Source organism: Neisseria sp. HMSC064E01, assembly GCF_001808875.1.
GTDB lineage: Bacteria > Pseudomonadota > Gammaproteobacteria > Burkholderiales > Neisseriaceae > Neisseria > Neisseria sicca_A.
In genome coordinates this window covers 39,212-84,492 of sequence record NZ_KV794910.1, presented here as the reverse complement: position 1 = coordinate 84,492, position 45,281 = coordinate 39,212, and the positions used below count along the sequence as shown (strand labels likewise).

Here is a 45,281-nt window from a genome sequence, read left to right as displayed (position 1 = left end):
AGGTCGTCTGAAAAATTTCAGACGACCTTTTTTGATGTTTGGTGAGATTGATACGGACTATTCGCATCAATATTTTTATAGTGGATTAACTTTAAACCAGTACTGTAACCCGCCGCCGCCTTTTGCACTTTGTTACATTAACTTTTGCACTCGGTACGTTTTAAAAGTTGCGGCAGCTTTTGCACTATATATCGGATAGCAGAAAGTAAGAAAAGCGACGGAAACGTCGCTTTTGTTTTACCAGTTACAAATAACCAATTCGCCGCTGGTTTTGCCCGTCTTATCCCTGCCTACGGTATAAGCCAACTCCAGTTGAGTAATACGAAAATCTTTAAACAACGCCCTTATATCAGGGTGGTCATTGATGGATAACATGACCTTACCCTTGCTCTCCGCCATTGCTTTGGCCAGCAGCTCATACTATGACCAATCGAATGCGTGGTCGTACCCTGCGGTTTGCCAGTACGGCGGGTCTGCGTAGAAGAAGGTATGCTCGCGGTCATATCGTTTTAAACAACGCTCCCACGGTTCGCTTTCTATATAAACACCTTTTAAACAGTCTTTAGCAGCCTTTAATTTGGCTTCAACTTGCGACGCATCCCACGCTTTTGACGTGGTAGCCGTACCAAAATGTTGATGGACGGTCTTGCCGCCGAAGGCGTTGTGTTGAAGGTAGAAGAACCGGGCAGCTCGTTGAATATCGGTCATGCAATCAGGCGGCGTGCTTTGCAGGCGGGCAAAGACCTCTCGGCTTGTCAGTGTCCACTCAAACTGGCGGACGAACTCGTCAAAATGGTGTTGTACCACGCGGTACAGGTTGATGAGCTGTCCGTTGATGTCGTTGAGTACCTCCACTTTAGCGGGTGTTTGCCGAAGAAAGAACAATGCCGCGCCGCCGGCAAACAGCTCGACATAACAAGAATGCTCGGGGAACATGGGCAACAGGTGTTTTGCCAATCGTCGTTTCCCGCCCATCCAAGGGATGATGGGTAAAGATTGTTGCAGTTTTTGCATCATATATACTCCTAAATCGGCATTCGACGACGCTCTGAATCAGATTAATATGATGCTCGACGGCATTCTTAAATTTTATAATCAACTGAAAGAATTGATATTTTTGCAGCGCGTGCATTTTATTTGTACGAAACCGCTGCCTTTTGCCAGCAATTTGCCGCAAAATTTGCAGCGTAACTCACGATAAATTTGCATTTGCATCCACTCCTGTATCAGATAGAATGCCTCGGTCTCGCGAGACTAAGGCGGCCTTAGAAGTCAATGCAGGCGCGAACTGCTTGGCTGGCGTAGCGGTGTTGCCGCACCGCTACGTCGCCGTCCCACTGATTTTTTAAATCTCCCTATTGAGGTCGCCGGTATTCAGACGACCTTTTTTCTTGCCTATTTATCAACAATCCAAGCCTGATACCACACGCCCTTGAGTGCCGGCGCATAGTTTATGCCTATATCGAACCCTTCCGTTGTTATATTGCCCACATAAAAGACCCGTGCCATTTGGTCTTGTATATCCAGCACAACATTGACCATTGGACGCTCAGAAAAAGGAACATCAAATGGAATGGTAATCCACTTATTGTTGCCATTTCCCTCTGGAAATTTAATGTCCGATCGTGGGATATACATCTCCCGATACTCTTTTTTACCGCCACCTTGCGCAGATCGTAGCTTGCTGATTTCAGCCTCCTGCGCTTTAAACCGGGCGGCAACGGCATCGACAAACAGCTTAAAACGCTCGACCAAGGTCATGACTGCAACGCCTGATTAAATTTAGCCACGAAGTCGGTATCCGTATCGCCAAGATTGAGCGTGGTTTCCACCACGGTTTTTTGCGCCTGTGTCAAAACTTGCGCCTCATCGATACGCAGGCGTTTGGCAACGGCTTCCGAAAGCGCGGTCGCACCGGTTTTATCCTGCTCAATATACTTGGCAACTTCCGCCAGCGTATCGTATGCCGCGTCCGCGCCGTCTAAAATCTCTGATTTAACGGACGTTTTTGCCGCATCAATCAGCGAATCGACCTTCTGGCTGGAGTAAGTCTTATCAGCCGCAGGCGCGGTATCGTCAATCGCCGCGCCGCCGTTACCGCTGCCGATGTTGTCAATACGGGTTTTCAGCTCGTTTACCGCGCCGACCACGCTGCCGCGCTCTGTAGTTTGCAGCATATCTGTCGAGCCGATTTTACCGATAACCTCTTTGAATTTTGCGCCGATAGCGTCCACCAGCGCGTCTATACGTTGTCTTAATGTCATTTTTACCTGCCTTATGAAGTTGCCAAAATAAATCTTGCGACGAAATCAGGGGCTTCGCCCGCATCCTCGCTTTTAACGTCGGCAAGCCATCGAGTGAAATCCTCAAATGATTTGCCTTGATTTTCGGGCTGTATCAACCACGTCCGATACAAGTCGTCATCGTACCGATGCGCGGCATTTTCCAAATTGCCCTTAAAAACTCGAAACTTACCCAACATTGCTCGTACTCTTTAAAATCTCCAGCGGAATATCTCCGCTGTATTGCACCAAGCCGTCAGATCGGCGAATAAATTGCAAATCAAAAACGTAATGCCCCTCTGTCAAACCTCGGCACACATCGGCATCCAAGCGCAACAGCACCAAGCGTATTTCGGGGTAAAGGGTCGTCTGAAAGCGGGCAACCGTCTCCTTAGTATGTTTGCGCCGAAGCTCGGCGGCAGCGGTCACGCCGGTCAGGGCAGAAATACCCAAGTCGTCCAAAACATCAAAGACAACACTGATTTCGACGGTCTCGCCCCGTTTGAAGCGCAGAATATCGGTACTCATCACACCCTCAAAATAAAACAAATTATCCCAAATCATCGCCCACCACCCGGGCGGCGAGCCTGCACTCAACACTACACGCCCAACTCCAAAACAGCAGCGTCAGGGGCTTGACTGATGATGCGGTTGGTGCGGACATCATAGAAAACCCGTTGATTCAAAGCAGCCTGACCGCTCAAAACGATATTTCCGCCGCTTTGCGTTTGTGCCGCCCATGAGCCGCCGCCCAAATCGCCCGTTATTTTGGCGATGCCGCGCTGCTCGCGGTTGAGCAGTGCCGTCAGGTTTTGATACAGATTGGTCATTTTGTTACTCCCAACAAATAGATAAAAGGTCGTCTGAACATGGCTTTCAGACGACCTTTAAAGCATTTTTAAAGCGGCTTTAATCGTCCAAATAGCGGTCGATGCTTACATTTTGAGTAACGACAGGCGCGTCGTTTTCGATTTTGATCTCGACCGATACGCCCACAACCACGCCCTGCCAGTTGCCGGACGGCTCGCTGATTTGCCAAATCTCGCCCAAATTAGCCATCGGAATCGCGTATTTGTCTGACACAGGCAAAGACACGGTCTCGCGCTTGTGGACGCCCGTCGCGCTCAAGGCGGCAACACCCGCCGCAAGCAAAACAGGCTGGTCGGTATAAAGCGCGTGGGTCAACGCAGAGGCACGCGGCTCGCGATTGCTGCCGTTGCGGTACACATCCGCGCCCTTGCCCTTGTTATGGCTCGGCCAAACATAAATCCCGTTTGCCCGCTCGGACACGTTGCGCTGCCCGCTGATGCCGAAAATTACGCTGGCAGGCACGGTAACGTCTGCCGCAGCCTGCGCCACCTCCCAAGCTGCCGATTCCCACCTCGGCTTAAATCTCAGGGCAGGTTTGGCGCGGTCGCTCTCAATAAACCCGCCCGCCGCCTGCGCCAGCTCTTGCAATACCGCCATCGGCGTCTTGTCCGTCAATGCGTACACGTCGGCAGGAATCAGCCAATCCGCCATCATCCATCCGTCCAAGCCCACGCCCGTCGGTCTCAAGACCTCCGTGGCGATTTGTTGGGCGTAGATAGGGTTGCGGTATGTGCCGCTGCCTTTGGGTGCGTAGTCCGCGCCCAAGCGGGCGGTAACGCTCCTGCCTGTTACCGTATAGCTCTTTTGCCCGAATCTGCGGTTGTCGCTGTAATCCTCGGCAATGATGACAAAAGTGTCGGCATTGATTTGCACCTTGATTTGCGCTTCCTCACCCTTTGCGCGTGCGTCAGGATTGATTTTGGCGAAATCCTCGGGCGATACGGTCAGGCTGCCTTGCCAGCAATAGCCGCCCGTATCGGCGGTAAACGAGGCGGAAAAAAACTCAATCGGCTGCCCGTCCGCCGTGGCTTTGACGGTGTTTTGCATGATGTATCCGTTTAAAATAGGGGTTTTTGCCGTGTCGAAACAAGCGAACGGCAGCGGAATATGGCGCGGGTCGTGCGCGATTTTTTTACGGTAAAACCGCAGGGCGAGGCGGTTTGACGGCGGGCGGATGCCGCAGACGTAGGTTTCAGGAACCGGCTCAGGCTCGACCGGAATCTCGTAGTATTCGCAGGGAACGGTAACGGCGGGCAGGGATTCAGGGCTGAAGCAACGCGCCAAATCCACCGCAGCGAGGATGTCCGACTGTAAACAGCCGACCAACAAAGCGTCGTCTGAAAACGTACTGTCCGCGTGGGTTTCCAAGCGTTCGCCCGCCCGTGCCGCCTGCGTGTCGCCGCCGCAGCCCGTCAAAAACAGGCTGCCTGTCGTGTTCGTGCCGGAGCAGCCGTCCAGCCCGTCCATCGCGCTTTGAATACCGGACGCACAAGCCAAAACCGCAAACGACGGCTCGGACTGCGCTTTCAGACGACCTTCAAGCGCGGCCATACCATCAAAGGTCGTCTGAAAACAATGGGCAACGTCAACAGCCTTGACCGACACGCCCGACATTCCGACCTCCGCACTACTGCCGGCAAAGCCACCGGTCAGACAAGCCGCCCCCGTTCCAACCGCATGCAGAACAAACCCCCATTCCCCCGATACGGCGGCATATCCTGCCGGTGGCGCATAAGGCTCGGGCGGTTTGGGCTTTGGCGGCTCAATCGGCGCAACCGCCCCGCCTGCCGCAATATGGCGCAGCGGACGGGTAAACGGTATCGGCAATCGGTTTGACGGTTTACGCTGTGCAATCAACGCCCCGAAAGGCAGCGGAATCCGCGCGGAATCGGCATAGGTTTTGGATTTATCGTCAGACATTTCAGACGACCTTATCCGCCGTCAGTATCGACAAATGGCTTGATGAAATCATAGGAGACAGGCTCGTATTGCTTTTTATGGTCAAGCGCAACCATCAAAAATTCTTTATTCGGATTCAGGTAATCAAAGCGGTATGACCCGTCAGCCTTGCTCCATTGAGTTCGAATGACCTTAAAATTCCGCCGCTCGAAAAGCAGTATTTTGCGTTCCGCAGGCTGCCCTCCGACGGTAACAATCCCCTCTGCCTCCCCTGCAATATAGCCGCGACCGCCATAGACGGGGTCGGCAAACACAAGTCCGTCTGACAAAAGCACACCCATCGTTACATGTCCCATGCAGTCAGGTTAATCAAAAAATTCCGACCGACACCATCCTTTTCGGCGTATCCGGTGGTGAAAATTAAAAACTCGTCCGGACTGTTGTCCAAACGGTATTGTTCAAAACAATTATTTTCTGAAAACCAAGATGTAGATGCCCCGAGACATCCCGGAACCAGCCCGCGTAGATTGCCGCCCTCAAAAAAATAAAAAGGCGTTGCAATCAGTTTTTTAGCAATCCCGTCAACCGCCTCGTTACCACCACTATCAAATGACATTAATGAACGTATTCTTGCTTTAGTAGGGATATTATTATCAACTCCTCCTGAAAAAGTAGCAGTACTGTTAAAGCTTTTACTAATGGAGTAATCCGAAAGGGTGATAGTCATCAATGCAGCATTAGATACATCAAACGGCGCCGCACTTGCGAAATCTCCAAAAAATAAAGCAGTTGCCGATGGTGTTGTTTTATAACCAATACCAGGTCTACTACGTTCATATTTCGACCCGACAACCAACCAAAACCCACGTTCATTCCCAATTAAAACCCAGTCACGTCGAGATCTACAGTTCAACTCATTGACAGAATTCCCAGTCTCAGCGGCAACATTATCATTAGCAACGTGCGGCTGAAGATCTGCAGACACTTTGAATTTAGCCGAAACGATATTGTAATAACCGCTCGAACTACCATTGACCAATAGATATGGCTTGGATGATTTTTCATGCTTAGAGCGAAAATAGGCGGCAGTTTCCGTTTCCTGATGAATTTCCCAGCCCAGCGGCTCTTTCCGATTCTCACCCTCGCCATAACCCGTCACCAAACAGGCCTTTAAAACAGTTTTAAACGCTCCGGCATCAGTCGTCAGCTTGGGCGCACCTGCGTCATCCCAGCGGTAAACCTTGACCGGCACTCTTTCAGTATTAAACATTTCAGACGACCTTTGCTTTAAAAATAAAGCCTTATTAAAGCAAAAGCCCCGAAAATCGGGGCTTGGCATGGTTGCAGTCAGATACTCGGCAGCATTCTGTTTTGTTGCCGTCATCTAAAATAAGTAATCTTCGCTCGGTCTCCACTCGAATCTACTGAGCAACTAAATTGCGCCCGCAAAACAGCTCCAAAACTATTTTGCGAATCAACATACCCGCTTATCTCATATGTACCGTCGGCATTTTCGCTACGCTGCCATCCGCCAAATTTGGCTGATGACGGGGATTTTAAAATACCCGTTACCGCTCTTTCGCAGGCTGATTGTGCTTGATACCCGCTTGGCTTGGATGAACCACCGCCACCATTAAATGTAAACCATAAAAATGGAATGGAAACCACAATGCCCATACCAATCAATTCCAAGAAATCAGAGCCTTTCCCTTTTTGATTTTTCTTCCGAAGTTTTTCCTCCGCCTTTACCTTTTTTCCATCCTCTTTTGCCAGGTCAGGATATTCGGCATGGAGTTCCTTATCATACTCAGCCTTTTTCACCGGATTCAGCAAATATTCCCGACACTGCTTTATCTCATCCAAATCCAACGTCTGCTGTTCAGCCGCCCTCCTTAACGCCCTTTCAATTTCGTCTTTTGTTGCTGATGACACAATCCCTAAAAGTTCGTAATAGTTTTCCATCACATCCTCGCAATATTTATTCCGTATAAAGGATTTTAAATTAAACGGCATTAAAAATAAACAAGCGGTAATAAAAGGTCGTCTGAAACGCCTTCAGACGACCTTTATTCGTTGTACCTACTCCGCCACCGTATTACCGCGCAGGCAGGCGGTGAAGCCGTCGCTCCCTTCCTGCCTGTCGGGCGAGGGCTGGACGCTGCGGAGAATCCACACGGGCAGCGGCGTGCCGTAGGTGTTGAAACGGATGCAGTTTTGAACCGCCCAGCCGCCGCCGAACGCTGTCGATTTAATCGTAAAGTACGGTTTGCCCGTGGCGGGATTGGTCGGGGCAAGGTCGGTCAGGGTATCGCTCTTGGCGACTAAGCCAAGCTGCTCGCCGTAAAGTTCGAATTGGTTGGCAGTAGTGAATCTAATCAACCAACGCTCGGTAATCGCGCCGTTGCTGGCTAATTTAATCGGGTAATCCTTGACATTTGCCTTTGCCAAAATCGGATCGCCGCGGCGCGAATCCGCCCAAACATTATCCCATGCCTGTTGCGAAAACGGCTCGGTCGCGCGTACCAGCAAATCGCCGCCGATCAGGGCGGACGAAACGTAAGTCCCTGCTTTGGGGTAGGCGCGCGAAATGGCAAATTGCAGTTTCAGACGACCCGAAATATCGACGCCCGTAATGCGGTTTTCTTCTTCCCACGCGCACACGGCGGTCAGCGGCAGGGTGTATTGCGACAAGTCCAACGGCTCGCCGAAGGTAATACTGCCCGCCTTAAGGTCTGCCGTGTATTTTTCAGCGAGGACGTGTTTGCCCTTGCTGTCGACCAAACATAGGCGGTCGAGGTTTTGTCGGTTGAGCGTGATTTTCTGGGCGGCGGTAAACGCGCTGCCCAAATCCTGCTTGAGCCGATTGGAAATTACGACCATATCGCCCTTACGGAACACGGGGACGCGTCCGTCGGCAGGCAGGCGCACGGCATCAATGCCGATAATCGAAGAATCCAAGGGCAGGTTGTCTTGGGTTACGGCGTTGTATCGCAAATCCTCGGGATAAAAACCTGCGGTGCGGGTAATTTCGTAGAAACCTGTTTCATAGTCGATTTTTCCCGTGATGCCGCCATCGATATTGCCTTCGGCATTGCTGCGGCCGACGATGTCGCCGTTGTTGGCATAAACGGTAAAGCTTTCGGGCTTGACCGGCGCGGCGGGGGTACGCCCCGCATAGGAGAAAATCTTAACCTGCGGCAGACGGACGACCCCGCCCGTTACCTTGAGGCTTTGAAATTTGACGGCGGGGTCGTTGATAGATACCTCGCCGGCGGCGGACAATGTGCCGATATTTTCGCCGCTGCCTTTGGCTGCATCCCAGTTTTTATAAAGCGTGCCGCCGTATTCGACGATTTCGGTCGTACCGTCCGAAAAAGACCACGAATTAAAGACGCAGGTACTGCCTTGGTCAAAGTCAATCAAGACATTAAATGTCAGCCCGCCTGCCAGACGCCCGCTTCGGGGCTTGGCGTGGGACGAGTCGGCGGACAAAAATTCCGCATTCCAGTCACTAAAGGACATATCGACGGTTTTCTTGGAGGTCGCGTCTTTTTCCTGCGCGCGCCATGCGGCACCCAAGGTCGAATAAGACTTGGTCGCCCAAGCCAACGCCTCCACCCGCAACGCGAATTTAGGCACAATCAGCTTACCGCCGTCCCAGCGGATACCCTGCACGGCGTTTTTACCCGCTTTCCAGCCGCCTTTGACTGCGAGCAGACTGATACGCGCCGTACCTGATTTAATTTCTTTCCCGGCAGAAATCGCCATTTTTATCTCCTATCTAACCGCTGCGCCATACCAATTCGGCACCGTGTACTCTGTCTCTTCAGAGACTTGCCCTTTGACATCCAATCTGAAGACCGACTGATTAGGCGTAGCGTCCTTGAATACCAGCTCCCAATGCGCCCCCTTATCCTCTGCCGTCATGCCGTAGCCTGCGCCGCCGACCACGCTTGCGCTGATTCGGCGCGTCTCTTCACAGGCATATTCGACCGTGTTGCTGTTGATGTAGCGTTCGGTCGAAATCACGCCGTTGAGGTAATCCACCGACCCCTGCATATCGCCCGTCAGACTGCCGTTGCTGTCGTCGCGGGCGGTTTTGGTGCCGCCATCCTGCCAAGTCAATACCAACGTACCCGGCTTGATGGGATGACCCAAGCCATAGGTGCATTTACTTTCGGCAGGTTTCGGCGTCGCTGCTGTCCCGGTCTTACCGCCATCTGACGAGGCAAACCCCGAAATCCCGCCCCATTGGAACACAAGGCGGCTGCCGACATCGGGCAATACGGGCAGATTAAGCACGACAGAGCCGGTGGTTGACGACACCGTGCCTACCGCTTTGCCTGCCTCATCGCGCAACACGCCGTCGCCCGAATCGGCGAGCAGATACCAAACGCCCAACGCCATAAACGACACTTTCAGGCTGCCCGCAGCGGGCGCGGGTGTCAGCAGCGGCGCAAACGCCGTGCCTTGGTTGGTTTCTTTGATTTCAACGGCAAAGGCAAACCGCGCAGCCGATGATTTGGCGGCGGGGATGGCGGAAACGGTATAAGTCCCGCTTGGAATGCCGCTCAGACGGCCTTTTTCATAATCGGCTTGAATGATGTTATCGCCGGAGACCAACTGCCCCTGCGCATTGTCTTTGTAGTTGCCGATTTTGATGCTGCCCGGCAAAAGCGAATGGGGCATCGTCAGCGTACCGCCCGATACATACCCGCTAAACACCTGTTTTTCAGGCGCGGCAGCCACCCACATATCGCCCGCGACGGGATATTGGTCGGCATATGGTGTCTCTACCGTCGAAGTAGGAACCAGCTTTTCGTAGATGCTGGCTACCGTCAGCGACGCATCGCCCGCCTTGAGGTCGTCTGAAACGGGTTTGACACCGTAATAGCTTGCCGAATCGGCGACCTGCGTTTCCAAAATCTTGACCTTACTGCCCGCATAGCCCTCGACGGGGTAGTCCACGCCGTCGAAATCTCGCGTCAGCGGGTTGGTCGTCTCCATTTTGAGGACGCGGCGGCGGATTTCTTTGGTCTGCCCACCAGCCAAAGGGATTTCAAACGTCCGCATTTCGTGCGTCAGGTTCGCGATGCGAAAATATTCGGTAATCCGCTCGGTCTTGGCATTGGTTTTGTCTTCGTATTGTAAGCAATACCGCTCGCCCACTTTAGGCAGCGGGGCTTCTTCGCGCTGATATGCCTGCACAAGGCGCACGCCCGCCAAATGCCGCCCCATCAGCGTCATGCGGCTTTCGACCGTCGGCACGGAATAAGCCTCAATACGCGGCATGATGTCTGCGCGGCTCTCGCCGTAGTTGCGCGCCTTAAACGCCAAGAAAGACACGTTTTCAGAGGTTGGCGGCTCGGTAATGACGAAATGCCCGCCGTAAAGCGGCTCGGAGTCGTTCCGCAGGACGGCTGGGTAGAGCAGGCGCGCGTCCAGGCTGCCCATCGTGCGGTCAACGTCCGAGACGGGCGGGAAAATCTCGTTATCCTCGCCCGTCAGCGGCTGCCCCACCATCAAACCGCCGCCGTCAGGCGTATCGGTCATGCGCTGGCTGGGGTAAATCTGCAAATCCTGTTGCGTCAGGCGCGTTGTTTTTTCCATTTTTGAAACCTTTTTAAATCCTGTTTAAACCTGCTTTCAGATGACCTTAAAAAGTCATCAGGCAGAGTTTGGCGGTATATCGTTCGCTGTCCGCCTCGGGCGTCGAGTACCGCACCGGCTCGACGTTGCCCAAAGCCGCGTCATGCGTGCGCCAAATGACATTAAATTCGCGCCCGTCGTAATGCGTCAGCGTCATTTCCAATTCGGGGACGTCCGTCCAATCGCGCAAAGTGCGCAAAGACCCCAAGTCCAGCCATACCCAATCGCCCGAAAGCGTAATCGGACGGCCGTTTGCCTTGATGCCCTGCTGGACGACCAGCCCGCCCGACAGCGTGCGCTGCGGCGCGGCCTGCGCCACCTTGTTCCACCCAAATTCATCTTCCCAGCGCATATCCTGCGGCAGGCGGACGCTTGCGCCGGTGTCCTTGCGCTTTAAAATCCAATCAGCCATTTCAGACGACCTTTGCCTAAATATAAAACCCCATTAAAGCAAAAGCCCCGAAAATCGGGGCTTGGCATGGTTGCAGTCGGGTTTGTATTTGCCGCTTGGATTAATTCGTCCGTTTGAACGAGTTTTCCAGTTGCGTCATCAAGTTTCCGACCGCTCTGTTGGCGACCGCCTCGTCGCGCTGCGCCAAAATGCGGTTAAGGTCGTCTGTATTGACGTTGACCTGCGGATTGCCGATTTGCTGCAACTGACGCGCCACATTGTTGCTGCCGCTTGCCGTGTTTTGGCTGCGGGCGCGTTCCTGCGCGGCAGATTCGGCGCGCTTGTTGCGTTGGCGGTCGTAGATTTGCTGCTGCAACTCGATTTGACGCTGATATTCGCGGGCAATGTCGCCCTGTCCCAGCTGCTTGGCGTTTGCCAGTTTCTGATTCAGCTCGCGCAGCTTTTTCTCCTGCTGCAAAGCGTAGCCCGCCTCGGCGTTGCCGTTGAGTTCGGCAAGCTCCGCCTCAAGGGCGCGCGTCGCGTCGCTTGCCTCTTGGCGCAGCGCGTTTAAGCGGCGTTGCGCGTCGGCAATGGCATTACGAAACTTGGTCAGCTCGGTATTGCCCAGCTTGTCGGCGGCACGGGCGGCCGCACTGGCGGCATCGTTCAACACGCCCTGCGTCAACGCACCCTGCGCCGTTGCGTCGCTCAACCGCTGCATGGCGGAGTTGGCAAGGTAAATCTGCTGGGTGTAGTCCTTCATTCGCCCGATTTGCAGTGTCGCCTCCATGCCGATTTTGACGCCCCTGAATTTTTGGTTCATCAACTCAAGCTGTTCATTATTGAACTTGACGTAGCCGCCCGTCTGACTGAGCCGGTAGCCATAATCAGTAACGGCTTTGGCGGCTTTTTCGGTCGCTGCCGCCGCCTTTTCCGCGCTGGCCGCCGCCTCGTCGTTTGCCTTGACCACCTTGCTGACAGACTGGGCATGACCTTCCGCCGCCTGCGCGCCCTTGTCGTGGGCGTTTTTGGCAGCCTCGCCCGCCTGCGCGGCCGTATCGTTCAGCCCTTGATAGGCGGCTTTGGCTTTTTCTGCACCGCCTGACGCCGCATCGCCCAAACGGGCAAGCTGCTCCTGCGTCAACAGTGCCGCATCGCCGCTGGCTTTGAGCTGGCGTTGGAACTCGGCAAATTCCTCTTTGCTTTTGAGTTTGCCCATCATCTGCTCAAACGCCGCCTGCATCAGCTTGGCATCTTTTTGACCGGCCGCCGCCGCCTGTTCGGACGCGTCCTTAAAGTCGGCAAACGCCTGACGTGCGTCGCTGCTGATACCCGTCATCACGGCCTTGCTGTCCACACCGATTTTGGCAAATGCGTCGGCAACCTTATCGGATGCGACGGGCGCGGCATCGCCGATTTTTTTAATTTCCTCGGCGGTCATGCCTGCCTGTTTGCCCGCGTCCTCCAAGGCGGCTTTCAGTTTTTCGACCGCTTCGGGGCTGTCCATCTGCTTTAATGCCGCCTGAAACAAGCGCGACATCTGCTCGGCATCGTTGCCGAACTTGGCGGCGGCGGTGGAAAAGTTGGCAATACCTTCCGCCGCTTTTTTGCTCATGCCGGTGGTTACTTCTTCCGCCGTCAGCCCCAAAGATTCGAGTGCTTTTTGCGCTTCGGCAAGTTCGCCCGTGTCCGCGCTGATTTTGATGTTTTTCTTATCCAGCTCGGCTTTCAGTTCGGCGGTTTTATCGCGCACGTTTTCCAGTTTGATTGCCAGCTCGCTGTAAAAGTCGCCGTTTTCGCGCCCGTCGGCACGCAAGGCGGCCATACTGCGCTCCAACGCCGCCTGCTCGGCAGCGGAAGCACGATATTCGGCTTGCAGGGCTTTGACGGCGGCTGCCTCTTCTTCAGCGGCTTTGGCTTTGGCGGCAGCGGCTTTTTCAGCGGCTTCTTGCGCCTTTTTATCTGCCTCCTCCAACTCGCGCTTGATTTGGGCTTCGGTCTTGAAATGTTCGCGGTATTTGTCCAGCCCGCCCGTAGTAAAAAGGCTGTTTATAATGGCAGGGATACGGGCAAGGTTATCGCCGAAAAGTTTTGCCCAATCAGTGTTTTCACGCAACCAAGAGCCAACCGCCTGCCCCGCCTCAAATGCCACAAACAACAATCCCGCATTGGCCGCTGCCAGTTTAAGGTTTTGCGCCAACACACCCGCAGCCGCCGCTCCGTTACCAAAGCCGTTACCGGCGGCAGCGGATTTGAGCGCGATGCCCAGCTCTCGGGCAGCGGCAGTGGTCGTCAGGATGGATGCCTTGGTTGCTTCAATCCCGACACGCTGGGTCGCAAACGATGCCGATACCGCGCCGCCCGTCAGGCGGACAGCCGCCTCATAAGCCTTGACGGCAACGGCTCCCGCCGCAAACAGCGCGGCAAGCTGCGTCAAAACGGGGAACTCTTCCGTAATCGCGCCGACCGCACCGGCAACACCGCCCACCGTACTTGCCAACAAAGACACCAAAGGCAGCAGCTTTTCACCGACCTCGATGGCAACGTTGATGATCTCTTGCTTGGCTTTGGCAATCTGCGCCTCGCTGGTGGACATGGCGCTTGCCACTTCTTTTTGCATCGCGCCGACGACCTGTCCCTTGTCGGCGACCAAGCCCAAAGCCTTTTCATATTCGCCCAGCGAGCCGACCAAGAGGGCGATGTCGTCGCTGTACTCGGTGCCGAAGAGTTGCGAGAGCGTCAGGGCGCGGCTTTGTTTGTCCAAGACTTCGAGTTTGTGCAGGAACTCGGTCAATGCCTGCTGCGGATTGGCGGCGATGTTTGCCGCCATCTCGTCGGCAGACGTTCCGATGGACGCAAGCGCGTCTTGGAAACCCTTGCCCTGGCTTTGCGCCGTTTGCAGTTTTTGCAACAGCGCATTGATGGCGGTCGCCGCCACTTCGGGCGGTTTGCCCAAGGCGATAAAGGCGTCGGCAAGCGCGGCGGCTTCGTCGGCAGCAAGCCCGAACTGCTTGGCCGTACCGCCGATACGCGCCATCGCGGCGACAATATCTTTTTCACGGGCGGCGGTATTGTTGCCCAAAACGTTGATGGCATCGCCGAGCTTCTCGACCTCGCCGATTGGGATTTGGAACACGTTGGCAATCGTCGCGGCGGCATTGCCTGCCTCTTCCGCGCTCAAACCGAAGGCAACCGACATTTTGGACGCGATGGCGGTAAATTCCGACAATTTCTCAATCGGGATGCCAAGCTGCCCGCCCGCTGCGGCAAGCTCTGCCATTTCGGCGGCGGAAATGCCCAATTCCGCGCCCATTTTCTTCAGCTCGTCCGAAAGCTTGGCGTATTGCTCGTCCGTGCCGTCGGCGACTTTTTTCACGCCCGCCATCGCGGTTTCAAACTTCATTGCCTCGCGGGTGGCAAACGCCAAGCCGCCCGCCCCGCCGACCAAGCCCTGAATCTCCGAAGCGACCTCGGCAATAGACGGCTTCACGCCTTTCAGGCTGGCTTCGAGTTCGCGCACCTTGCCTTCTTGCAACTGCGCCGCCCGCGCCAATTCCTCGTGCGAGAGCGTGCCGCTGTCTTTGAGCAGCTCGTAGGCGTCTTTGGTCTTTTGGATTTCCTGACGAGCCTTGTCGTCGGTATCGATACCGAGCTGGATTTTGGCATCGGCGATGGCTTTTAGGGTTTGCGCTTCGGCAGTCAGGCGGTCTAGCTGTGCCGTTGCGGCAGCGGATTCGGACGACAGGCGTGCCTCTTCGGCGGCAAGGTTTTTGACGGATACGCCCGACACCGACATCGCGTCGCGGGCGGCATACAGTTTGCCCGTCAGCTCGGTTTCGCTTTTTGCCAGGCGTTCGGATTCGGCGCGAAGTTTCGCCAAATCGGCCCGCTGTTGCTGCGTACCGCCGTCGCGCATGGATTTCTCAAGCGTCGCGGTCAATTCGTCCAGCGCGCGCATTTCTTTGGCGGTGTTGTCCAATTCCGCCGACAAAGCCTTATATTCCGCAATCGCCGCCTGTTGCGCCTGGGCTTTCGCCAGCGTCGCGCCCAGCGCTTTCGCCTCTTCCGTCAGTTTGCCCGTATCGATGCCCGCCGCCTCAATGGACTGCGCCAGCGCATCGATGTGTTCGGCACCGGACACGCCCGCCTTAATCTCAATACCCGCTTGGATGTTTGCCATAATTAACCCTGTTTTAAAACCCGTTTAAAAAAAGGTCGTCTGAAACTCCACGCCGCTGCGCCTACACGCAGAAGCTCGTTTCAGACGACCTTTTATCTACCAACCGAATCAGTTGTTGTAAGACGTGAAGGAATAGGTCGAGGTCTCGCCCGAAGCCAACACTGCCGTGCCTTTAAATTCAACTTCGTTAAAATCATCAGATAACCAGTCGATACTGCCGTCCACTGCCATTACGGCATGGGGGATGTGCAAGACGCCATCCTCGCCGGTAACGCGGTTGCGGCCGTCGACATAGATTTCCAAATCCAAACGCGACAAGGTCGCAGCGGACACTTTGTAGCCGCCCGATGCACGGGTTTTGTATTCGACGGTGATGTCTTCGCCGTCGTTGACGGTGTCGACGTCCGGCAGGATGGTAATCATGCCCAAGGTGGCGTTGATGTCGATATGCGCCGCATCAACGGCAGCTTTGGACTTGTTTTTGACTTTGACGGTAACCGGGTCGATGTTGCCGTTTGCCAGTTTGTACGCCATGCCTTTTTTGCCGATGGTTACGGTTTCGTCCGTAACGGTCTGCGCCGTTGCTGCGATGACGGCAGCTTCGCCCATCAGGGCAAGCGCAAGGTTGTCTTTGTCGAAGGTATCGAGCTTCAGGCCGATTTCGGTGGGTTTGACGGTTTTCAAGCTGTCCAACGCGCTGCCGTAAGTGCCTTTTTGCTTGGATACGCGCTCTTTGGTTTCCACGCTGGTTTGTGTGGTCAGGGCGGTGGTATTACCGATTTCGATAAAACCCGAGCCTTTTTGATTGAGGTTGCGCACCTTGACGTCGCCCTCAAAGATTAAGCCGTGGTCGTTTTGTTTTGCCATGTGGCAGCTCCTTTAGTTTGCCGCCTGCACGGTATCGCAGGCGAATGAAATAGGGTAAAAGGCAAAGCCGTCGTTGTATTCGATGGATGGCGAGGCGATGCGGCGGAAAGGGGTAACGGCATATTCGTCGCCCGCATCCCAGCCTGAAAACGCCCGTTGGATTGCCGTCAGGGTCTCGCCGACCTCGTACAGCGTGGATTTGCCGTTGGCGGTATAGCTGCGTGCCAACACAAAGGTAAAGTGCAGCGTCGATTTGAGGTATTTGCCGTTTTTCGCCTCGTCGGCAAAGGTCGAGCCGCCGTAAACGACATAGACCGCGCCGTCCAGCGGGGCGGCTTTGCGCTTCGCCGTGCCTTGGGCGAGCAGCTCGGCAAGTTCGCCGATCTCCTTGACCGCCTTAATGCCTTTGACGGTTTTCAGACGGCCTAGGATTTCGGGATAGACCGCCAATAAGTTTTCATGCTGTTTTAAAGCCATTAATCAAACTGACCGTTAAGCCAGTCCTCCATCAGTTCGCCGATGTGTTGATAATCCTGCACCGACAAACCTAAGTACGGACGCGCCGGCATGTTTTTCGTGCCTTTCTGCGCATAAACCGAGTAGCCCATGATTGAGCCGGTAATCACGCTTTTTGCCGATGCCTCGTGCGTAATGCTTGCCAAGAGGTTGCCGTGATCCACCAAAATCCCGCCGCGTCCGTTTTTGGCTTGTGCCGTAGCGGGGGATACGTCCGCCCAGCGTTTGCCGTCGGGCGCGGTTTTGGTTTCGGCGATACGGCGGCGGGTCGAGGATTCGAGGATGCCGCCGATGGCGCGCAAAGGCTCTTCAAGGCTGCCTGTCAACTTGCCCGACAGGCGGTTCAGGCTTTGGGCGATGCGCGATAAATTGTGTGATACCGTAATCCGCATCGCTTACTCCTTCAGCCATTCCCGCAAATCGGGTTCGGCATTGACATAAACGGCACAAGTTGACGGTATGCGGTCATCCGATACGCGGGTCTCGTCCAGCATATTCGGATTTTTGACGACCATCTTGAGCCAAGCGACCGCCGACTGATAACGCTCCTCGACAATGCCTGTTACCGCGTCGTCGTAGAGGTAGTAGCGGGCGATGTCGCAGACTTTGATTTTCAAAACCTGCGGCGTGGTGTCGTTGGTAAAAAACAGTTTCGCCGCCCGAAGGTAGCTTGCCGCCTCTTCTTCCGCATCGGCGATTGCCGCGTTTAATACATCTTCGTTGATGTATTCGTAGTTTTCATGATTCGACCGCTCCGCCATTTCCTGCTCGCCGAAGCGGGTAATCATGTCTTGGATGGTAATCATGCCGTCCTCCGTTTTCAGACGACCTTTTTGTTGCCTTAAAGGTCGTCTGAAATCCGTTTAAGACATGGTCAGCGTTGCCAACAACTCGGGGCGCAGCGCAATCGGCAGCGGGTTTGACTGCATGTGGAGGCTCCAACCCTTGTCGTGCTGCAATTTCTCGCGGCTGGCGTAATACGGCAGGGCGCGGGTGTTTACAGTTGAGGCCATGTCGGCAGGTGCGAAATACTCTTTGTAGAGATTACGGCCAACCGGCAACAGAATCGCTTTGTCCGCCGCAATGTCGGCGTCGCTGCCGAAATGGTTGGCATACTCGATAAAGCGGATGCCCTTGTAAACAAACTCGGTCGGATTGAGCGTATCGCCTTCGCGGTAGGCGCGTGCCTCGTCGTAGCGTTTGTACACTTCGAAGATGGATTTATGCTCTTTGAGCGCGTTCAGGAAATCGATGCCGCAATACACCACCCAGCCGCGCACTTGCGCACCGGCGAATTTTTGGCGTTGCTCAGACAAGAGCTTGTCCAATACCGAGCCGACTTTGGTCGTATCTTTGGACAATTCGATATTTTGCGTTTTGCGTGTAACGCCGAAATCGGCATTGATGTCCAAAATCACGCTGCCGTCCGCATCCAAAATCTTGCTTTGCAACGCGCCGAGCATGAGGTGTTCGCGGGTGTATTCGAGGTCAGATTTGCCACCGGCCAGCTTTTCGTTGACCTTGTCCATGACGGTTGCGGCTTGGGTTGTGCCGAAAGCGCGCAGGTTTTGCACGTCGTCGGCGCGGATGATGTCGTGAATCGGCAGGTGCGGGATTTTGACGGTGCGCACGGTGCGTTTCGGGCTGTCCACCGCCTGACCGGATGTGCCGCGCTCTTTGCTGGCAACCAAGCTGACTTTGCCGTCTTGGAACTCAATGTCGGCATAAGTGGTGGTCAGATATTCGGGTTCGAAGATGCCCAGCTCGCGGATTTGGCTTGCGCCCGGGTCGATTTTGTTGACGGCGGTGGTCAAAGCCTGCACGCCAAACTTGCTGTTATCGGATAAAGGCATGATGTGTCCTTTTTAAATCGGGTTTAAAGGTCGTCTGAAATCAGGCGGCGGGCGTGCCTTGGTAAACGATGCCGTACGCGTCGCCTTCTTTTTTCAGCGCGTCCAAGGTTTTGCCGGTGGTCGCCGCTTTGACATCCGCATCGGCGACTTTTGACAGGTCGATGATGCAGTTGAGCGGTTGGACGATGACTTTGCCGTCGGCTTCATCAGTCAGCGCCACCAGCTTTTTGCCGCGCAGCGGGTACTCGACAAACTTGCCTGCCTTTGTGCCGGTTTCGGCGGCAACGGCAACGCGGGTCTGCGGCGTTGCTTCGTATTTCAAAAAGTCGGAAATGACAGGGCCTAAGATTTCGGTTTTGACTTTAGACATAAGAGCCTCCCAATGAGCCTTTGCGGCTGGCAATAGAGAATTTGCCTTCTGCACCAGTGTTTTCAGAATCGTCCTTACCTGCGCCTTCGCTCAACAGCGCGGGCGGTACGGCAGACGGAGCGGCTTTCGGCGTCAAATCGGCAATCATGGCTTCCGCCGCGTCAATGTCGGCAGACAAAAGCACGGTCATCGTCGCATCGGACAAGCCTTCAAACTTGCCGTCTTCGGTTTCTTTGAAACCTGCGGCGGACAATTTCGCCTTGACTTTTTCTTTCTTGGCAGCCGCTTCGGCTTCTTTCAGCTTTTTCTCGACTTCGGCTTTTTCAGCCTTGAGCGTATCGACTTCCGCTTTCAGCTCGTCAAACGCTTTCTTTTCGTCTGGTGTCATGGATAACTCCAAAGGTTGTTTAAAAATATCCGGCAAGGGGCTGCCGTCCGACAACACCACCGCCTCCGTCTCACTGTCCGCCCCAATGGCGGTAAACGACACCTCGCGGATGGTGCAGCGGCGCAAAATCACCGCAGGACCCGTTACCTCGTTGCCGTTGACGGACAATACCGCGCCCGCCGCCAGCTCCTCGTAGGATTCCGCCTGCGCGTAAACCGACATTTCCCAAGGAAAACCTTGGTCGGCTGCTTCGGCGATCTGCGTGCCAAACTCGTTGGACAACAGACTGCCCTCGGCAATCAGACCGTCCGCCGTTACCGACAGGCTGCACACGCCCGCCATTTTCAGCGGCGAATGCTCCAACAGGACGGGGACGGACGCTTTGTGCGACAGCTCCGCCAAATCGACGACGGTTGGATAACCGCCGTAGCCGAACGGCTTGCCCGAGTTGGCGACGCCTTTAAAGGTACGCACATCATCCGCACGGGTCGCCAAGGCAACCGGCAGCGCGGCGGACAATTTGATATTGAGGGGTGATGTTTTCGTATTCATAGCCGCCATTGTGCAACGCATGACGGCAAACAGACGGCGGCATGACTTCACTTTGCCGTCCGAAATGAAAAAGGCCGCCCGAAACCGTATTTCAGGTTTCAGACGACCTTTGAAAATCCTCATGCGTAAAATATGAAAATACCCACTTTAAAACCGCTTTAGAATCGCGCCAGATTGATTTTTAAGATTCTGACGGGGGTTTGCCTATCTTTAGCGTCCGACCCGCCTAAAATCGCAAATTTAAGACATATCCAAAAATGCAGACGGCGGCGGTTTGAAAAACGTTTTCAGAGGGCTTTTAGGGCTGCGTCAGATTGACTTTAAACATTCGGACATATCTTTGCCTACCCTGACCGATAAAACGCGCTAAAACGCGAAATTTGAGCGGTTATGAAAAAAGGTCGTCTGAAACGGTTTCAGACGACCTTCGGGTTATACCGGTTTAAATCTCGGATCAGCTTCTAGGGCGGTTTTCAAATCGGCTTTGTAGGGCTTAATCCACTCGGACTTTTCTGCCGCCTCAAGTATCCATCCGTACACATTGGCAAATGCCTGCGCGGACAAATCCGCAATTGAAAATACGCAGCCCGAAAACTCGCCCTGCATTTGCTCGGCTGCTTCCTTGTCGATTTCGGCAAGACGCGGGTACAGATAGTCCAACAATTCGGACGGGGCGGTTTTCCCGCCTAAAAATACTTTTACTTCGCGGCTGACATACAGTTCAGACGGCATGACTTACTCCGATATTTTTACCAATAAGCGGACTTTATCCCGCTGTTCTTTCGGCAATGATAACACATACTGCAACAATTTATGCCGGTTTGCCGCATTCAGGTGGCGTAAATCAAGCGGGACAATATCGGCTTTATCAAAATGCTCCTGAATCTTGTCGACCTTAGTATTCCACGCCCCTGCGGTGTGTGCAAAATAACGGTTCATCAATTCCGCACGTTCGTGGTTTTCGGTAAACATAAAATCCAGTTTTACCCATTCCTCGCGGGGCAGGTCGTCTGAAACAATCAGATAATCGGCTTGTCCTTTGCCTTTTTCTACCGCCAAATCGAACACTTCCAGCCTGTCTCCCGTTTCAGCCTGCCACGCTGCCGCAGCTCTCGCTTCGTGGTCTTTGGTATTGTTGGCAGACTGCTCTTTTGTCAGCCTGCGCACTTCTTTTTCCGATACCTTGTCCGACAAAGCCAACACCGCCACTTTGTCAGACGGCACGCTGTACCGCTTGTCCAGCCACGCCTCGCGCTCGGCAATCATGGCGACCAGTGCCTCTTCGCCGTTTCGCTCGCCAAACAGTGCGTCCATCGCACCCAATCGGTCGCCGTGGTTGTGCGCAAAGCTTGGCGTGATGTCGTCTGGTATCAATACCGTTTGACCTGTGCGCGGATTGGTAAACTCGACCATATCCACATCAGGCTCGCCGCTGATGCCCTCGTGCTCCGCCTGCCGACGGGTCAGGGCGGAAACCGAGCATTTGCAGCCGTAGCCGTTGGGTGGAAAGATGACTTTCCAGATGTCGTGGTCAACCGGTAGGACTAAGCCGTAGTAGCGTTTATGGCTGTCGCGCGGATGCCCTGCGGCGGAATGGTTGTAGCGCAAATACGGCAAGGCTTTTTTGTTTGCCTGTATCCGCTGCCACTGCCCCGCCGCAAAGGCGGTTTGCATATTGGTGTTGAAAATGGTTTTCAGACGGCGTGTACTGCCGAGCTGTACCAATTTCGGCTCGCCGTCCAGCGGGTCGGTCATCACTTGCTCGCCCCACCAGCCTTTAGCCATCAAATACGGTTTTAAACGCTTTTTAAAATCGGCAAACGCCGTGCCGTTTTGTTGCGCGGATTCGATGGCGTCTTTGACTTCGGCGAGCATATCCGCGTCCATCATCTTGGCGACGGTAAACGCAAGGCTGTGTTGGTACAGCCAAACATCGTAATGACTGAATCCGGGCAGGATTTTCTTAGCCTTGAAATGCTCGAAAGCGGCTTTATCGACTAAGCCGGCGAAGTTGTATTCAATCCCGTCCATCGCCCGCTCCGTCGGCCCAAGCCGAAAGGCCGTCTGAAACCAAACGCTGGATCAAGAGATTATCGCCCTTGCTCAAATCAAGCTCGGACAATTTTGCCTCAAATTCGGCGTAGTCTTTGCAGCTTTCCAGTAAACCCAACACCGCCTCCATCTTCGGTCGGGCGATTGCCTGCTCCGCCGTATCGGGCGCATTATGGGCAAGGCCGTCAGACAGGCGCAGGCTGAATTTGGCGGGCGCAGGGTTTTCAGACGACGTTTTCGGGTCGCGCAGCTCAAAATGTTCCGGCTCAAAGCCCAAGATGTCGCGGTAGTAGGTTTCGGTCAACACGAGCTGCCCCGTATCCATATACATCTTGTCGCGTTCGGCTCGGGTTTTATCAACCTTGATTTCGTCTTCAAACTCAAACCATACACCTTTGGGCGCATTAATCGGCTTGCCGTAGGCGTTGTTGACCATCACAAGCGCGTCGATAAAGTGCTGTGCAGCGCGGGAGAGCAGAGCGAGATACGCGCCGATGCGCTCGTCGCGGTTATTTTCTTCGGTTTCCTGACTGGCGCGGCTGGCGGTCTCAAGGTCGCTGGTTTTGACTTTGCCTAACAGCGTTTTTTGGATACGCGCATTGGCAAGGTTTTCCAGTCGTCGAAATGCCTGACCATCCGCGCTGTTTTGCAGCATCATCACATCGTCCTCGCGGTCGATGCTCAATGCGCCGCCGGAGACAAAGCGGTAAAAACGGCTCATAAACCCGTTGTGGTCGTCCTCGCTGTTGGCTTGGATTTTAGCAATCAGATAGGGCTGGGCGTAGCGCGTGATGAATTGCGCGGCATAGATAAAGCCTTTTTTACGCAACGCTACGGGCGCATACAGCCGCGCCGCCGCCATTTCGCCCGCAGGATTGGTTGAAGTCGAACGATGGGCGATAAAGAGATACAGCACATCCGTATTGCAAGTCTCTTCGCCGCTGGTGCCGCGATACACCAGCGAGCCGTCACGGTAGGGGATATATTTCGCCAGCTCACCGCTTTTGTTGCTGATGTGTTTAATCGTCAAAAAGCCGTCGGGTTCAGGTTGATAGATATAACGACCCACGCCGTATCCGCCCAGACGCGCCGTCAGGACGATTTCGGCAAGCGCGGGCAGGTGGCGTTTAAGCGTTTTCCACAGGCGGTCTTTATCCTCGTCGCTCAAGTCCTCGCCATAAATCCGCCAAGGTTTATTGAGCATGGCCGCGTGCAAATCCTCCAAACAGGCGGCCACCTCGTCATCGCTTACTACCGCATCCAATGCCTGCTGTCTGTCCACGCCGAGGCGCGACAGCAGCGCGTCCGTGCCTTCCATGTTGGAAAACAGGCTTTCCAAAGCGTCTTCAGTCGCGCTCGTCAATGTCTTGATGGCGGTTTTCCGCGTTGCGCTTTTAATCAATCCGAACATATTTTTTACTCCGAAAGGTCGTCTGAAAACGGTTTCAGACGACCTTAAAATCAATACTCTTCACCGCGCGCCGCCAAGAATCCCTCGATTTGGGCGACCATGATATGCAAATTTACCAGCCTGCCGGACTTATAGGTGGAGACAACATCTTGCAGATACTTGACTGCCTTATCCAAACCACGCTCGAGATACTCAACATCCTCTGCCAACTCCTTTTCCCGCGCGGTTATCCGTCCTTGTTCACACATTTTTTTAAATCTCCAACATCGGCGCAGGCAAATCAATCGCCCGCGCCCTGTTTGACACATTGCCCGTCGTTGCCGCCATCCACAGCATATGCAGCGCATCAGGTCCGTCGTCGTGGTCGGCTTTGGGGAAGTGGCGCAACTGGCTGATCAGCGTCTTTTGGTCGGGGTTGAGCAGAATCAGCCCGTTTGCCATGTGCGGCTGCAAGGTCTCAATCCGCAACATCTTGTCCGAAGACGGCTTGATACCGCGCACGGGGATATGCACACCCGAACGCGCACCGCGCTTAATCAGCTCGTCCTTGAGGAACTCCTGAAACTGCACCGTCTCCACCACCCACAACACCGGCTTGACCCGCGCCTCTTTTTGGATGCGGATCACGTCCTCGATAATCAAATCGGGCAGGCGTTTTTTGACTTGGGCAACGGTTACGAACAGACGACCCGTTGATTTTTGATAACCACCGACCAAAATCGCCGACGGGTCGCGTCCCGCGCCCGCTTTACCCAACGACGGGTCGAGCGCACCGTAGTACACCCAATCGTTCGGCAATTCCGACCAGTATTTGATGTTTTCGGCAAACGGCGCATCTTCGCCGCTGACCGGGTCGTTTTGATATTCCGAATCAAATGTCGCATGGCCGTCGCGGGCGCGGATTTTCATCAGTGCCAACACACCGCGAGCTGCCCAAGAAGTGACCACGCCGCGCTCCATCTCGTCTTTGTTCGCCTGATAAAACGCCTCGGCCACCATCTCGCCGTCGTTTCGGAAAAGTTCCTCCCAGCGGTCCCACAAATCCATGCGGTCGGGCCAGCGTTTCATCGCCTTAAACTTAATACCGTGCCAAAACGGGTTATTCAGAGTGCGGTTAAGCACACTGTCGTAATGCAAAATCGTGCCGATATAGATCACATCGTATTTTTGCCCGACACCTCCGAGTGGCAATACCGTTTTAGTCAGCCACGCATTGAGCTTGTCGCGCTGTTCGGGGTTGCGGACTTGTTCGTCATTCTCAATATCGTCCAAAACAGTTAAGTCAGGACGGTAAGGGCCGTGACGCAAACCGCGCAGCTTTTTACCGCTACCGGCCACTTGGACTTTAACGTCATTGGCCGTCACAATCGTACCGGCCTGCCATACACGGCCTTGCCCGCATACTTCCGGAAAGTCGGTTTTCAAGCGTGGGTTAAATTCCAATTCCGCCTTGATGGCTTCGAGCATCGGGTATGCCTGATCAATGCTGTCCATCACAATAACGGCATAATGTTTTTGGCCGGTCACGATACACCATAGCGTAAACAGCTGGGTAACCTGCGTCGATTTACCCTCGCCACGCGGCGCACCCACCGCCTCATTTTCCCCTTTAGGGGAGCGGATAATCTCCGGCAGACGGCTGAATAAAAACGCATGCAGTTCGGATTTCTCAGGCGAGCGGATATAATGGGGGAAGTAGGTATTTACGAAATATTCGTAACCGCCTACCGGGTCAAACACCTTGGCACGGCGTGCAGCAATAGCCTTGGTCGACGCATCGAAGCCGTTCACTTCCGCTTCGATGACTTGGCGCAGACTGGCGGCCAGTTCGGCAAGGGATTTGAGGAAATCTTTATTTTTCATAGAAAGTAATAAATCATGATGTTTCAACAAGCACAGGGTGTTGATGTTAGAATTTGGTTCGATGAAGATTTACAAAGAAAAATACTGCAATGTTTATCTGTATTCTTTCCACAGCCGGCAACATTTACAACCATAGCAAATCAATTAAATATCTCAAATCAATTTGAATTTAAGCTGGAGAAAAACATACGTTATTTAGAGGGACATCATTTAGTTCTCTATTGTGGTGATGTGTATGAAAATAATGGATTTGTGCGTATTCCTCAATTCCAAATTACCTCAATCGGTTTAGATAACATCATCAAGCCAGCCGAGTTTTTTTATACTAATGTGGTAGCTACTACTTCGTTCACATAGACCTAACCAAACTTCTTCTCCACTTCCGCCCCAAACGGCTCCAATACCTCGACAAAGGCAGGCAGATGTTTGGGGTGTTTTTCTTGTACAAACGACATCAAGAACTCAATCAATTCCAATGCCGTCGCCAGTTTTGACGTTTCCGGCATTACGCGCGCATTGGCGGATACGGTTTTGGTAAACGCATCGGCCAGGCTGGCCAACAGCTTGGCGCGGTCGGACGGCGGCAAATCTTCGGTGCTCGAATCCTGCAGCATCGTCATCGTGCTGTTGTACTGCACCATAAAACCGGCCAACATCGCACGGCTCAAGTCCTCAATACCGCCGCCGGCCAAAGTGTAGGCGGCGCGCATCTTATCCCAGTCGTCGCCCTTTTCCTTATCCGCACGTTTCCACGCACGCGCAGTGGCCTGCGGGATTTCGCACATCAAGGCCGCCGTTTCCAAAGTTTGCTCGCCGCTCACATAGAGCCGGCGTAACTTTTCACGGATTTCTTGCGGGTGAGCCATAATTACAGTCCCATTTTCGCTTTAATCAATTCCCAACCGATTGTAATCAGACTGCCGCCGATTGCGCCGAATGTAATGGCCGTGCGTTTTGTGTCTTGGCGGATTTGTGCAATTTCCGCCTGCATTTCCTTCTGATTTTTCAGAGTTTGATCAGTCTTGTTTTCAATCCGCGCCAAGGCTTCTAAAATCGGGTCTTTCATGATTTGTCCGCTTTCCTGTCTAATTTTTCATTCATTTTTTCAAGTTTGTTTTCGATGCGCTCCAAAGACGCCGCGATATTTTTGCGGTCGGCTTGGGCGTCCTGTTTGGTGTGATAGGAGAGCTTGACTTCGTGTAGCTCTTCTTTCAGGTCTTCAATGCGCTTGTCCGCCTCTTTCAGACGACCTGAAATGCCGTTGACCCAAAACCAAAACGCGGCAGTCGCAATCGGCCACAGGGTTTTAAAACCAAATTCAAAATCCATTTAAAACCCCTTAAACCGGCACATCGCCGAATACGATACGGACGGAGTAGCCGTCAGGGCGATTGCTGGAAATTTCGAGTCCATCCCCATCGTTACAAATGCAGTAATACGCCGAAATCGTCTGCCAAACTGCACGCTTAAAGGTGTCGTAGTTTGTATTTGGATATTCAAGGTTAAAGGTCGTCTGAAAATCCTTATTCATCCGTACCGTATATTCAAACCCTGCCTTATCCAGCAGATTAGAAACATGGATGACAAACGGCTCTTGTTCGCGGGCGCGGCTTAAGCCCAATTCCAAATCGGCATGGCGCACAGCCAACTGACGCTCAACTAATTCACGGTAGGTCATTCTTTGATACCCATTAAATATTTTATCCGTCTGTACAACTTCTTAACCCACGAAATATTTACAAATGTATAAATCTTTGTTACAACTTCGCCGTCATACTGCGCATTTTCCCGTGCAGCCCGAAATTTTGCCCGGGCTTCTTCAGGGCTGTCCGCCCAAATGCTCAATGACCAGGACTTGCCGTCAAAGCGGTAAGAAAACGTGTACTCATTCATAGGAGAAACCTTATGTATTTTGAAATCTATAAAGACGCAAAAGGCGAATACCGTTGGCGTTTGAAAGCAGCCAACCATGAAATCATCGCTCAGGGCGAAGGCTACACCAGCAAGCAAAACTGCCAGCACGCAGTCGATTTGCTGAAAAGCACTACCGCCGCGACCCCTGTAAAAGAGGTATAAAATCCGCTTTTACCCTAAGCCCGCGCCCTACGCGGGCTTTTTTGTTAGTCGCCGACTTTGCTCAAGTGGTTATCCACCCACTCTCGCCATGCCGCATTCTGATTTTCAAGTTCGGCAACATAGCCGCCAAACTCAGCGGCATGTTCCAACAGCGTTGCCGTCTTACCGTCTTGCGGCGCATTCGGGCGCACTGGAGCGACCATCAACGCGGCGGGCGGTGTCGGCATGACCGCCTTTTCGACAATTTTAATTTCCGTAGCCGAGGGCGCGGTTGTAGAGCTGCAGCCCGTGATGGCCAAAGCCGTCAATACAACTGCCGCTTGCATTTTGACGGTCTTGAGTAAGCACATGTGATATTTCCTTTTTGTTTTCCGTTTTCAGACGACTGACTTCCGCCTGTTTTTGCGCCAAAGCCACGCCGACGGCGTGCGCTTTGGCTTCAGATTGTTTTGCATCCGCGCGGGCTTGCTCCAGCTCGCGGGCGTAGTTTTGAGCCGACAGCCTCAAGGCATCCGCCTTGTCTTTTTCCATCTTGTCGATAACTGCCTGCTGTTTTTGGTATGCCGTCTTGTAGCCTTGCTGATACGATGCCGCCAAAATCAGCGCTAAAATGGCAGCCAAGCCACTCAGCACCCATTTATTCGTCAACAGTTTGAGCGTCATTCTCGACCTCCTGTCGCTTCACGCTTACCAGCGAACGCGCTACAGCGTATCCTCCGACTATGCCGAGATACACCGCCCAAATTTCCGCCGACGGGTCGGGCAACATCACAAATTTGAACGTACCCGCCGCGCAGGCGATGTTTGCCCACAGTTTCGAGTGCGACACATTACCTGTCGCAGGGTTTTTGAAAATATCGAAAATCCGCATATTTATTTCACACTCCCGTTTTGCAGATGCCGTTTCAGCATTTCCCGATAATTGGCTAATTCATGTTCCGCAAATTCAAACGCAGGTAAGTCCGCCCGTTCGCTTGCCTCACGGCTTTTGCGCGACCATTGCTCAATCATCTTTTCGTAAAACGCAACCTGTCCCATGATTAACGACGGTTCTTGCGTTTACGCGCCGCACGTTTCGCGGCTGCCACACCCGATTTACCCAAGCGCAGGCTTGGATGTTGTTTCAAAGAGCCTACCCGAACAGGGCTTGGCGTGATTTTGATTTCAGGTAACGGCGGGACGCCAAAACCGTTTTTAAACTTTGCACAATGGGCAATACATAAAGCAATCAAAGACTTTTTCATGCCTCGCTCCTGCTCATTGCCGCACCGCCCAATGGCAGGTTGTAACGCTCCGGAGCGGGGTCAAGAGGCGCACCGCCGACAGACGGCCATACATACGCAGCCACTCGGGATTCCGGAAATGCCGCGATGCTGACGCGGTTGCCTTGGTTACCGCCCAAAACCAGCAGATTACCTGCCTTGTCCTTACCGACCACAAAACCGACATGGCCGCCGCCTTGGCGCGTAAACACCACTAGGCAGCCATAAGCAGGCTTTGACAGGCGTTTACCGGCAAAGGCATATTCTTTGGCGCGCATCCAATCCTTCGGGATGTCTCGATTGCCGATTCGCAGGCAATGGGCGACGAACACGCCGCACCACGGCGTCTCATCGTCTTTCCACCAAGCTTTCAGCCCGTGCAGCCAATTCAAAATGGTCGGATTGTGGTTTTTACCGGGGATTTCTGTCAGACCGATATACTTTCGCGCTTCAGCCACCCAAGGGAGTTCTTTTTGTTGAGCCATAAATACCTCAAATGGATAATTTAAAAACAAAGGATAGTTTGAAAACCCCATTAAACCTTTTCAGACGACCGCCAAGCCCCGTCAGGCTTGCATTCAGCGGAATAAAGGCAAAAAAAATCCCCGCCCGAAGGCAGGGTAAAAGGTCCACTCTCAACACAAGCACAACAAAAACTAAGCCGCAAACAAATCAGCCTGCGCCCTTGCCGCCGCTTCGCGGTCGGCCTCTTTCAGAATGTATCGGATATTTCGCGTCGACAGCTTATGCGCCAACACCAGTTCGCGCACAATAAACAAATCGCTCAAACCCTCCGCGCTCATCGCATCATATTGGCGGCGGATGAACCGGTTGCGAAGTTCGCGCATCGCATCCCAGCAGCGCGGGATTGCCAAGAAAGGCTGCCCGACATAAGCACGCTCCAATCGTCCCGCCGCTTCTTCGCCGATATCCTCGACCAATTGCTCGTGTAAGATTCGGCTCTGACGCGTATTGCGGCGGCGGTTGGAAATCGGGTAATTCGTCCCGCCCCAAACCTTAACCATGTGAAACGCCGCCTCCAGCCCGATGACCGTAATCAGCGCCACCACACTGTGCGGCAGCAGATGTTCCACATCCTTGAAATCCTGCTCCGTCATCTCCCAATTTAAGCTCATCCCGTTTTCTCCTTTTTCTTGCGGTTCGCACTAATCTGCAAAGCCGCCACCAATTTGTGCATATTGCCGTCGGACAACCATTCCACGCGGTCAACCTTAAACATTCTTCGCGCCGTACCGTGCGCATAATTCCAAGTCCAGCCGTTATCCAGCAGCAGGGCTTCGATTTTCCGCATCATCGGGTCGGCAGATTCGCGGCGGTTCGGTCGTTGCCCCGCCGTCTTTTTCGGCGTAAACCCATGCTGGCGCAAATCCTCGACCACGCGCTCCAGCTCAGGGATACTGCACTCGGTACACGACCGTTTGCCCGTCACACGCTCCAAGACCGCGCGATACGTCGCATCATCCAAACCAAGCTCTTTTTGAGCGACTTTAATTTTCGCAATCAACGCACGGCTCATTTCAAACCCCTAAAACACAATATATTGATTAATTAACGCATATTATACAGATAAAATACCATATGTTGTAGTAAGTCACTGTTTTTTTTTGCGAAACGGACAGACATGAAAAAGGCCGTCTGAAACAGGTTTTAAACCCCATTTCAGACGGCCTTTAATCAAGCTTTAAACAACCAAAAAAGATAAAATCAACGAAAGAGAAAACCAAACTACCCCGACACAGTAATAAATAAAGGCTTTTTTTCGGGCGCGTATAGCCTCTTTTTCTCCTTCTTTTACTTTTTCCCACACTCGAAGAGCAGTTTCCAATTTGCGGTTGGCGTTTTCGACTTGAGCATGGATGTAGAAGGAATCGCGTGCGGCAGTTCTTAAAACTTCCAGCTCATCGGTATTTAAATTTCCGTTTTCCATCACGCCAACTCCTGATTATGCGGCTCAACACTGAAAAACTCCTTACCCTGCACAATCTTAATTCCCGGCACAGGGTTGTCGGCGAAAAACTCAGGTTCGTTTAATACCGCATCTTTATTGACTTCTTTCTTCACGCGGATAAAGCGTTCCAAGTCGGGCTTGGACTCCAATAAAGCCAGCACCGCATCAACACCGCTGACGCTGCATTTTGGCGGGTTGTTCCGCCAACGGATGATGCCGGTGGTCAGGTCGGCAAATTTGACCTTGCCGCCATCGGTCAGCGCATCGCGGTTTGCTTCGCTCCATGCCTGTACGCCTGCATGGATGGCATTGATTTCCGCCATCAGGGGCGCAACACGCTCGTCTGCCTGTTTTTGCAGCTCGGCCACATTATCATTGTGGTCGGCTTGGATACGCTCGATTTCACGCTGCAAATCGCCCATGCGTTTGATTTGCACCGATGCGTCTGCGCGGTCTTGAATGCCCACAGTCAGGGCTTCAGTTTTGGTTTTTTTAGCTTTAGCCATGTTTTTTTCCTTTCTTAATTTACTTTTTCTGCTGCGTCTCTCAAATTTTTGACCGCTTGCAATGCTTTCAAATCGGCAATAGCATCAGCCATAAAACTATCGCCATCTAGGACGGCATCTCTGCTCATACTATCTAAAAACTCCCTTGTTAATGCCGCCATAACATCCGGCACCTCATATTCGTTGTTCAACGTGATTTCGGGCAACTCAACGCGGCAAATACCATTTTCCGCAACAATTTTAAAAACATACTCTTTCATTTCACTTACCTTTCTTGCTTAAAACATCTTTCACTTCCGCCATTTTCTGACGGCCTTTTACTTTATCCGGCGCAGGCTTTGCCAACATCGCTCTGGGTATCAACCGTGGCGGCAGGTTGCGGAGCAGTTCGGCGGGTTGCGGCCATGTTTCCGACTGCTGCAACACCTTAAATCCTGTCTGAATCCGTATCGGGTCATACTCCGGAGAGACGATTTCCTTGGTTTCCATCAGTTTCCGATACCAAATTTCCGCGACTACCGGCAGGTCTTGCGCCGCGGGGCGGTTGGGCAGATTGAGTGCGGCGAGCAATGCAAATCCTGCCGCGATTTCCTGTTTTGCCCAATCTTCGCCGGCCCATGCGCCCAGGGCTGCCACACCCTGCCGCAATTTGGACGGCGCGCCGCCTTCGCCCCCTCTCCCCGTGGGAGAGGGCTGGGGAGAGGGCAACCCCGAACCCTGCCACTGGCTCACAATTTCCAGCAAATAACCGTGTGATTTCAGCGGCAGTTTCAGACGACCTTGGTCGCGGGCGTTGACGGTTTCGTTAAAGCCGTGCAGCCAAGCCTCGGCGGGAGCGGGGGAGGACACCCCGTCGCGCTCCGCAGTCTGCGCTTTCATCATCGGCATCAACTCGTTCAACAGCTTCGCGGTACGCGCCCAAGAGAGCTGGGACTTGGCAGGTCGGAACAAGCCGACATACCGTATCGCCGCCTTGCCCATCTCCACGTCCATTTCCAACACAGCCTTTAATACAGCCGATGCGTCGGCATCGTTGATTAAACTGTCCAGGCTATGCACCGCTCCGCAGTTCGGGCATTTGATGTTCATGGTGTCTCCTTATTTACACTTCCACCGGCCTGTACATTTCCATTACCTTTTACAATCTGAACATTGCCTGCCAAGTGATTTTCAAGTTCAGCTTGTTTATCGATCCATGCCTTAAATTCTGACCAAGTTTCAAACTTGATTTGCTTTTCACGCATCAATCTTCCCAACCTAACGCCCAGATAAGACAAAAACATTAAGCCGCTGATAAATGTCCAAAACACTGATGCTGACCAATGGCTGATATACACACAAAAACTCAACATCAACCCAGTAAAAACATCCTTAATGATGCTTTCCAACACACTCTCACTCGCGTTGTACGCGATAAAGTTTTTACTTCTGATTTCAATCATTTAACCACCCCAAGAATCGCCAAAAACGCCACAAGGACAACAACCAACTCAAAAAACACACCGCAGGCATCCAAAACAACAGCTTTAGTCCGCTGCTTAAACCAGTTTTCAATCAAGCTCATCAGTGCCAAAACCACCAGCGCCAAACCAATCAGCCCACAGCTCAAGAGATAAATCATCATTCCGATAGTCATCACATCTCCTTCCACTCTTTCATCACATCATCCAAGGCTTCGCGGTAATTGCTTCCATAGCCTCCAATGCCGTATTCGGTTAACCTGCAACAGGCCTTCTCACCATTTTCTTTTAAAAATTCGGCTGACCCGACTTCGATTAAGAAATCCAATCTTTCCGTATCCTTTACAGCCTGTTTAAATTTCGGGGAAAAATCCAAAACACTAGATTCTTGGTCAACAATGTCGTTATTCGAAGACAGCAAGGTATCTAATACGGTCATAATCCAAGGCAAATTGGCGTTGGCAGACTTAGATTCCAAAGCTTCAAACACTTCATCCGCAGGCGCATCACTCAGATATTCGAAATCGTCTTCATCCTCTGGGTCGGCAGGTTGGTAAATCGGATTCAAACCCTGCTCAATTTTGTTTAAAAACGCGACCAGCTCCCATACTGCATCAAGGTCTTCTTTATTTGGTTTAGCAATATTCATCTCATCTCCTCCCATACTGTTATCGCCAGAGCCAGCGATTGCGCCTCGGCAGTCTTCCAAATCCCGTCCGGCGCGCGGGCGGCGATCACAAAACCCTCACCGTCCTTTTTCATGACCATGAGTTCTCCACGGTCTTCCAGCCATTCGATTAAATCTTTTTCGTTCATTTTTCGTTCCCTTCCTTTTTCAGACGACCTTTGCCGTCCTGATCTTCAAACTGCGCCTGATATTCCGCGATTGCCTGCTCGCGGTTTCGCTTCACCATAAACTTCGTTGCTCGCCGGCGGTGTTGTCCCCATGCCTGCCAATCGCTGTTCCGTCTTTTAAAGCTCATTTCACACGCTCCCTAAATTTCAAAGCCCATTCGGCATCCGCTTTGCGCGTATCCGTTGCCGTCCAGTGCTTGTTCTCCATAATGGCGGGAGCGGCAGGCCAACTGTCACCCCAAACCGAGCGGGCGACGGCGTGGCGTCCCCATTCCAACTTTGTCCCGCGTTCTTCTCGATGCCGTTCCATATTTGCCCGAGCCTCCTTTTCCATCTGCTCCGCCCAACATTTCGCACATCGATGCGTCCGTTTTCGCCCCCCGTTTTTATCCCAAGTCCAAGCAAATGCCACTTCAGGCTTCATCTGTTTGCAAACTCGGCAGGGTTTCAATTTGGTTAACATTTCCCGCCTCCCTTCCGGCTGCGGTATGCCGCGTCCATCCACGCTTCCAATACCTCCCGTCCTGCAACTTCCACTCTCAAAATCCCGCGCAGGCGCTCGTTTTCGAGCAAAATTCCCTCCGCGTAGATAAACATCCCGATCACCGCGCCCAGCGCAGCCCCTAAAATCATCCAAATCATCCAAATTTCCATCATTTCCGCTCTCCTTCCGGCTCGCGCCAGCCTTTCATAATCGCCCGCTCCCCATACTTGGCGCGGATTTCCTCGACCGCCCGCTTCAGGGCAAGGCGTCGCACTCGGTTCAACCGTTGAGGTCGTCTGAAACGCTTATTCATAAACCACCCCCTTCATACGCTCCGCTTCGTCCATGCGCTCATAGGCACGCTCCAGCTTCACAGCATCCAAATCCGCCTGACGCTCCATCGCTTCCGTCTTGGTCGGCTCTTTAGCCGCAGGCGCGGTTTCCGCCACGCAGGAATGCAAAGCCATACCCGACACAAAAGCCCACACGCCGACGGTCAACCCGACCGGCACCCACCGCCAAAACGCGCGGCTCGCAAACAGCGTCCAATCAAACTTTTTCACGATATTCATTTTATGTTTTCCTTTAAAATCAGTTGGTTATCAAAATCTTAGGGTAAAAATATATAGCCGTATCAATGGCTTACCGTTTCAGACGACCTATCGGATAATCAATGTCGAGTATTTTTTGACGATGCCTGATTGCATTTTGATGCCGTTTTTATTCGCCGTTCGCACCGCGCCGCGCATCAACTTGCTCATCCGTCGCGTATTGCCGTTGCTTTGTTTAACCAGTTCCGCAATCGTCGCATCATCCGCTTCCGGCATAGCCGCTCTGGCAATTTCTTCCAATTCTTCATCCGGCATCGAATCGCCAAGATTCAGCGCAACCGACACTCGGCTATAAAGCTGTACCAGCTCGCCATGCTTACCGCGCAAATTCGCTACCAGTCGGGGCATACCGCTTAAAACCAACCCGCAGCCCGTGTCATCGTGCAATCGGCGGATAATCTCAAGGGCGCGCAAGGGCAGGTTTTCCGCTTCATCGACCACAATCAGACGACCCGAATCGCGCAGGCGGTCAGATACCGATTCAAACAAATCATTCAGGCTGCCGACCGTGGAGACCTTCGCCGCTGCCGCCAATTTCCGCATCAAAACCAAAGCCGTAAAGCTCGGATTAGCCTCAATCAGGATGGCGGCGGGATTCTTCTCGCAGTAGTTTTTGACCGCTTGCGTCTTGCCTAAACCCGCTTGGCCGTAGATCACCACTGTGTCGCCTGCCTCGTGTGCGTCGCGCATCACTTCAGAGATTCGGCGGGTCGTTTTGGTCGATACAAACCCCAACACCAGCTCTTCGCGTTGCGCCTTACTTTCCTGTACCTCTAAAAACGCTTCGATTTTCGGCTCGATGGTTTCATATTTGCCGCCTTTTGCCGCGTAGGTATCATTCAGGTACATACTGATAGATGCCGGAGATACGCCGATACCGCGCGCAAGCATCGTCTGATTCATCCCTGATTTGGCTTTAAATTCAGCCAGTTTTTGTTGCAGTGCTTTGTTGACCGTATTTGTCATGATGTTTTCCTTATTAAAAGTGTTTTAAAACCGTTTTAACTACATATCCGCCTCAAACAAGACAATCTCGTCGTCTGTTCCCGTTTTCGGCAATACCGCATACTCCGCCTCGATAGCTTTTCCGCCCAAATTTCCCAGCTCGTCCCAAACCGCAGCCTGTTCCAAAGCCGGATTGACTTCCGCATTCGCGAGCTTGATTGCGTTTTCCGCCCGCTTGATTTTGCCTTTTCGGCGGTTTTCCGCCAGTTGGTCGAGACGCGCCGTCGGGAAAGCCTCGCGGGTATTGCCGTTGGCCTGCGCCTTAGTGATGAACTTGCCGTCCATATCAAACACATTGACCACCGACGCATCGCTCAAATCGTAGCTGACCCGTACCTCGTCCTTGTGATACTCCGCCAACTCGGTCGAGAAATAAGAGTTGTTGAACAAATCCAGCCAACCGCGCTGAACTTTTCGCACCTCTTGCGGCATAAACATCGTCGCCAGCTCTTCCGCCGACAACATATCCGGCGCGATACCGTCCTGTTCCAGCCTCATTTCCCGATAAGCCTTCGGCGTATAATGCCCGCCGTCAGGGTGTCGGGGCAGCTCGCCATGCGGGCGGTTGTTGTATTCGTCGATACACTTGACCACATCCGCAATAAAACGCGACCAGCTCGGCAGTTTTTTCAAATATTTCTGTTGTTCCTCCGTCAAATCCTTGCCTTTTTCCAAGGCGTTGAACGCACTTTCCATCTTGCGGTAAATCAGGTTCTTCGTGCTGCTGTCCATCCCGCTGCCCGTGAAAGTCTCATACTGCCGCGCCATCTCAATCAGATTGTCTTTCCACCATCGCTCGATGATGCCGCGCCCTTGCGGGTTGCCCGCGATACCCGTTTCATGTCGGATACCCAGTCGGGACGTAATACCCGTGATTTCATGGTCTATCGTCTTACCCGTCTGACCGCCGCCGTTATCCGAGTAATAGATAATCGGCAAACCATAGTGCTTGACCCCGATACGCAGAGCGTCCGAAACCGCCACGCAACTCTCCGCCAGCGACACCGAAAATCCCACCACAAACCGCGTACAACCATCAATAATCACCGTAACTTCAGGCTTAAACGGCCTGCCGTGTACCGGATGCGCCACCTTCGCCTTAAAGCTGTGGCCGTCGCCGATCCAAACATCGTTCGGCTTTAAAGCCCCCCAATCACGTTTCACATAAGGCAGCAGCGATTTATAAGCCGCCCCCGTTTTCCTGCCGCGCTCCTGCATAATCAGCGGGAGCTTTTCCCAAACGCGCCGCACCATACTCAAGTTAGGCACATCGTTAACCGGCATATTTTCCGCCTCGGCCCACTGCACAAATCGGCGGTAGCTGTGTGCCAATTTTGGCGCGGACGGAATATTGTGAAACTGCATAAACATCGGCAACCAACCATAGCTCTCAATCGGTTTGACCGCCTTCGTCGTCTTCGGAGCCAAAGCAACCAGCCGCTCCGTCGCGTTTTCCGCCTTAAGGTAGGCAGAAATCCAGCCGTCTAAAGTACGCTCACCGACCTTTGCCGACCGACTGCGGTCATTGGCCGTTTCCAAGTTGCCGAGCGTAACCTCGTCCAACTTACCCTCCGCCAGCAGCCTCAAAAACTGAGCCACCGCAACCTTGGCAGAGCAACCGTATTGATATTTGATACCCAACACCGCCGCCACCACCGCGCATCGCGCATCCGCCACCGACCGTTGTTTCTCGTTCAGCCGCTTTGCCGCTTCCGCCAAGACTTGAGGTGACATCGCCGTTTTCTCCTGTCTGATTTGGGGCAGGGTTTTCGGCATCTTCTCCGCCAGTTCGTCCGACTGCCGTTTCATGATGGCGGCTCGGATTTCGGCGGGGAGGGAAGCGATTAAGTATTTTTTCAGACGACCTCCACGCGCTTTGCCAACTTCTTCGATGTACGGCCAGTTTTCTTTTAAGGCTCTTTTGTGTATGGCAGGTTGCGAGACTTTTAAAACTACCATCAACCCTTTGGTATCAATAGTTTCCATCTCATTTCAACCCCAGTTTTCGAGCAATTTCAAACCCCTTACCATATTTAGCTTTATTCTGACCGCCGACAACTAAATAAACTTCTCGCGGTTTATAGCCGTTTTCACGCGCCCAAGCTGCCAGCGTCTTACCGTCCTTTTCAAAATTTTCCTTTAATTTTTCAATAGTTATAGCCATAGATAGCCCTTTCTCTTTATGTTAAAATGCTGAACTAATACAGAACCAATCTCGGATTTGTTATATACATAATATGAACTTTAGTTCATATTTGCAAGGATTTATATATGAATAAAAGTTCAGAAGTAGCTAATAGATTGAAAGATTTGAGAATTAAATGGAATAAAACCCAGACTGAAATGGCAAAAGACTGTGGAGTATCCCCTAGAATGTGGATTAAATATGAACAGGGTCTAAGTTTTCCTGGTGGTGAAATATGGTTAGCCTTGGCAATAAATGGAGCAGATGTGAATTACCTGCTTACTGGATGGGAGGTTTCAGACGACCCTCAAGACGTGAGCTTAAAAGAAGATGAACTCAAATTGATTGTTGACTATCGTCAATCAACTAAGAAAAGTAAGGAAATAATTTTGACAATTGCTGAAATGGTAGACAAGAAGCCAAATAAAAAAGAACCGGCATCTGATAATGACATCGCTCTATTTATTGCTGACTTAGAGTAACGAAACCCTCCCTAATCAACAGAAAAAACAGGGGTCTTAATAACTGAACCTTAATTCTCAGTTATTAAGACCTTTTCCTTTTGAATTAATATTATATTTATATATTATTGATTTTTATATTACTTTTATATAATAACTAGATTTTCAGGTTATTTAGATGGTTATTAAGAAGATCTATATGCTCGGCCCCCCCGTTGGTGCGCAAATTCGTCTTTATCCCGCGATACAGCGTGGAAGCAGCAGCAGGGCATGGACAAACTGTAAGCGATGAAAAACCCTTATTCTGTATGGCTTTCCGCCGATACTGGATAGAAAACTACGTTACCCGCCAAACAGACAAACTCTCCGTAATCGCCGTGAAAGGCGATTCTATGGAAGGCATTCTGAACCACGGCGACAACATCCTAATCAACCACGCCGAAACCGAGCCGCGCGACGGCTTGTACGTCCTACGCATAGGAAACGACCTTTTCGTCAAACGCGTGCAACGTATGCCGGGCAAGCTATTGGTAACATCAGCCAACCCACATTACGCCCCCTTTGAAATAGACCTAAGCCATACAGACGACGATATCGCCATCGTCGGTCGCGTCGAATGGTTCGGCCGCTCCGTGAACTGATTTTAAAAACCTCTTAAAACCCGTTTAAAAACCTATCAAAACCCGACAGCTTTCAACAAAAAACCGCGCATTCCCGCGCGGTTTTGTGAAAAAGCTGATGCAACTTTTTTCACATCACTTATTATTTGTGCAAAAACTAACAGTCCCCCACAGTACGGCGTCGCCTTTCCGTACTATCTGGATTTTGGGGAATTTTGCAAAGGTCTCTATCTGTACTATCTGCGGCTTCGTCGCCTTGTCCTGATTTAAATTTAATCCACTATACAACTTGCTTTTGCACCATGCTTGATATTGCTGGGGGAGGGTGGATAAATAAATGTATTCGATGGAGAAATCCGCTATAATTTGCCCCCGTTACGTTTTAAGAAACAGCGTTCCCTGAAAACAACATTGAAGGGACTCATTCTCGAAAACAATCGTTTTTTCATCAAACAGCTTGAATGAACGCTGCTTTTTATGGTATAAATCACGTTTTACTATTTTAGAAGTTTGGAGACTAACCATGGCACGAGTTTGCAAAGTGACCGGTAAGCGCCCGATGTCTGGCAACAACGTATCACACGCCAACAACAAAACCAAACGTCGTTTTTTGCCTAACTTGCAATCACGTCGTTTCTGGGTAGAGAGTGAAAACCGCTGGGTCCGCCTGCGCGTTTCTAACGCTGCATTGCGTACCATTGATAAAGTAGGCATTGACGTCGTATTGGCTGATTTGCGTGCTCGCGGCGAAGCTTAATTTAAACTGTTAATTAAGGATTACTGCAATGCGCGATAAAATCAAACTGGAGTCAAGTGCAGGTACTGGTCACTTCTACACCACTACCAAAAACAAACGCACTATGCCTGGCAAATTGGAAATCAAAAAATTTGACCCTGTTGCCCGTAAACACGTTATCTACAAAGAAACCAAATTGAAATAATCCGGTTTCTGAGAAACTAAAAAACCTCTGTCTGACAGAGGTTTTTTTCTTGGTTTCTTATATTTTATTCAAGTAAAAAATCAAAATCGGTGATCCTGCAGATGGTTTAGACTGATTTGTTCATATTTCCAAAGTATGCCTTAAACCAAGTTAGAACCTGACTTCTGTTTTCAGACGACCTTTGGTGCTTACAGCGCCTGTATTTTCTTTCTTTTGCCCACGTTTCAAATGCTTTTGATAGGCAGCAACATAGTCCGCTTTGGGTAATCCTGCCAAGACACCGATATGGGCTGCGGCGGATTTTGCCAAAGGTTCGAGTGTATAGCCGCCTTCCAGTACGGAAACGATTCTGCCTGAGCAGCTTGGAGCGGCTTGGATGATTTTGTGTGTCAACCAAGCGAAATCGGCTTCGTGCAGGTTCAGACGACCTGTTTCGTCTTGTTTGTGCCCATCGAAACCTGCAGACAGTAATATCAGTTCGGGTTTGAATGCGGTCAGTTTGTGCAACCATTGCTCGCGTACGGTGGTACGAAAGACGCGGCTGCCGGTGTTGGATGCGAAAGGCAGGTGCAACATATTGGCGCCGTTTGCAGAATGATTGGTTTCAGGAAATGGGAACAGGTCGGTTTCAAAAAGGTTCATAAACAGGACGCGCGGGTCGTCTTTGAAGATTTCCGCTGTGCCGTCGCCGTAATGGACGTCGAAGTCGATGACGGCGATGCGTTGGAGCCGATATTCGGCAATGGCGTGCATGACACCTGCGGCGACGTTGTTTAATAGGCAGAAACCGCCGGCTTTATCGCTGTGCGCGTGATGTCCGGGTGGGCGGACGGCGCAAAAGGCGTGCCATGCTTTTTTGTTCATGACCATATCCACCGCCTGAACGACAGCACCTGCGGCGTGACGGGCAGCTTTGAGCGAACCATGACTCATGACGGTGTCGCCGTCGAGACGGTAGATTTTGTCCGGTTGGGGCAGGCAGGCTTCGAGAGAGCGCAGGTATTTGCGCGGATGAACCAAGGCGAGGCGGGCATCGCTGATTTCTTCGGCTTCGACAGTTTGCAGATGCCGCCAAATATCCTGACGTTTGAGTTCTGCCTCGATAACGGCAGTGCGTTCGGGCGAGTCGGGGTGTCCCACGCCAGGGTGGTGCTGCGCAAAAACGGGATGAGAAATCCAGACCGTGCGCGCATTTTTACCCAAAAGGCGGCGTAGGCGCGTACGCAGTCGTCGAATGAGTTTTTTCATGAGGAAAAGGGCGCGGGGCCTGTCGTTGGTAGGAAGGAGTCAGGTTTTGAATGTCGTTGAAACTTCATTTTCAGACGACCTGACATGATAAATATGGTTAATAAATAGGGAAAGGCTTGGAAATTTTTCAGACGACCTTTAGAATAGCTTAATTTTGCGGCTGTACCAATGCTTTTTTCTGCCGCAAGCGGTGTTTTACTTAATTTTAATCTCTTAGAAAACGGACAAATTATGAATCAAACTGTGGCCCAATTTGCCCCTTTAGTGCTGATTATGGTGGTGTTCTACTTCCTGATCATGCGTCCCCAACAAAAGAAATTCAAAGCACACCAAGCCATGCTTGCCGATTTGAAAGTCGGTGATAAGGTTGTTTTGGCAGCGGGTTTCAAAGGCCGTGTTACCAAAGTCGGCGAACAGTTTTTCACTGTAGACATCGGTCAAGGTGCAAAAATCGAAGTCGAAGTGGAACGTAACGCGATTGCCGCCAAAGCCGAGTAATCCGTATTTTTGCCAAGAGCCGCCTCGGAAAACTGAGCGCGGCTGTTTGTCTTAATAATAAATCGAAGGTTTACCATGAACCGTTATCCTTTATGGAAATACCTGCTGATTGCGTGCACGATTTTGGTTGCCGTAGTGTATTCGCTGCCCAACCTTTTCGGTGAAACGCCTGCAGTACAGGTATCAACCAACCGACAAGCCATCGTTATCAATGAACAGACCCAGTCCAAAGTGGATGCCGCGCTAAAACAGGCTGGTATTCAGACCGACGGGATGTTTGTTGCGAACAACTCGCTGAAAGTGCGTTTCAAAGATACCGAAACCCAGCTTAAAGCCCGCGATGTCATCGAAAATACTTTGGGCGATGGCTATATCACCGCGCTTAACCTGTTGGCGGACAGCCCCGAGTGGATGGCAAAAATCGGCGCCAACCCGATGTTCTTAGGCTTAGACTTGCGCGGCGGTGTGCATTTCACCATGCAGGTGGACATGAAAGCTGCGATGCAGAAAACGTTTGAACGTTATTCGGGTGACATTCGCCGCGAAATGCGCCGTGAAAAAATCCGTACCGGCACCATCCGTCAGATTGAAAACGGTCTGATTGTTCCGATGCAGGATGCTGCCGACGTACAAAAAGCCATGCCTAAGCTGCGTCAGCTTTTCCCTGAGGCAAATTTAAATGCCGACGGCAATAACATCACGCTGACATTATCCGAAGAAGCGATTAACAAAGTACGCTCTGATGCGGTGAAACAAAACATCACCACTTTGCATAATCGTGTCAACGAGCTGGGCGTGGCTGAACCTGTCATCCAGCAATCCGGTCTCGACCGCATTGTCGTACAGTTGCCGGGTGTACAAGATACTGCCAAAGCAAAAGACATTATCGGCCGTACCGCGACTTTGGAAGTGCGTATGGTAGAAGACGACCCCATCAAAGTGCGCGAGGCTTTGGAAGGCAATGTTCCGAGCGGTTTTGAGTTGCTGACCAGTGGTGGCGATCGTCCGGAAACTTTGTTGGTTAACAAACAGGTTGAACTGACCGGTGACAATATCAACGATGCGCAGCCGGGTTTTGACCAAATGGAAAAAGCAGTTGTCAATCTGAGTTTGGACAGCGCAGGCTCCAATATTTTTGGTGAATTGACTGCTGCTAATATCAGAAAACGTATGGCAATGGTGTTGATCGATCAAGGTAAATCTGAGGTCATTACTGCGCCTGTCATTAACTCAGCCATTACCGGTGGCCGTGTGCAAATTTCCGGCAGCATGTCGACTGCGGAAGCCAATGATATTTCCCTGTTGATGCGTGCCGGTTCTCTCGCCGCACCGATGCAAATCGTGGAAGAGCGCACCATTGGTCCGTCTTTAGGTAAAGAAAACATTGAAAAAGGTTTCAATTCCACCTTGTGGGGCTTTACCGCCGTTGCCTTGTTCATGGTGGTTTACTACCGCCTGATGGGTTTCTTCTCGACCATCGCCCTGAGTACCAACATCTTGTTCTTGGTCGGTATTTTGTCTGCCATGCAGGCAACGCTGACGCTGCCCGGTATTGCTGCATTGGCGTTGACGCTGGGTATGGCGATTGACTCCAACGTATTGATTAACGAACGTATCCGTGAGGAATTGCGCGAAGGCGTGCCGCCGCAACAGGCAATCAACCTCGGTTTCCAACACGCATGGGCAACCATTGTTGACTCCAACCTGACCTCGCTGATTGCCGGTATCGCCCTCTTGGTATTCGGTTCCGGCCCGGTTCGCGGTTTTGCCGTCGTACACTGTCTGGGTATTCTGACTTCGATGTACTCATCCGTCGTCGTCTTCCGCGCCCTAGTGAATCTTTGGTACGGACGCCGCCGCAAATTGCAGAACATTTCCATCGGCGCAGTATGGAAACCTAAAGCCGAAACAGCGGCTGGCAAGGAGTAAGATATGGAACTCTTTAAAATCAAACGCGACATCCCGTTTATGAGCTACGGCAAACTGACGACCTTTATTTCGTTGGTAACCTTTATTGCCGCCGTATTCTTCCTCGTCACCAAAGGTTTGAACTTCTCCGTTGAATTTACCGGCGGTACCGTGATGGAAGTGCAATATCAGCAGGGCGTTGATGTCAATAAAACCCGTGAAAAACTCGATACCCTGAAAATGGGCGATGTTCAAGTTCAGGCGTTGGGTACGAATAAACACATCATGATTCGTCTGCCCAATAAAGAAGGCGTAACTTCAGCGCAGCTTTCCAATCAGGTTATGGACTTGCTGAAAAAAGAGCAGCCCGACGTTACCCTGCGCCAAGTCGAATTTATCGGCCCTCAGGTTGGCGAAGAGTTGGTGACCAACGGTCTGATGGCACTGGGCTTTGTCGTGGCGGGTATCATCGTTTACCTGTCGATGCGCTTTGAATGGCGTTTCGCCGTATCCGCCATCATCGCGAATATGCACGACATCGTGATTATTTTAGGCTGCTTCGCCTTCTTCCAATGGGAATTTTCACTGACCGTGTTGGCGGGCATCCTTGCCGTATTGGGCTATTCCGTAAACGAATCCGTCGTCGTCTTCGACCGTATCCGTGAGAACTTCCGCAAACCGAGCATGCGCGGACACACCGTTCCGCAAGTCATCGACAATGCGATTACCGCCACCATGAGCCGTACCATCATTACCCACGGCTCGACCGAGGCAATGGTCGTTTCCATGCTGGTGTTCGGCGGCGCAGCGTTGCACGGTTTCTCAATGGCATTGACCATTGGCATCGTGTTCGGTATTTACTCTTCGGTATTGGTCGCCAGCCCGCTCTTGCTGATGTTTGGTCTGAGCCGCGACAATATTGCGAAGGAAGTGAAGAAGAAAGAAGAAGTCGTGGTCTGATTTTTTCATGATTGTGATTTGAAGAGGTCGTCTGAAAACTTGGCAACAGGTTTTCAGACGACCTTTTTGTTGCGCCATCAAACATGGCATTCAAACCGGCTTTGTGCTATATATAGTGGATTAACTTTAAACCAGTACGGCGTCGCCTTTCCGTACTATCTGGATTTTGGGGAATTTTGCAAAGGTCTCTATCTGTACTATCTGCGGCTTCGTCGCCTTGTCCTGATTTAAATTTAATCCACTATAGAGGGTTCGTTTTGAACGGATAGACCTTGTTCTTGCCAGCCTGAAGAGAATCGCTTGCTAAGCGTTTAAGCGTTGGTAAATCGGTTTGCACCATCTGTCGCAGTATTTTCCGCATACGGTCAGTATCAATTGGATGGTGTTTGACACAGAATCCTGTTCAAGATGAATCCGATGTTTCAAATGAATTGAAAGATAAAATATGAACGCTTTGCAACTTTTGACCACACGTCGCTCGTCTAAAAAACTTACCGCCCCCGCGCCCAATGCGGAGCAGCTCGAATATATGCTGCAAGCCGCTACGCAGGTTCCCGATCATGGCAATATGCGTCCGTTTCGATTTACCGTCATTCAAAGCGAGGCAGGCTTGCAGCGTTTCCGCGATTTGTTGCGCCAAACAGTGACCGAGTTGAATTTTGGCGATGATGCGCTGAAAAAAGCCGAGAAAGTCGGTAATATGGCGCCTATGGTCATCGGCGTGACTTTTGCGCCCAACCGTGAAGTGGCGAAACCCAAGCCTGAATGGGAGCAAATGTTGAGTGCCGGCTGCGCCGCTTACGGACTGCAACTTGCCGCGTCTGCGCAAGGCTTTGACAATGTGTGGATTACCGGAATGTGGGTTAACAGCCCGCTTTTGCGCGAAGCCTTTGGTTGTGAAGACAAAGATAAAATCATCGGGCTGATGATGGTCGGTTCGCCGACTGAAGAGGGTGGCGGCGCAAAGAATACCGATTTGGACCAGTTTGTGACGGTTTGGTAAACAGCCTGAAGAACAGGCTTAAACGTAAACCTTTATTTTAAAAAGTAAATTGGCAATATATAGTGGATTAAATTTAAACCAGTACG

The 45,281-nt window shown here is 52.1% G+C and carries 63 protein-coding genes and 2 pseudogenes; 11 read left to right on the top strand and 54 right to left on the bottom strand.

Translation table 11 applies throughout. The annotated features are described in order from the left end of the window. The coding region (locus tag HMPREF2572_RS14760; protein WP_210385288.1) for a hypothetical protein at positions 1 to 199 on the top strand (199 nt) is incomplete at its 5' end. Between the two features lie 38 nt (positions 200 to 237). Here the strand turns inward: HMPREF2572_RS14760 and HMPREF2572_RS04130 are convergent. The 26 genes and pseudogenes from HMPREF2572_RS04130 to terL all read right to left on the bottom strand — a co-directional run bounded on the left by HMPREF2572_RS04130 (position 238) and on the right by terL (position 25,143). Then, positions 238 to 1,017, bottom strand: a pseudogene (locus tag HMPREF2572_RS04130) (DNA adenine methylase). A 78-nt stretch (positions 1,018 to 1,095) separates the two neighbouring features. Further along, entirely contained in the window at positions 1,096 to 1,209 is a 114-nt protein-coding gene (locus HMPREF2572_RS13175; RefSeq protein WP_081452104.1) for a Com family DNA-binding transcriptional regulator, read from the bottom strand. A 186-nt stretch (positions 1,210 to 1,395) separates the two neighbouring features. Beyond that, positions 1,396 to 1,761 carry an H-type lectin domain-containing protein gene (locus HMPREF2572_RS04125; protein WP_070496363.1) on the bottom strand — a complete coding sequence of 122 codons (366 nt, stop codon included), beginning with the start codon at positions 1,759 to 1,761 and terminating at the stop codon, positions 1,396 to 1,398. Further along, positions 1,758 to 2,264 (bottom strand): hypothetical protein, encoded by a 507-nt coding sequence (locus HMPREF2572_RS04120; protein ID WP_070496362.1) that lies wholly within the window; start codon positions 2,262 to 2,264, stop codon positions 1,758 to 1,760. The genes HMPREF2572_RS04125 and HMPREF2572_RS04120 overlap by 4 nt, the downstream gene beginning before the upstream one ends. Before the next feature lie 207 nt (positions 2,265 to 2,471). Continuing rightward, entirely contained in the window at positions 2,472 to 2,810 is a 339-nt protein-coding gene (locus HMPREF2572_RS04110; RefSeq protein WP_070496388.1) for a hypothetical protein, read from the bottom strand. 71 nt (positions 2,811 to 2,881) lie between these two features. Then, a complete protein-coding gene (locus tag HMPREF2572_RS04105; protein ID WP_016687368.1) occupies positions 2,882 to 3,112 on the bottom strand; it encodes a hypothetical protein in 231 nt (76 codons plus the stop codon). Positions 3,113 to 3,191: 79 nt separating this feature from the next. Then, positions 3,192 to 5,072 carry a hypothetical protein gene (locus HMPREF2572_RS04100; protein ID WP_246827764.1) on the bottom strand — a complete coding sequence of 627 codons (1,881 nt, stop codon included), beginning with the start codon at positions 5,070 to 5,072 and terminating at the stop codon, positions 3,192 to 3,194. 11 nt (positions 5,073 to 5,083) lie between these two features. Next, positions 5,084 to 5,365, bottom strand: a complete 282-nt coding sequence (locus HMPREF2572_RS04095; protein ID WP_246827763.1) for a hypothetical protein — start codon at positions 5,363 to 5,365, stop codon at positions 5,084 to 5,086. 29 nt (positions 5,366 to 5,394) lie between these two features. Then, positions 5,395 to 6,435: a hypothetical protein gene (locus HMPREF2572_RS04090; protein WP_070496359.1), complete on the bottom strand. Its 1,041-nt coding sequence runs from the start codon at positions 6,433 to 6,435 to the stop codon at positions 5,395 to 5,397. Further along, on the bottom strand, positions 6,432 to 7,013 hold the full coding sequence (locus HMPREF2572_RS13170) for a hypothetical protein (RefSeq protein WP_148132280.1): 582 nt from the start codon (positions 7,011 to 7,013) through the stop codon (positions 6,432 to 6,434). Before HMPREF2572_RS13170 ends, HMPREF2572_RS04090 begins: the two co-directional genes overlap by 4 nt. A gap of 117 nt (positions 7,014 to 7,130) precedes the next feature. Beyond that, the gene (locus tag HMPREF2572_RS04080; RefSeq protein ID WP_070496358.1) at positions 7,131 to 8,819 is read right to left on the bottom strand and encodes a hypothetical protein; all 1,689 of its coding nucleotides are present in this window, start codon (positions 8,817 to 8,819) and stop codon (positions 7,131 to 7,133) included. A gap of 9 nt (positions 8,820 to 8,828) precedes the next feature. Next, on the bottom strand, positions 8,829 to 10,661 hold the full coding sequence (locus HMPREF2572_RS04075) for a hypothetical protein (protein WP_070496357.1): 1,833 nt from the start codon (positions 10,659 to 10,661) through the stop codon (positions 8,829 to 8,831). 46 nt (positions 10,662 to 10,707) lie between these two features. Further along, a complete protein-coding gene (locus HMPREF2572_RS04070; RefSeq protein WP_070496356.1) occupies positions 10,708 to 11,112 on the bottom strand; it encodes a hypothetical protein in 405 nt (134 codons plus the stop codon). 100 nt (positions 11,113 to 11,212) lie between these two features. Continuing rightward, on the bottom strand, positions 11,213 to 15,271 hold the full coding sequence (locus tag HMPREF2572_RS04065) for a phage tail tape measure protein (protein ID WP_070496355.1): 4,059 nt from the start codon (positions 15,269 to 15,271) through the stop codon (positions 11,213 to 11,215). Between the two features lie 108 nt (positions 15,272 to 15,379). After that, positions 15,380 to 16,138: a phage tail tube protein gene (locus HMPREF2572_RS04060; RefSeq protein ID WP_070496354.1), complete on the bottom strand. Its 759-nt coding sequence runs from the start codon at positions 16,136 to 16,138 to the stop codon at positions 15,380 to 15,382. A gap of 12 nt (positions 16,139 to 16,150) precedes the next feature. Continuing rightward, on the bottom strand, positions 16,151 to 16,615 hold the full coding sequence (locus HMPREF2572_RS04055; RefSeq protein WP_049226976.1) for a phage tail terminator protein: 465 nt from the start codon (positions 16,613 to 16,615) through the stop codon (positions 16,151 to 16,153). Next, entirely contained in the window at positions 16,615 to 17,046 is a 432-nt protein-coding gene (locus tag HMPREF2572_RS04050) for a phage virion morphogenesis protein (RefSeq protein ID WP_070496353.1), read from the bottom strand. The genes HMPREF2572_RS04055 and HMPREF2572_RS04050 overlap by 1 nt, the downstream gene beginning before the upstream one ends. A gap of 3 nt (positions 17,047 to 17,049) precedes the next feature. Beyond that, entirely contained in the window at positions 17,050 to 17,460 is a 411-nt protein-coding gene (locus HMPREF2572_RS04045; RefSeq protein ID WP_070496352.1) for a phage protein Gp36 family protein, read from the bottom strand. Between the two features lie 57 nt (positions 17,461 to 17,517). After that, positions 17,518 to 18,507, bottom strand: coding sequence for a major capsid protein (locus HMPREF2572_RS04040; protein WP_070496351.1), 990 nt, complete (start codon positions 18,505 to 18,507; stop codon positions 17,518 to 17,520). Between the two features lie 40 nt (positions 18,508 to 18,547). Beyond that, entirely contained in the window at positions 18,548 to 18,877 is a 330-nt protein-coding gene (locus HMPREF2572_RS04035; RefSeq protein ID WP_070496350.1) for an oxaloacetate decarboxylase alpha chain, read from the bottom strand. Then, positions 18,870 to 19,868, bottom strand: a complete 999-nt coding sequence (locus tag HMPREF2572_RS04030) for a hypothetical protein (protein WP_246827762.1) — start codon at positions 19,866 to 19,868, stop codon at positions 18,870 to 18,872. The genes HMPREF2572_RS04035 and HMPREF2572_RS04030 overlap by 8 nt, the downstream gene beginning before the upstream one ends. A gap of 381 nt (positions 19,869 to 20,249) precedes the next feature. Further along, positions 20,250 to 20,549 (bottom strand): hypothetical protein, encoded by a 300-nt coding sequence (locus HMPREF2572_RS04025; protein ID WP_003741292.1) that lies wholly within the window; start codon positions 20,547 to 20,549, stop codon positions 20,250 to 20,252. Between the two features lie 3 nt (positions 20,550 to 20,552). Further along, entirely contained in the window at positions 20,553 to 21,848 is a 1,296-nt protein-coding gene (locus HMPREF2572_RS04020) for a phage minor head protein (RefSeq protein ID WP_070496349.1), read from the bottom strand. Continuing rightward, positions 21,835 to 23,280 carry a phage portal protein family protein gene (locus HMPREF2572_RS04015; protein WP_070496348.1) on the bottom strand — a complete coding sequence of 482 codons (1,446 nt, stop codon included), beginning with the start codon at positions 23,278 to 23,280 and terminating at the stop codon, positions 21,835 to 21,837. Before HMPREF2572_RS04015 ends, HMPREF2572_RS04020 begins: the two co-directional genes overlap by 14 nt. A gap of 50 nt (positions 23,281 to 23,330) precedes the next feature. Beyond that, positions 23,331 to 23,489 (bottom strand): hypothetical protein, encoded by a 159-nt coding sequence (locus HMPREF2572_RS04010; protein ID WP_168161774.1) that lies wholly within the window; start codon positions 23,487 to 23,489, stop codon positions 23,331 to 23,333. Between the two features lie 43 nt (positions 23,490 to 23,532). Next, positions 23,533 to 25,143, bottom strand: coding sequence for a phage terminase large subunit (terL, locus tag HMPREF2572_RS04005; protein ID WP_070496346.1), 1,611 nt, complete (start codon positions 25,141 to 25,143; stop codon positions 23,533 to 23,535). A 15-nt stretch (positions 25,144 to 25,158) separates the two neighbouring features. Here terL and HMPREF2572_RS04000 point away from each other — a divergent pair, with 15 nt between their 5' ends. Beyond that, positions 25,159 to 25,500 (top strand): hypothetical protein, encoded by a 342-nt coding sequence (locus tag HMPREF2572_RS04000; protein WP_070496345.1) that lies wholly within the window; start codon positions 25,159 to 25,161, stop codon positions 25,498 to 25,500. 2 nt (positions 25,501 to 25,502) lie between these two features. Here HMPREF2572_RS04000 and HMPREF2572_RS03995 read toward each other — a convergent pair whose 3' ends face one another. From HMPREF2572_RS03995 to HMPREF2572_RS03975, 5 genes are read right to left on the bottom strand one after another with little or no spacing between them, the layout of a single operon-like run. Then, positions 25,503 to 26,009, bottom strand: coding sequence for a DUF1804 family protein (locus HMPREF2572_RS03995; RefSeq protein WP_070496344.1), 507 nt, complete (start codon positions 26,007 to 26,009; stop codon positions 25,503 to 25,505). Positions 26,010 to 26,011: 2 nt separating this feature from the next. Then, positions 26,012 to 26,209 carry a hypothetical protein gene (locus HMPREF2572_RS03990; RefSeq protein WP_070496343.1) on the bottom strand — a complete coding sequence of 66 codons (198 nt, stop codon included), beginning with the start codon at positions 26,207 to 26,209 and terminating at the stop codon, positions 26,012 to 26,014. Next, positions 26,206 to 26,472, bottom strand: a complete 267-nt coding sequence (locus HMPREF2572_RS03985) for a hypothetical protein (RefSeq protein ID WP_070496342.1) — start codon at positions 26,470 to 26,472, stop codon at positions 26,206 to 26,208. The genes HMPREF2572_RS03990 and HMPREF2572_RS03985 overlap by 4 nt, the downstream gene beginning before the upstream one ends. Before the next feature lie 10 nt (positions 26,473 to 26,482). Further along, positions 26,483 to 26,821 (bottom strand): hypothetical protein, encoded by a 339-nt coding sequence (locus HMPREF2572_RS03980; protein WP_070496341.1) that lies wholly within the window; start codon positions 26,819 to 26,821, stop codon positions 26,483 to 26,485. Beyond that, positions 26,818 to 27,036, bottom strand: coding sequence for a hypothetical protein (locus HMPREF2572_RS03975; protein WP_049227008.1), 219 nt, complete (start codon positions 27,034 to 27,036; stop codon positions 26,818 to 26,820). Before HMPREF2572_RS03975 ends, HMPREF2572_RS03980 begins: the two co-directional genes overlap by 4 nt. A gap of 12 nt (positions 27,037 to 27,048) precedes the next feature. On the opposite strand from HMPREF2572_RS03975, the gene HMPREF2572_RS03970 reads away from it, so the two are divergent. After that, entirely contained in the window at positions 27,049 to 27,219 is a 171-nt protein-coding gene (locus tag HMPREF2572_RS03970) for a YegP family protein (protein WP_002215844.1), read from the top strand. Between the two features lie 44 nt (positions 27,220 to 27,263). On the opposite strand, the gene HMPREF2572_RS15250 is transcribed toward HMPREF2572_RS03970, so the two are convergent. The 22 genes from HMPREF2572_RS15250 to HMPREF2572_RS13165 form a co-directional block, all read right to left on the bottom strand. Further along, the gene (locus HMPREF2572_RS15250) at positions 27,264 to 27,569 is read right to left on the bottom strand and encodes a hypothetical protein (RefSeq protein WP_210385287.1); all 306 of its coding nucleotides are present in this window, start codon (positions 27,567 to 27,569) and stop codon (positions 27,264 to 27,266) included. Further along, positions 27,466 to 27,882 carry a hypothetical protein gene (locus HMPREF2572_RS03960; RefSeq protein ID WP_070496339.1) on the bottom strand — a complete coding sequence of 139 codons (417 nt, stop codon included), beginning with the start codon at positions 27,880 to 27,882 and terminating at the stop codon, positions 27,466 to 27,468. The genes HMPREF2572_RS15250 and HMPREF2572_RS03960 overlap by 104 nt, the downstream gene beginning before the upstream one ends. After that, positions 27,857 to 28,090, bottom strand: a complete 234-nt coding sequence (locus HMPREF2572_RS03955) for a hypothetical protein (protein WP_049227014.1) — start codon at positions 28,088 to 28,090, stop codon at positions 27,857 to 27,859. Before HMPREF2572_RS03955 ends, HMPREF2572_RS03960 begins: the two co-directional genes overlap by 26 nt. 169 nt (positions 28,091 to 28,259) lie before the next feature. After that, on the bottom strand, positions 28,260 to 28,463 hold the full coding sequence (locus tag HMPREF2572_RS03950; protein ID WP_070496338.1) for a hypothetical protein: 204 nt from the start codon (positions 28,461 to 28,463) through the stop codon (positions 28,260 to 28,262). Beyond that, the gene (locus HMPREF2572_RS03945) at positions 28,460 to 28,966 is read right to left on the bottom strand and encodes a TIGR02594 family protein (RefSeq protein WP_070496337.1); all 507 of its coding nucleotides are present in this window, start codon (positions 28,964 to 28,966) and stop codon (positions 28,460 to 28,462) included. Before HMPREF2572_RS03945 ends, HMPREF2572_RS03950 begins: the two co-directional genes overlap by 4 nt. A 171-nt stretch (positions 28,967 to 29,137) precedes the next feature. After that, positions 29,138 to 29,617: a Mor transcription activator family protein gene (locus HMPREF2572_RS03940; protein ID WP_070496336.1), complete on the bottom strand. Its 480-nt coding sequence runs from the start codon at positions 29,615 to 29,617 to the stop codon at positions 29,138 to 29,140. Next, positions 29,614 to 30,018: a gp16 family protein gene (locus tag HMPREF2572_RS03935; protein WP_070496335.1), complete on the bottom strand. Its 405-nt coding sequence runs from the start codon at positions 30,016 to 30,018 to the stop codon at positions 29,614 to 29,616. Before HMPREF2572_RS03935 ends, HMPREF2572_RS03940 begins: the two co-directional genes overlap by 4 nt. Before the next feature lie 165 nt (positions 30,019 to 30,183). After that, positions 30,184 to 30,429: a hypothetical protein gene (locus tag HMPREF2572_RS03930; RefSeq protein WP_070496334.1), complete on the bottom strand. Its 246-nt coding sequence runs from the start codon at positions 30,427 to 30,429 to the stop codon at positions 30,184 to 30,186. After that, entirely contained in the window at positions 30,429 to 30,956 is a 528-nt protein-coding gene (locus HMPREF2572_RS03925) for a host-nuclease inhibitor Gam family protein (protein ID WP_070496333.1), read from the bottom strand. The genes HMPREF2572_RS03930 and HMPREF2572_RS03925 overlap by 1 nt, the downstream gene beginning before the upstream one ends. Before the next feature lie 14 nt (positions 30,957 to 30,970). Beyond that, the gene (locus tag HMPREF2572_RS03920) at positions 30,971 to 31,216 is read right to left on the bottom strand and encodes a hypothetical protein (RefSeq protein ID WP_070496332.1); all 246 of its coding nucleotides are present in this window, start codon (positions 31,214 to 31,216) and stop codon (positions 30,971 to 30,973) included. A 1-nt stretch (position 31,217) separates the two neighbouring features. After that, on the bottom strand, positions 31,218 to 32,045 hold the full coding sequence (locus HMPREF2572_RS03915; RefSeq protein WP_070496331.1) for a hypothetical protein: 828 nt from the start codon (positions 32,043 to 32,045) through the stop codon (positions 31,218 to 31,220). Then, positions 32,042 to 32,398: a hypothetical protein gene (locus HMPREF2572_RS03910; RefSeq protein ID WP_070496330.1), complete on the bottom strand. Its 357-nt coding sequence runs from the start codon at positions 32,396 to 32,398 to the stop codon at positions 32,042 to 32,044. Before HMPREF2572_RS03910 ends, HMPREF2572_RS03915 begins: the two co-directional genes overlap by 4 nt. Continuing rightward, a complete protein-coding gene (locus HMPREF2572_RS03905; RefSeq protein ID WP_070496329.1) occupies positions 32,395 to 32,592 on the bottom strand; it encodes a pyrophosphate-energized proton pump in 198 nt (65 codons plus the stop codon). Before HMPREF2572_RS03905 ends, HMPREF2572_RS03910 begins: the two co-directional genes overlap by 4 nt. Further along, entirely contained in the window at positions 32,592 to 33,065 is a 474-nt protein-coding gene (locus HMPREF2572_RS03900; protein WP_070496328.1) for a hypothetical protein, read from the bottom strand. Before HMPREF2572_RS03900 ends, HMPREF2572_RS03905 begins: the two co-directional genes overlap by 1 nt. Next, on the bottom strand, positions 33,062 to 33,232 hold the full coding sequence (locus HMPREF2572_RS14545; protein ID WP_168160664.1) for a hypothetical protein: 171 nt from the start codon (positions 33,230 to 33,232) through the stop codon (positions 33,062 to 33,064). The genes HMPREF2572_RS03900 and HMPREF2572_RS14545 overlap by 4 nt, the downstream gene beginning before the upstream one ends. Next, complete coding sequence (locus HMPREF2572_RS14540; RefSeq protein ID WP_168161773.1) at positions 33,229 to 33,399, bottom strand: hypothetical protein; 171 nt, start codon at positions 33,397 to 33,399, stop codon at positions 33,229 to 33,231. Before HMPREF2572_RS14540 ends, HMPREF2572_RS14545 begins: the two co-directional genes overlap by 4 nt. Continuing rightward, on the bottom strand, positions 33,396 to 33,581 hold the full coding sequence (locus HMPREF2572_RS15035) for a hypothetical protein (RefSeq protein ID WP_246827761.1): 186 nt from the start codon (positions 33,579 to 33,581) through the stop codon (positions 33,396 to 33,398). The genes HMPREF2572_RS14540 and HMPREF2572_RS15035 overlap by 4 nt, the downstream gene beginning before the upstream one ends. Positions 33,582 to 33,727: 146 nt before the next feature. After that, a complete protein-coding gene (locus tag HMPREF2572_RS03890; RefSeq protein ID WP_049227038.1) occupies positions 33,728 to 33,928 on the bottom strand; it encodes a hypothetical protein in 201 nt (66 codons plus the stop codon). A 132-nt stretch (positions 33,929 to 34,060) separates the two neighbouring features. Then, entirely contained in the window at positions 34,061 to 34,327 is a 267-nt protein-coding gene (locus HMPREF2572_RS03885) for a hypothetical protein (protein ID WP_070496326.1), read from the bottom strand. A gap of 87 nt (positions 34,328 to 34,414) precedes the next feature. After that, positions 34,415 to 35,332 (bottom strand): AAA family ATPase, encoded by a 918-nt coding sequence (locus tag HMPREF2572_RS03880; RefSeq protein WP_070496325.1) that lies wholly within the window; start codon positions 35,330 to 35,332, stop codon positions 34,415 to 34,417. Positions 35,333 to 35,371: 39 nt separating this feature from the next. After that, positions 35,372 to 37,330, bottom strand: coding sequence for a transposase family protein (locus tag HMPREF2572_RS03875; RefSeq protein WP_246827767.1), 1,959 nt, complete (start codon positions 37,328 to 37,330; stop codon positions 35,372 to 35,374). 28 nt (positions 37,331 to 37,358) lie between these two features. Further along, entirely contained in the window at positions 37,359 to 37,535 is a 177-nt protein-coding gene (locus tag HMPREF2572_RS13165) for a DNA-binding protein (protein ID WP_042508429.1), read from the bottom strand. A gap of 107 nt (positions 37,536 to 37,642) precedes the next feature. Here HMPREF2572_RS13165 and HMPREF2572_RS03870 point away from each other — a divergent pair, with 107 nt between their 5' ends. The 4 genes and pseudogenes from HMPREF2572_RS03870 (at position 37,643) to rpmG (ending at position 39,578) form a co-directional block, all read left to right on the top strand. Further along, complete coding sequence (locus HMPREF2572_RS03870; protein ID WP_070496323.1) at positions 37,643 to 38,038, top strand: helix-turn-helix domain-containing protein; 396 nt, start codon at positions 37,643 to 37,645, stop codon at positions 38,036 to 38,038. A gap of 197 nt (positions 38,039 to 38,235) precedes the next feature. After that, a pseudogene (locus HMPREF2572_RS03865) lies at positions 38,236 to 38,658 on the top strand (helix-turn-helix transcriptional regulator); the annotation flags it as partial. Positions 38,659 to 39,160: 502 nt separating this feature from the next. Then, entirely contained in the window at positions 39,161 to 39,394 is a 234-nt protein-coding gene (gene rpmB / locus HMPREF2572_RS03860) for a 50S ribosomal protein L28 (protein WP_002216391.1), read from the top strand. A gap of 28 nt (positions 39,395 to 39,422) precedes the next feature. Continuing rightward, entirely contained in the window at positions 39,423 to 39,578 is a 156-nt protein-coding gene (gene rpmG, locus HMPREF2572_RS03855; RefSeq protein ID WP_003684373.1) for a 50S ribosomal protein L33, read from the top strand. 150 nt (positions 39,579 to 39,728) lie between these two features. Here the strand turns inward: rpmG and HMPREF2572_RS03850 are convergent, their stop codons facing one another. After that, positions 39,729 to 40,826 (bottom strand): histone deacetylase family protein, encoded by a 1,098-nt coding sequence (locus HMPREF2572_RS03850; protein WP_070496321.1) that lies wholly within the window; start codon positions 40,824 to 40,826, stop codon positions 39,729 to 39,731. A gap of 231 nt (positions 40,827 to 41,057) precedes the next feature. On the opposite strand from HMPREF2572_RS03850, the gene yajC reads away from it, so the two are divergent. From yajC to HMPREF2572_RS03830, 4 genes are all read left to right on the top strand, one after another. Further along, positions 41,058 to 41,324 carry a preprotein translocase subunit YajC gene (yajC, locus tag HMPREF2572_RS03845; protein WP_049228571.1) on the top strand — a complete coding sequence of 89 codons (267 nt, stop codon included), beginning with the start codon at positions 41,058 to 41,060 and terminating at the stop codon, positions 41,322 to 41,324. A gap of 75 nt (positions 41,325 to 41,399) precedes the next feature. Further along, the gene (secD, locus tag HMPREF2572_RS03840; RefSeq protein WP_070496320.1) at positions 41,400 to 43,253 is read left to right on the top strand and encodes a protein translocase subunit SecD; all 1,854 of its coding nucleotides are present in this window, start codon (positions 41,400 to 41,402) and stop codon (positions 43,251 to 43,253) included. A 3-nt stretch (positions 43,254 to 43,256) separates the two neighbouring features. Continuing rightward, positions 43,257 to 44,192, top strand: a complete 936-nt coding sequence (secF, locus tag HMPREF2572_RS03835) for a protein translocase subunit SecF (protein ID WP_070492312.1) — start codon at positions 43,257 to 43,259, stop codon at positions 44,190 to 44,192. Positions 44,193 to 44,637: 445 nt separating this feature from the next. Continuing rightward, positions 44,638 to 45,195, top strand: a complete 558-nt coding sequence (locus tag HMPREF2572_RS03830) for a nitroreductase family protein (RefSeq protein WP_070496319.1) — start codon at positions 44,638 to 44,640, stop codon at positions 45,193 to 45,195. Positions 45,196 to 45,281: the final 86 nt, after the last annotated feature.

What these genes read in the sequence shown, in the direction of transcription:
- HMPREF2572_RS04025 (WP_003741292.1), bottom strand. Translation starts at nt 20,549, where the DNA reads ATGCCGTCTGAACTGTATGTCAGCCGCGAAGTAAAAGTATTTTTAGGC.
- HMPREF2572_RS04045 (WP_070496352.1), bottom strand. Translation starts at nt 17,460, where the DNA reads ATGATTACCATCCAAGACATGATTACCCGCTTCGGCGAGCAGGAAATG.
- HMPREF2572_RS03890 (WP_049227038.1), bottom strand. Translation starts at nt 33,928, where the DNA reads ATGATGGAAATTTGGATGATTTGGATGATTTTAGGGGCTGCGCTGGGC.
- HMPREF2572_RS04090 (WP_070496359.1), bottom strand. Translation starts at nt 6,435, where the DNA reads ATGACGGCAACAAAACAGAATGCTGCCGAGTATCTGACTGCAACCATG.
- rpmG (WP_003684373.1), top strand. Translation starts at nt 39,423, where the DNA reads ATGCGCGATAAAATCAAACTGGAGTCAAGTGCAGGTACTGGTCACTTC.
- HMPREF2572_RS03900 (WP_070496328.1), bottom strand. Translation starts at nt 33,065, where the DNA reads ATGAATATTGCTAAACCAAATAAAGAAGACCTTGATGCAGTATGGGAG.
- HMPREF2572_RS03850 (WP_070496321.1), bottom strand. Translation starts at nt 40,826, where the DNA reads ATGAAAAAACTCATTCGACGACTGCGTACGCGCCTACGCCGCCTTTTG.
- HMPREF2572_RS03935 (WP_070496335.1), bottom strand. Translation starts at nt 30,018, where the DNA reads ATGAGCCGTGCGTTGATTGCGAAAATTAAAGTCGCTCAAAAAGAGCTT.
- secF (WP_070492312.1), top strand. Translation starts at nt 43,257, where the DNA reads ATGGAACTCTTTAAAATCAAACGCGACATCCCGTTTATGAGCTACGGC.
- yajC (WP_049228571.1), top strand. Translation starts at nt 41,058, where the DNA reads ATGAATCAAACTGTGGCCCAATTTGCCCCTTTAGTGCTGATTATGGTG.
- HMPREF2572_RS03930 (WP_070496334.1), bottom strand. Translation starts at nt 30,429, where the DNA reads ATGGAAAACGGAAATTTAAATACCGATGAGCTGGAAGTTTTAAGAACT.
- HMPREF2572_RS04125 (WP_070496363.1), bottom strand. Translation starts at nt 1,761, where the DNA reads ATGACCTTGGTCGAGCGTTTTAAGCTGTTTGTCGATGCCGTTGCCGCC.
- HMPREF2572_RS04080 (WP_070496358.1), bottom strand. Translation starts at nt 8,819, where the DNA reads ATGGCGATTTCTGCCGGGAAAGAAATTAAATCAGGTACGGCGCGTATC.
- HMPREF2572_RS14545 (WP_168160664.1), bottom strand. Translation starts at nt 33,232, where the DNA reads ATGAACGAAAAAGATTTAATCGAATGGCTGGAAGACCGTGGAGAACTC.
- HMPREF2572_RS03990 (WP_070496343.1), bottom strand. Translation starts at nt 26,209, where the DNA reads ATGAAAGACCCGATTTTAGAAGCCTTGGCGCGGATTGAAAACAAGACT.
- HMPREF2572_RS04035 (WP_070496350.1), bottom strand. Translation starts at nt 18,877, where the DNA reads ATGTCTAAAGTCAAAACCGAAATCTTAGGCCCTGTCATTTCCGACTTT.
- HMPREF2572_RS03945 (WP_070496337.1), bottom strand. Translation starts at nt 28,966, where the DNA reads ATGGCTCAACAAAAAGAACTCCCTTGGGTGGCTGAAGCGCGAAAGTAT.
- HMPREF2572_RS14540 (WP_168161773.1), bottom strand. Translation starts at nt 33,399, where the DNA reads ATGAGCTTTAAAAGACGGAACAGCGATTGGCAGGCATGGGGACAACAC.
- HMPREF2572_RS04065 (WP_070496355.1), bottom strand. Translation starts at nt 15,271, where the DNA reads ATGGCAAACATCCAAGCGGGTATTGAGATTAAGGCGGGCGTGTCCGGT.
- HMPREF2572_RS04015 (WP_070496348.1), bottom strand. Translation starts at nt 23,280, where the DNA reads ATGTTCGGATTGATTAAAAGCGCAACGCGGAAAACCGCCATCAAGACA.
- HMPREF2572_RS03875 (WP_246827767.1), bottom strand. Translation starts at nt 37,330, where the DNA reads ATGGTAGTTTTAAAAGTCTCGCAACCTGCCATACACAAAAGAGCCTTA.
- HMPREF2572_RS03995 (WP_070496344.1), bottom strand. Translation starts at nt 26,009, where the DNA reads ATGGCTCACCCGCAAGAAATCCGTGAAAAGTTACGCCGGCTCTATGTG.
- HMPREF2572_RS04110 (WP_070496388.1), bottom strand. Translation starts at nt 2,810, where the DNA reads ATGAGTACCGATATTCTGCGCTTCAAACGGGGCGAGACCGTCGAAATC.
- HMPREF2572_RS03880 (WP_070496325.1), bottom strand. Translation starts at nt 35,332, where the DNA reads ATGACAAATACGGTCAACAAAGCACTGCAACAAAAACTGGCTGAATTT.
- HMPREF2572_RS03950 (WP_070496338.1), bottom strand. Translation starts at nt 28,463, where the DNA reads ATGAAAAAGTCTTTGATTGCTTTATGTATTGCCCATTGTGCAAAGTTT.
- HMPREF2572_RS04075 (WP_070496357.1), bottom strand. Translation starts at nt 10,661, where the DNA reads ATGGAAAAAACAACGCGCCTGACGCAACAGGATTTGCAGATTTACCCC.
- HMPREF2572_RS03910 (WP_070496330.1), bottom strand. Translation starts at nt 32,398, where the DNA reads ATGATTGAAATCAGAAGTAAAAACTTTATCGCGTACAACGCGAGTGAG.
- HMPREF2572_RS03920 (WP_070496332.1), bottom strand. Translation starts at nt 31,216, where the DNA reads ATGAAAGAGTATGTTTTTAAAATTGTTGCGGAAAATGGTATTTGCCGC.
- HMPREF2572_RS04060 (WP_070496354.1), bottom strand. Translation starts at nt 16,138, where the DNA reads ATGGCAAAACAAAACGACCACGGCTTAATCTTTGAGGGCGACGTCAAG.
- HMPREF2572_RS04040 (WP_070496351.1), bottom strand. Translation starts at nt 18,507, where the DNA reads ATGCCTTTATCCGATAACAGCAAGTTTGGCGTGCAGGCTTTGACCACC.
- HMPREF2572_RS04055 (WP_049226976.1), bottom strand. Translation starts at nt 16,615, where the DNA reads ATGGCTTTAAAACAGCATGAAAACTTATTGGCGGTCTATCCCGAAATC.
- HMPREF2572_RS03830 (WP_070496319.1), top strand. Translation starts at nt 44,638, where the DNA reads ATGAACGCTTTGCAACTTTTGACCACACGTCGCTCGTCTAAAAAACTT.
- HMPREF2572_RS03955 (WP_049227014.1), bottom strand. Translation starts at nt 28,090, where the DNA reads ATGCGGATTTTCGATATTTTCAAAAACCCTGCGACAGGTAATGTGTCG.
- terL (WP_070496346.1), bottom strand. Translation starts at nt 25,143, where the DNA reads ATGAAAAATAAAGATTTCCTCAAATCCCTTGCCGAACTGGCCGCCAGT.
- HMPREF2572_RS03940 (WP_070496336.1), bottom strand. Translation starts at nt 29,617, where the DNA reads ATGAGCTTAAATTGGGAGATGACGGAGCAGGATTTCAAGGATGTGGAA.
- HMPREF2572_RS13165 (WP_042508429.1), bottom strand. Translation starts at nt 37,535, where the DNA reads ATGGCTATAACTATTGAAAAATTAAAGGAAAATTTTGAAAAGGACGGT.
- secD (WP_070496320.1), top strand. Translation starts at nt 41,400, where the DNA reads ATGAACCGTTATCCTTTATGGAAATACCTGCTGATTGCGTGCACGATT.
- HMPREF2572_RS04100 (WP_246827764.1), bottom strand. Translation starts at nt 5,072, where the DNA reads ATGTCTGACGATAAATCCAAAACCTATGCCGATTCCGCGCGGATTCCG.
- HMPREF2572_RS03915 (WP_070496331.1), bottom strand. Translation starts at nt 32,045, where the DNA reads ATGAACATCAAATGCCCGAACTGCGGAGCGGTGCATAGCCTGGACAGT.
- HMPREF2572_RS03985 (WP_070496342.1), bottom strand. Translation starts at nt 26,472, where the DNA reads ATGGATTTTGAATTTGGTTTTAAAACCCTGTGGCCGATTGCGACTGCC.
- HMPREF2572_RS04050 (WP_070496353.1), bottom strand. Translation starts at nt 17,046, where the DNA reads ATGCGGATTACGGTATCACACAATTTATCGCGCATCGCCCAAAGCCTG.
- HMPREF2572_RS15250 (WP_210385287.1), bottom strand. Translation starts at nt 27,569, where the DNA reads ATGTGCTTACTCAAGACCGTCAAAATGCAAGCGGCAGTTGTATTGACG.
- HMPREF2572_RS03975 (WP_049227008.1), bottom strand. Translation starts at nt 27,036, where the DNA reads ATGAATGAGTACACGTTTTCTTACCGCTTTGACGGCAAGTCCTGGTCA.
- HMPREF2572_RS03980 (WP_070496341.1), bottom strand. Translation starts at nt 26,821, where the DNA reads ATGACCTACCGTGAATTAGTTGAGCGTCAGTTGGCTGTGCGCCATGCC.
- HMPREF2572_RS03925 (WP_070496333.1), bottom strand. Translation starts at nt 30,956, where the DNA reads ATGGCTAAAGCTAAAAAAACCAAAACTGAAGCCCTGACTGTGGGCATT.
- rpmB (WP_002216391.1), top strand. Translation starts at nt 39,161, where the DNA reads ATGGCACGAGTTTGCAAAGTGACCGGTAAGCGCCCGATGTCTGGCAAC.
- HMPREF2572_RS04000 (WP_070496345.1), top strand. Translation starts at nt 25,159, where the DNA reads ATGATGTTTCAACAAGCACAGGGTGTTGATGTTAGAATTTGGTTCGAT.
- HMPREF2572_RS04070 (WP_070496356.1), bottom strand. Translation starts at nt 11,112, where the DNA reads ATGGCTGATTGGATTTTAAAGCGCAAGGACACCGGCGCAAGCGTCCGC.
- HMPREF2572_RS13170 (WP_148132280.1), bottom strand. Translation starts at nt 7,013, where the DNA reads ATGGAAAACTATTACGAACTTTTAGGGATTGTGTCATCAGCAACAAAA.
- HMPREF2572_RS03905 (WP_070496329.1), bottom strand. Translation starts at nt 32,592, where the DNA reads ATGACTATCGGAATGATGATTTATCTCTTGAGCTGTGGGCTGATTGGT.
- HMPREF2572_RS13175 (WP_081452104.1), bottom strand. Translation starts at nt 1,209, where the DNA reads ATGCAAATTTATCGTGAGTTACGCTGCAAATTTTGCGGCAAATTGCTG.
- HMPREF2572_RS03870 (WP_070496323.1), top strand. Translation starts at nt 37,643, where the DNA reads ATGAATAAAAGTTCAGAAGTAGCTAATAGATTGAAAGATTTGAGAATT.
- HMPREF2572_RS04105 (WP_016687368.1), bottom strand. Translation starts at nt 3,112, where the DNA reads ATGACCAATCTGTATCAAAACCTGACGGCACTGCTCAACCGCGAGCAG.
- HMPREF2572_RS03960 (WP_070496339.1), bottom strand. Translation starts at nt 27,882, where the DNA reads ATGACGCTCAAACTGTTGACGAATAAATGGGTGCTGAGTGGCTTGGCT.
- HMPREF2572_RS04020 (WP_070496349.1), bottom strand. Translation starts at nt 21,848, where the DNA reads ATGGACGGGATTGAATACAACTTCGCCGGCTTAGTCGATAAAGCCGCT.
- HMPREF2572_RS04120 (WP_070496362.1), bottom strand. Translation starts at nt 2,264, where the DNA reads ATGACATTAAGACAACGTATAGACGCGCTGGTGGACGCTATCGGCGCA.
- HMPREF2572_RS15035 (WP_246827761.1), bottom strand. Translation starts at nt 33,581, where the DNA reads ATGGAACGGCATCGAGAAGAACGCGGGACAAAGTTGGAATGGGGACGC.
- HMPREF2572_RS03970 (WP_002215844.1), top strand. Translation starts at nt 27,049, where the DNA reads ATGTATTTTGAAATCTATAAAGACGCAAAAGGCGAATACCGTTGGCGT.
- HMPREF2572_RS03885 (WP_070496326.1), bottom strand. Translation starts at nt 34,327, where the DNA reads ATGAATATCGTGAAAAAGTTTGATTGGACGCTGTTTGCGAGCCGCGCG.